Annotated in this window: 55 protein-coding genes and 1 riboswitch (2 of these 56 cut by a window edge); of the genes, 31 read left to right on the top strand and 24 right to left on the bottom strand. The window is 69.8% G+C overall.

Annotated features, from left to right (window positions below; all coding sequences use genetic code 11):
- Positions 1-16, top strand: partial view of a polysaccharide pyruvyl transferase family protein gene (locus ABTW65_RS11550; RefSeq protein WP_350660220.1) — the end only. 1,505 nt of this gene lie to the left of the window's left edge; the window shows 16 of its 1,521 coding nt (coding positions 1,506-1,521); its start codon lies off the left edge, out of view; the stop codon is at positions 14-16.
- Here the strand turns inward: ABTW65_RS11550 and folE are convergent.
- The 6 genes from folE to dacB all read right to left on the bottom strand — a co-directional run bounded on the left by folE (position 13) and on the right by dacB (position 6,872).
- Entirely contained in the window at positions 13-651 is a 639-nt protein-coding gene (folE, locus tag ABTW65_RS11555) for a GTP cyclohydrolase I FolE (protein WP_350660221.1), read from the bottom strand. The genes ABTW65_RS11550 and folE overlap by 4 nt on opposite strands.
- Before the next feature lie 10 nt (positions 652-661).
- Complete coding sequence (ftsH, locus tag ABTW65_RS11560) at positions 662-2,725, bottom strand: ATP-dependent zinc metalloprotease FtsH (protein ID WP_350660222.1); 2,064 nt, start codon at positions 2,723-2,725, stop codon at positions 662-664.
- A gap of 151 nt (positions 2,726-2,876) precedes the next feature.
- Positions 2,877-3,428: a hypoxanthine phosphoribosyltransferase gene (gene hpt / locus ABTW65_RS11565; RefSeq protein WP_141801736.1), complete on the bottom strand. Its 552-nt coding sequence runs from the start codon at positions 3,426-3,428 to the stop codon at positions 2,877-2,879.
- Between the two features lie 10 nt (positions 3,429-3,438).
- Positions 3,439-4,422 (bottom strand): tRNA lysidine(34) synthetase TilS, encoded by a 984-nt coding sequence (gene tilS, locus ABTW65_RS11570; RefSeq protein ID WP_350660223.1) that lies wholly within the window; start codon positions 4,420-4,422, stop codon positions 3,439-3,441.
- Positions 4,419-5,468: an Rv3626c family coenzyme F420 biosynthesis-associated protein gene (locus ABTW65_RS11575; protein WP_350660224.1), complete on the bottom strand. Its 1,050-nt coding sequence runs from the start codon at positions 5,466-5,468 to the stop codon at positions 4,419-4,421. Before ABTW65_RS11575 ends, tilS begins: the two co-directional genes overlap by 4 nt.
- A gap of 24 nt (positions 5,469-5,492) precedes the next feature.
- A complete protein-coding gene (gene dacB, locus ABTW65_RS11580) occupies positions 5,493-6,872 on the bottom strand; it encodes a D-alanyl-D-alanine carboxypeptidase/D-alanyl-D-alanine endopeptidase (RefSeq protein WP_350660225.1) in 1,380 nt (459 codons plus the stop codon).
- Between the two features lie 86 nt (positions 6,873-6,958).
- Here dacB and ABTW65_RS11585 point away from each other — a divergent pair, with 86 nt between their 5' ends.
- Complete coding sequence (locus ABTW65_RS11585; protein ID WP_350660226.1) at positions 6,959-7,450, top strand: inorganic diphosphatase; 492 nt, start codon at positions 6,959-6,961, stop codon at positions 7,448-7,450.
- Between the two features lie 152 nt (positions 7,451-7,602).
- Here the strand turns inward: ABTW65_RS11585 and ABTW65_RS11590 are convergent, their stop codons facing one another.
- The 7 genes from ABTW65_RS11590 to ABTW65_RS11620 form a co-directional block, all read right to left on the bottom strand.
- On the bottom strand, positions 7,603-8,154 hold the full coding sequence (locus tag ABTW65_RS11590) for an AAA family ATPase (RefSeq protein ID WP_350660227.1): 552 nt from the start codon (positions 8,152-8,154) through the stop codon (positions 7,603-7,605).
- A gap of 27 nt (positions 8,155-8,181) precedes the next feature.
- Complete coding sequence (locus ABTW65_RS11595) at positions 8,182-9,123, bottom strand: type IV toxin-antitoxin system AbiEi family antitoxin domain-containing protein (RefSeq protein WP_350660229.1); 942 nt, start codon at positions 9,121-9,123, stop codon at positions 8,182-8,184.
- A gap of 221 nt (positions 9,124-9,344) precedes the next feature.
- Positions 9,345-11,258, bottom strand: a complete 1,914-nt coding sequence (locus ABTW65_RS11600; RefSeq protein ID WP_350660230.1) for an acyl-CoA dehydrogenase family protein — start codon at positions 11,256-11,258, stop codon at positions 9,345-9,347.
- 31 nt (positions 11,259-11,289) lie between these two features.
- Positions 11,290-12,357: a phosphatase PAP2 family protein gene (locus ABTW65_RS11605; RefSeq protein WP_350660231.1), complete on the bottom strand. Its 1,068-nt coding sequence runs from the start codon at positions 12,355-12,357 to the stop codon at positions 11,290-11,292.
- Between the two features lie 11 nt (positions 12,358-12,368).
- Positions 12,369-13,385: an ABC transporter ATP-binding protein gene (locus tag ABTW65_RS11610; RefSeq protein ID WP_350660232.1), complete on the bottom strand. Its 1,017-nt coding sequence runs from the start codon at positions 13,383-13,385 to the stop codon at positions 12,369-12,371.
- Between the two features lie 18 nt (positions 13,386-13,403).
- A complete protein-coding gene (locus ABTW65_RS11615; RefSeq protein WP_350660233.1) occupies positions 13,404-15,062 on the bottom strand; it encodes an ABC transporter permease in 1,659 nt (552 codons plus the stop codon).
- Positions 15,059-16,120, bottom strand: coding sequence for a thiamine ABC transporter substrate-binding protein (locus ABTW65_RS11620; RefSeq protein ID WP_350660234.1), 1,062 nt, complete (start codon positions 16,118-16,120; stop codon positions 15,059-15,061). Before ABTW65_RS11620 ends, ABTW65_RS11615 begins: the two co-directional genes overlap by 4 nt.
- A riboswitch (TPP riboswitch) is annotated at positions 16,117-16,225 on the bottom strand. (Overlaps the previous gene by 4 nt.)
- Before the next feature lie 30 nt (positions 16,226-16,255).
- On the opposite strand from ABTW65_RS11620, the gene ABTW65_RS11625 reads away from it, so the two are divergent.
- Positions 16,256-16,687 (top strand): GNAT family N-acetyltransferase, encoded by a 432-nt coding sequence (locus ABTW65_RS11625; protein WP_350660235.1) that lies wholly within the window; start codon positions 16,256-16,258, stop codon positions 16,685-16,687.
- Here the strand turns inward: ABTW65_RS11625 and ABTW65_RS11630 are convergent.
- Genes ABTW65_RS11630 through ABTW65_RS11640 form a run of 3 tightly spaced genes read right to left on the bottom strand, consistent with a single transcriptional unit; the run spans position 16,677 to position 18,491 of the window.
- Positions 16,677-17,729 (bottom strand): MBL fold metallo-hydrolase, encoded by a 1,053-nt coding sequence (locus tag ABTW65_RS11630; protein WP_350660237.1) that lies wholly within the window; start codon positions 17,727-17,729, stop codon positions 16,677-16,679. The genes ABTW65_RS11625 and ABTW65_RS11630 overlap by 11 nt on opposite strands.
- Positions 17,695-18,138 (bottom strand): hypothetical protein, encoded by a 444-nt coding sequence (locus ABTW65_RS11635; protein ID WP_350660238.1) that lies wholly within the window; start codon positions 18,136-18,138, stop codon positions 17,695-17,697. The genes ABTW65_RS11630 and ABTW65_RS11635 overlap by 35 nt, the downstream gene beginning before the upstream one ends.
- Positions 18,135-18,491, bottom strand: a complete 357-nt coding sequence (locus ABTW65_RS11640; protein WP_350660239.1) for a hypothetical protein — start codon at positions 18,489-18,491, stop codon at positions 18,135-18,137. Before ABTW65_RS11640 ends, ABTW65_RS11635 begins: the two co-directional genes overlap by 4 nt.
- Positions 18,492-18,507: 16 nt before the next feature.
- Here ABTW65_RS11640 and ABTW65_RS11645 point away from each other — a divergent pair, with 16 nt between their 5' ends.
- Both ABTW65_RS11645 and ABTW65_RS11650 read left to right on the top strand, forming a co-directional pair.
- Positions 18,508-19,281, top strand: coding sequence for a putative protein N(5)-glutamine methyltransferase (locus tag ABTW65_RS11645; protein ID WP_350660240.1), 774 nt, complete (start codon positions 18,508-18,510; stop codon positions 19,279-19,281).
- 202 nt (positions 19,282-19,483) lie between these two features.
- Positions 19,484-20,182: a YwaF family protein gene (locus ABTW65_RS11650; protein ID WP_350660241.1), complete on the top strand. Its 699-nt coding sequence runs from the start codon at positions 19,484-19,486 to the stop codon at positions 20,180-20,182.
- On the opposite strand, the gene cds1 is transcribed toward ABTW65_RS11650, so the two are convergent.
- Entirely contained in the window at positions 20,146-21,246 is a 1,101-nt protein-coding gene (gene cds1, locus ABTW65_RS11655) for an L-cysteine desulfhydrase Cds1 (RefSeq protein ID WP_350660243.1), read from the bottom strand. The two genes, ABTW65_RS11650 and cds1, sit on opposite strands and share 37 nt — an antisense overlap.
- 162 nt (positions 21,247-21,408) lie before the next feature.
- On the opposite strand from cds1, the gene mqo reads away from it, so the two are divergent.
- Complete coding sequence (mqo, locus tag ABTW65_RS11660; RefSeq protein ID WP_350660244.1) at positions 21,409-22,872, top strand: malate dehydrogenase (quinone); 1,464 nt, start codon at positions 21,409-21,411, stop codon at positions 22,870-22,872.
- Positions 22,873-23,031: 159 nt separating this feature from the next.
- Here the strand turns inward: mqo and ABTW65_RS11665 are convergent, their stop codons facing one another.
- Together ABTW65_RS11665 and ABTW65_RS11670 are read right to left on the bottom strand one after the other, a co-directional pair.
- Positions 23,032-24,384 (bottom strand): FAD/NAD(P)-binding protein, encoded by a 1,353-nt coding sequence (locus tag ABTW65_RS11665; RefSeq protein ID WP_350660245.1) that lies wholly within the window; start codon positions 24,382-24,384, stop codon positions 23,032-23,034.
- Between the two features lie 194 nt (positions 24,385-24,578).
- The gene (locus ABTW65_RS11670) at positions 24,579-24,956 is read right to left on the bottom strand and encodes a hypothetical protein (RefSeq protein ID WP_350660246.1); all 378 of its coding nucleotides are present in this window, start codon (positions 24,954-24,956) and stop codon (positions 24,579-24,581) included.
- 171 nt (positions 24,957-25,127) lie between these two features.
- Here ABTW65_RS11670 and ABTW65_RS11675 point away from each other — a divergent pair, with 171 nt between their 5' ends.
- Positions 25,128-26,150, top strand: coding sequence for a hypothetical protein (locus ABTW65_RS11675; RefSeq protein ID WP_350660247.1), 1,023 nt, complete (start codon positions 25,128-25,130; stop codon positions 26,148-26,150).
- Positions 26,151-26,162: 12 nt separating this feature from the next.
- Here the strand turns inward: ABTW65_RS11675 and ABTW65_RS11680 are convergent, their stop codons facing one another.
- Entirely contained in the window at positions 26,163-26,876 is a 714-nt protein-coding gene (locus tag ABTW65_RS11680) for an HNH endonuclease family protein (protein ID WP_350660248.1), read from the bottom strand.
- A 117-nt stretch (positions 26,877-26,993) separates the two neighbouring features.
- Between ABTW65_RS11680 and ABTW65_RS11685 the strand changes: the two genes are divergently transcribed.
- Entirely contained in the window at positions 26,994-27,809 is an 816-nt protein-coding gene (locus ABTW65_RS11685) for an S-methyl-5'-thioadenosine phosphorylase (protein WP_350660249.1), read from the top strand.
- Complete coding sequence (locus ABTW65_RS11690) at positions 27,806-28,852, top strand: NAD-dependent epimerase/dehydratase family protein (protein ID WP_350660250.1); 1,047 nt, start codon at positions 27,806-27,808, stop codon at positions 28,850-28,852. Before ABTW65_RS11685 ends, ABTW65_RS11690 begins: the two co-directional genes overlap by 4 nt.
- On the opposite strand, the gene ABTW65_RS11695 is transcribed toward ABTW65_RS11690, so the two are convergent.
- Positions 28,853-30,196: a hypothetical protein gene (locus tag ABTW65_RS11695; protein ID WP_350660251.1), complete on the bottom strand. Its 1,344-nt coding sequence runs from the start codon at positions 30,194-30,196 to the stop codon at positions 28,853-28,855.
- Between the two features lie 113 nt (positions 30,197-30,309).
- Here ABTW65_RS11695 and ABTW65_RS11700 point away from each other — a divergent pair, with 113 nt between their 5' ends.
- From ABTW65_RS11700 to ABTW65_RS11730, 7 genes are read left to right on the top strand one after another with little or no spacing between them, the layout of a single operon-like run.
- Entirely contained in the window at positions 30,310-31,002 is a 693-nt protein-coding gene (locus ABTW65_RS11700; protein WP_350660252.1) for a glycosyltransferase family 2 protein, read from the top strand.
- The gene (locus ABTW65_RS11705; RefSeq protein WP_350660253.1) at positions 30,999-31,658 is read left to right on the top strand and encodes a TIGR04282 family arsenosugar biosynthesis glycosyltransferase; all 660 of its coding nucleotides are present in this window, start codon (positions 30,999-31,001) and stop codon (positions 31,656-31,658) included. Before ABTW65_RS11700 ends, ABTW65_RS11705 begins: the two co-directional genes overlap by 4 nt.
- Positions 31,655-32,347 (top strand): methyltransferase domain-containing protein, encoded by a 693-nt coding sequence (locus tag ABTW65_RS11710; protein ID WP_350660254.1) that lies wholly within the window; start codon positions 31,655-31,657, stop codon positions 32,345-32,347. The genes ABTW65_RS11705 and ABTW65_RS11710 overlap by 4 nt, the downstream gene beginning before the upstream one ends.
- Entirely contained in the window at positions 32,344-33,486 is a 1,143-nt protein-coding gene (locus tag ABTW65_RS11715; RefSeq protein ID WP_350660255.1) for a molybdopterin-dependent oxidoreductase, read from the top strand. The genes ABTW65_RS11710 and ABTW65_RS11715 overlap by 4 nt, the downstream gene beginning before the upstream one ends.
- Complete coding sequence (locus ABTW65_RS11720) at positions 33,486-33,920, top strand: hypothetical protein (RefSeq protein WP_350660256.1); 435 nt, start codon at positions 33,486-33,488, stop codon at positions 33,918-33,920. The genes ABTW65_RS11715 and ABTW65_RS11720 overlap by 1 nt, the downstream gene beginning before the upstream one ends.
- Positions 33,921-33,925: 5 nt before the next feature.
- On the top strand, positions 33,926-34,612 hold the full coding sequence (locus tag ABTW65_RS11725) for a response regulator transcription factor (protein ID WP_350660257.1): 687 nt from the start codon (positions 33,926-33,928) through the stop codon (positions 34,610-34,612).
- Positions 34,609-35,760: an ATP-binding protein gene (locus ABTW65_RS11730; protein WP_350660259.1), complete on the top strand. Its 1,152-nt coding sequence runs from the start codon at positions 34,609-34,611 to the stop codon at positions 35,758-35,760. The genes ABTW65_RS11725 and ABTW65_RS11730 overlap by 4 nt, the downstream gene beginning before the upstream one ends.
- Positions 35,761-35,772: 12 nt before the next feature.
- Here the strand turns inward: ABTW65_RS11730 and ABTW65_RS11735 are convergent, their stop codons facing one another.
- On the bottom strand, positions 35,773-36,366 hold the full coding sequence (locus ABTW65_RS11735; protein ID WP_350660260.1) for a PadR family transcriptional regulator: 594 nt from the start codon (positions 36,364-36,366) through the stop codon (positions 35,773-35,775).
- A gap of 117 nt (positions 36,367-36,483) precedes the next feature.
- Between ABTW65_RS11735 and ABTW65_RS11740 the strand changes: the two genes are divergently transcribed.
- The 14 genes from ABTW65_RS11740 to ABTW65_RS11805 all read left to right on the top strand — a co-directional run bounded on the left by ABTW65_RS11740 (position 36,484) and on the right by ABTW65_RS11805 (position 52,794).
- Positions 36,484-37,584 carry an aromatic ring-hydroxylating dioxygenase subunit alpha gene (locus ABTW65_RS11740; RefSeq protein WP_350660261.1) on the top strand — a complete coding sequence of 367 codons (1,101 nt, stop codon included), beginning with the start codon at positions 36,484-36,486 and terminating at the stop codon, positions 37,582-37,584.
- Positions 37,585-37,593: 9 nt separating this feature from the next.
- Entirely contained in the window at positions 37,594-38,604 is a 1,011-nt protein-coding gene (locus ABTW65_RS11745) for a PDR/VanB family oxidoreductase (RefSeq protein ID WP_350660262.1), read from the top strand.
- A 25-nt stretch (positions 38,605-38,629) separates the two neighbouring features.
- On the top strand, positions 38,630-39,967 hold the full coding sequence (locus ABTW65_RS11750; protein WP_350660263.1) for an MFS transporter: 1,338 nt from the start codon (positions 38,630-38,632) through the stop codon (positions 39,965-39,967).
- Between the two features lie 102 nt (positions 39,968-40,069).
- Positions 40,070-40,747 (top strand): hypothetical protein, encoded by a 678-nt coding sequence (locus ABTW65_RS11755; protein ID WP_350660264.1) that lies wholly within the window; start codon positions 40,070-40,072, stop codon positions 40,745-40,747.
- A gap of 86 nt (positions 40,748-40,833) precedes the next feature.
- Positions 40,834-42,048 (top strand): PucR family transcriptional regulator, encoded by a 1,215-nt coding sequence (locus ABTW65_RS11760; protein ID WP_350660265.1) that lies wholly within the window; start codon positions 40,834-40,836, stop codon positions 42,046-42,048.
- A 123-nt stretch (positions 42,049-42,171) separates the two neighbouring features.
- Entirely contained in the window at positions 42,172-43,059 is an 888-nt protein-coding gene (locus ABTW65_RS11765; protein WP_350660266.1) for a hypothetical protein, read from the top strand.
- On the top strand, positions 43,059-44,834 hold the full coding sequence (locus ABTW65_RS11770; protein WP_350660267.1) for a GMC family oxidoreductase N-terminal domain-containing protein: 1,776 nt from the start codon (positions 43,059-43,061) through the stop codon (positions 44,832-44,834). The genes ABTW65_RS11765 and ABTW65_RS11770 overlap by 1 nt, the downstream gene beginning before the upstream one ends.
- A gap of 48 nt (positions 44,835-44,882) precedes the next feature.
- Positions 44,883-45,470 (top strand): superoxide dismutase family protein, encoded by a 588-nt coding sequence (locus ABTW65_RS11775; RefSeq protein ID WP_350660268.1) that lies wholly within the window; start codon positions 44,883-44,885, stop codon positions 45,468-45,470.
- A 50-nt stretch (positions 45,471-45,520) separates the two neighbouring features.
- Positions 45,521-46,009, top strand: a complete 489-nt coding sequence (locus ABTW65_RS11780) for a nucleoside deaminase (protein ID WP_350660269.1) — start codon at positions 45,521-45,523, stop codon at positions 46,007-46,009.
- 124 nt (positions 46,010-46,133) lie between these two features.
- Positions 46,134-47,000 carry an alpha/beta fold hydrolase gene (locus tag ABTW65_RS11785; RefSeq protein ID WP_350660270.1) on the top strand — a complete coding sequence of 289 codons (867 nt, stop codon included), beginning with the start codon at positions 46,134-46,136 and terminating at the stop codon, positions 46,998-47,000.
- Positions 47,001-47,076: 76 nt separating this feature from the next.
- Positions 47,077-47,682: a TetR/AcrR family transcriptional regulator gene (locus ABTW65_RS11790; protein ID WP_350660271.1), complete on the top strand. Its 606-nt coding sequence runs from the start codon at positions 47,077-47,079 to the stop codon at positions 47,680-47,682.
- Between the two features lie 96 nt (positions 47,683-47,778).
- Positions 47,779-49,371 (top strand): MDR family MFS transporter, encoded by a 1,593-nt coding sequence (locus tag ABTW65_RS11795; protein WP_350660272.1) that lies wholly within the window; start codon positions 47,779-47,781, stop codon positions 49,369-49,371.
- 92 nt (positions 49,372-49,463) lie between these two features.
- Positions 49,464-51,893, top strand: a complete 2,430-nt coding sequence (locus ABTW65_RS11800; protein WP_350660273.1) for a DUF6351 family protein — start codon at positions 49,464-49,466, stop codon at positions 51,891-51,893.
- 43 nt (positions 51,894-51,936) lie between these two features.
- On the top strand, positions 51,937-52,794 hold the full coding sequence (locus ABTW65_RS11805; RefSeq protein ID WP_350660274.1) for an alpha/beta fold hydrolase: 858 nt from the start codon (positions 51,937-51,939) through the stop codon (positions 52,792-52,794).
- A gap of 20 nt (positions 52,795-52,814) precedes the next feature.
- Here the strand turns inward: ABTW65_RS11805 and ABTW65_RS11810 are convergent, their stop codons facing one another.
- On the bottom strand, positions 52,815-53,549 hold the full coding sequence (locus ABTW65_RS11810; protein ID WP_350660276.1) for an SDR family oxidoreductase: 735 nt from the start codon (positions 53,547-53,549) through the stop codon (positions 52,815-52,817).
- Between the two features lie 139 nt (positions 53,550-53,688).
- Between ABTW65_RS11810 and ABTW65_RS11815 the strand changes: the two genes are divergently transcribed.
- Positions 53,689-54,990, top strand: a complete 1,302-nt coding sequence (locus ABTW65_RS11815; protein ID WP_350660277.1) for an MFS transporter — start codon at positions 53,689-53,691, stop codon at positions 54,988-54,990.
- A gap of 63 nt (positions 54,991-55,053) precedes the next feature.
- On the opposite strand, the gene ABTW65_RS11820 is transcribed toward ABTW65_RS11815, so the two are convergent.
- Positions 55,054-57,050: the 3' portion of a glycosyl hydrolase gene (locus ABTW65_RS11820; protein ID WP_350660278.1), read on the bottom strand. 1,099 nt of this gene lie beyond the right edge of the window; 1,997 of the gene's 3,096 nt are visible here — the last part of the coding sequence; its start codon lies beyond the right edge, outside the window — the gene reads right to left on this strand; it ends in the stop codon at positions 55,054-55,056.

Below are 57,050 nucleotides of genomic sequence, written 5' to 3' on the forward strand. Positions count from 1 at the left end.
TCGCTCGGAGAGCTAGCGGGTCCCGCCCCGGATCAGCGCCATCGCCTCAGCCCGGGTGGTGGCGTTGGAGCGCATCGTGCCGCGTACGGCACTGGTGATGGTGCGGGCGCCGGCCTTCTTGACGCCGCGCATCGTCATGCACAGGTGCTCGGCCTCGACCACCACGATGACGCCGCGCGCCTCGAGGAGCTCCATGAGCGCGTCGGCCACCTGGGTGGTGAGCCGCTCCTGCACCTGCGGTCGCTTGGCGAAGACGTCGACCAACCGGGCGAGCTTGGACAGGCCGGTGATCTTGCCGGAGGACGCCGGGATGTAGCCAACATGGGCGACACCGGTGAACGGCACCAGGTGGTGCTCGCACATCGACCACAGCTCGATGTCACGGACCAGGACCATCTCGTCGTGGCCGAGATCGAACGTCGTGGTGAGGACTTCCTCGGGCGTCTGGTGCAGCCCGCGGGTCACCTCCTGGTAGGCGCGGGCGACCCGGGCGGGAGTCTCGAGCAGCCCTTCGCGGTCGGGGTCCTCCCCGATCGCGTAGAGCAGCTCGCGCACGGCCGCCTCGGCCCGCTTCTGGTCGAACACCGGCACGTCCGCCACGTCCCGCTCGGGGACATGGACGGGCGCTACGTCATCGAAGTTGTCGGACATGTCTTCAGTATCAGGCGGGCGGGGTGCCCTCGGGCGAACCGGCCTCGGTCGGCTTCGCGACCTCGACACCGTTGGCCGACTGGGGGCCGGACTGGGCGCCGGACTGCTTCCCGGCCGCACGGATCGCCTTGGCGAGGTTCTCCTTGTCGCGCTCGACGATCCACCGCGGGATCTCGACCGCTGGGCGCTCGGAGGGGCGGCGGGTGTCGGAACCGGTCCAGGCCGGACGCGGATCGCGGCGACGCAGCGGCTCGAAGATCTCGGCCACCTCGTGCTTGGAGAGCGTCTCCTTCTCGAGGAGCTCCAGGACCAGGCTGTCGAGGACGTCCCGGTTCTCCTCGAGGATGTCGAAGGCCTCCTGGTGCGCGGTGGCGAGGAGCTTCTTGGTCTCGTCGTCGACGACGGCGGCGACCTCTTCGGAGTAGTTGCGCTGGTGACCGATGTCACGGCCCAGGAACGGCTCCCCGTTGGACTCACCGAGCTTGATCGCACCCAGGCGCTCGGTCATACCGAACTGGGTGACCATCGCGCGGGCGAGGTTGGTCGCCTTCTCGATGTCGTTGCCGGCACCCGTGGTCGGGTCGTGGAAGATGAGCTCCTCCGCGGCACGGCCACCGAGCATGTAGGAGAGCTTGTTGAGCATCGAGGACCGGGTCTGCGAGTACTGGTCGTCGTCGGGCATGACTAGGTTGTAGCCCAGCGCCTTGCCGCGCGGCAGGATCGTGATCTTCTGGACCACGTCCGGACCCGGCAGAGCCGCGGCGACCAGCGCGTGGCCACCCTCGTGGTAGGCGGTGATGAGCTTCTCCTGCTCGCTCATCAGACGCGTGCGCTTCTGCGGGCCGGCGATGACCCGGTCGATGGCCTCGTCGAGCGCCTTGTTGGTGATCAGCTTCTGGTCGCTGCGAGCGGTCAGCAGCGCGGCCTCGTTGAGCACGTTGGCCAGGTCGGCACCGGAGAACCCGGGGGTCCGGCGGGCGACCGAGTCGAGGTCGATGTCGCCGGCCAGCGGCTTGCCGCGGGCGTGGACCTGCAGGATCTTCTCGCGACCGGCGAGGTCGGGAGCGTCCACCTGGATCTGGCGGTCGAAGCGGCCCGGGCGCAGCAGCGCCGGGTCGAGCACGTCGGGACGGTTGGTCGCCGCGATCAGGATGACCCCGCCGCGTACGTCGAAGCCGTCCATCTCCACGAGGAGCTGGTTGAGCGTCTGCTCGCGCTCGTCGTGGCCACCGCCCATGCCGGCACCACGGTGACGGCCGACGGCGTCGATCTCGTCGATGAAGACGATGGCGGGAGCGTTCTCCTTGGCCTGCTCGAACAGGTCGCGGACACGGCTCGCACCGACACCGACGAACATCTCGACGAAGTCCGAACCGGAGATCGAGTAGAACGGCACGCCGGCCTCGCCCGCGACAGCGCGCGCGAGCAGGGTCTTACCGGTGCCTGGCTGGCCGTAGAGCAGCACGCCCTTGGGGATCTTGGCGCCGACGGCCTGGAACTTCGCGGGCTCCTGCAGGAACTCCTTGATCTCCTGGAGCTCCTCGACCGCCTCGTCAGCACCGGCGACGTCGGCGAACGTCGTCTTCGGCATGTCCTTGGTGATCAGCTTCGCCTTGGACTTGGCGAACTGCATGACCCCGCGACCGCCACCGCCCTGGACCGAGTTCATCAGGAACAGGAACAGCACGATGATCAGCACGAACGGCAGAGCGAAGCTCAGGATCGAGCCGAGCACGGAGGGCTTGGCCACCTCGGAGTTGAACTCCTCGAGGTTCTCACCCTCGGCCTCGGTCTTGCGCACCATCTCGATGAGCGCTTCCTGGTCACCGTCGACCCAGGAGGTCGTGACCTCGGAGCCGCCATCGCGGGTGCCCTTGACCAGGGTCGCCTTGATCTCCTGGTCGCCGTCGACGAACGTGATCTCCTTGACCTTGTCGTCCTGGATGTATTCGGTCAGCTCGCTGGTGGTGATCTCGTCGCCACCGTTGCGGGGGGCCAGATACTGCAGCGCCAGGATCACACCGAGCACTGCCACGATGATCCACAGCCAGGGACCTTTGAATATGCGCTTCACAGGCTTCTTTCAACCGTTTACGGGGTCAGACACGCACGCAGGGCAGCGTGCACGTCATTTAGAACGACGGTACACGCCAAATCGTGCCCACCCCATCTGCGCGGTTCCGCTGTTGGCGTAACAGCCGGCGCTCGCCAGCTCAGTTCCAGCCTCAGCTGTAGATGTGCGGCGCGAGGGTCGAGATGTCGCGCAGGTTGCGGTACTTCTCGTTGAAGTCGAGGCCGTAGCCGACCACGAACTCGTCGGGGATGTCCCACCCGACGTACTTCACGTCGACCGGCATGCTGACCGCCTCGGGCTTGCGGAGCAGGGTGGCGATCTCGATGCTCGCCGGGCCGCGGCTGGTGAGGTTGGAGGTCAGCCAGGTCAGGGTCAGGCCGGAGTCGATGATCTCGTCCACGACGAGCACGTGCTTGCCTGTGACGTCGGTGTCGAGGTCCTTCAGGATCCTCACCACACCGGACGACTTGGTGCCAGAGCCGTAGGAGGAGACGGCCATCCAGTCCATCTCGACGTGGCGGTTCAGGGCGCGCGCGAGGTCGGCCATGATCATCACCGCACCACGTAGGACGCCGACGATCAGCAGCTCCTGACCCTCGTAGTCCTTCTCGATCCGGCGGGCCAGCTCTTCGACCTTCGCCTGGATCTCGTCGTGGGTGAACAGGGTCTTCACGAGGTCGTCGCCGACGTACTCGGTGTCCATGTCCGTCACTCTAAGGGCTTGGTGTGAACGGTCCCGATTCGAAGACGATACGACCGTTCGTACGCTTCGCGCGCAGGTGTCCTGGAAGGTCGATCCAGCGCTGGCCGCGCCAGCCGGTGACCAGCTCGTCGACGGCCTTGACGTGCTCACGGGTGAGCTCCGCCGGCGGGCTGCCGGCCTCGAGGGCCGCGATCCGGAGGACTCTGGTGCGGACGGCGGACGGATACCCGGCGAGGGTCTCGACCGGCAGGGATCCGGCGAGCTCGCGGTGCATCGCCTCGGCGATGTCGTCGATGAAGTCGGCGTCCTCGCGGAGTTGCTCGGCCGTACGAGCCAGCGCGTCGGCGACCCCCGGGCCGAGGTCCTCCTCGAGCGTGGGCAGGACGCGGTGGCGGATGCGCGCGCGGGTGTAGGCGAAGTCGCGGTTGTGCGGGTCCTGCCAGACGTCGAGGCCCTCGACCTGGCAGGCGGTCTCGGTGTCGATCCTGGTCGTCGCGAGAAGGGGCCGTCGATAGCGGTCGAAGGCCGCTCGCATCCCGGAGAGGCTGCGCGCACCCGATCCCCTGGTCAGCCCCAGCAACACGGTCTCGGCCTGGTCGTCGCGGGTGTGGCCGAGCAGGATCACGCTCGCGCCGAGGCGCTCGGCGAGCTGGTCGAGGACCGCATAGCGGGCCTGCCGCGCCGCAGCCTCGGGCCCCTCCCCGTCGGCCTTGACCTCCACCGTCGCGGTCACGGTCTCGTCGACGCCCATCTCGGCGAGCTGTCCGACGACCTTCGCGGCCTGCGCCTGGCTGCCGTCCTGCAGCCCGTGGTCGACGGTCGCGCCGATGATGTGCAGCCCGAGCTTGTGGCCCTCGAAGACCGCGGCCGAGGCCAGCGCGAGGGAGTCCGCTCCCCCGGAGCAGGCCACCATCACCTTCTCACCCGGCTCGAGCCGCTCGAGCGCCGCGCGGACGGGGCGGCGTACGGCCGCGACAGAGGGGTGCAGACTCACAGGACCCGGGTGACCCAGGCGTCCGGCTCGACGATCTCGGCCTTCGACGGGAGGTTCTCGGGGCCGGCGAAGACGGCGTTGAACTCCTCCATGCCGACCCGGTCGACCACGTGGCGTACGAACTTCGCGCCGTCGCGGTACTGCGCCATCTTGGCCTCCAGACCGAGCAGGCGGCGCAGCAGGCGGTCGAGGACGCCGATGCCCTGACGGCGCTTGTTGAAGGCCTTGCGGATCGTGGTGACGCTCGGGATGACACCGGGGCCGACATCGTCCATGACCACGTCGGCGTGGCCCTCGAGCAGCGACATCATCCCGGTGACCCGGTCGATGATCTCCTTCTGCTCGGGCTTGGCGAAGGCGTCCACGATGCTGCCGTTGCCCTTGAGCGCCTCGGTGACGCGCTGCAGCCCGCCGTCGAAGATCGAGGCCGGGTCCATCGCTTCGGAGAGACCCTCGATCTGGGCGAAGAGGTGGTCGCGCATCCACGGGCTGGCGGTGAACTGGACCCGGTGGGTCTCCTCGTGGAGGCAGACCCACAGCCGGAAGTCGGTCGGGTCCAGGCCGAGCTCGCGCTCGACGTGGACGGCGTTGGGCGCGACCAGCAGCAGCCGCCCCGACGGCCCGTAGAACGGGTCGAATTGGCCGAGGATCTTCGAGGCCATGAAGCCGAGCAGGCCGCCGACCTCTGCCGCGCTGACCTTGGACCCGACCGCCATGGTCAGTGCCCCCGGGGTGCGCTTCGCGGTGATCCGGTCGACCACCGGCGAGATCACGTGGGCGAAGGTGTCGGCGTTGGCCTGGATCCAGCCCCTTCTGTCGACCACCAGGACCGGCGCGGTGTCGCGGGGCGCGTCCAGGCCGGTGAAGGCGCGTACGAACTCGGTCGCCTTGGCGGCGTCCGCGCGCAGCTCCTCGACGGCATGCTGGGCCTCGCTGCGCGAGACGATCGGGCCATCTCCGGCGACCTTCGCGCCGAGGCGTACGGCCAGGTCCCAGTCGACCATGGCGGCTCCGGACGGGGCAGGGTCCTCAGCACGATGGGTCATGCGTACGACCGTATCCGACCGGACCTATGCCGAGCATCGACACGTCGCGACCGCCGTGATCGCGTCGTCGAGGGCGTCGCGTACGTCCAGGGTCTGCTCGGGCTTGAACCCGTCGGCCATGAGTACGACGACGAACGGCGTGCCGCGGGCGTCGATCGCGATGCCGGAGAGCCCGGAGACGCCGGTGAGGGTGCCGGTCTTCGCCCGGACGCGGCCGCGACCCGGCTCGGCGTCGAAGTTGAACCGCCGCGAGAGCGAGCCGACCCAGCCGGCGACCGGAAGGCCGGTCATCGCCGGGGCGAGCTCGGGGCGGTTGGGGCTGGCGGCGGTCTGGAGCGTGCTCACCAGCAGTGTCGGCGGGATCAGGTTCTCCCGGGAGAGGCCAGAGCCGTCGCGGAGGACCAGGCCGGTGGTGTCGATACCGAGGTCCTTCAGCGTGGCCGTGATCGCCGCGGTGGAACCGTCGAACGTCGGGGCGCCGGCCGCGAGCCCGACCTGCCGGGCGAGCACCTCGGCGAGCTGGTTGTCGCTGTGCTGCAGCGTGTATTCGACGATCTCGCGCAGGGTGTCGCCCTGGCGTACGGCGAGCTGGGTGCCCGCCTTCGTCCCCCTCGCGGGCTTCCCGCTGACCTTGATCCCGTGCTTGACCAGGGCCTTCTTGAACTGCTCGGCGGCCTGCATGGACGGGTCCCGGCTGTAGCCCGACGACTGGGAGCCGCCGTGGTCGACCAGCAGCGCGGTGATCCCGCCGACCTCCTCGCCCAGATAGGTGCGTCGCCAGGTGGGACTCAGCGTCGGGCCACCGAAGAGAGTGTCGTCGTAGGCGAGGGTCACCGACTTGGTGGTGCCGAGCTCCCGGGCCGTCTCCGCGGCGAGGTCATCGAGGTCGCTGGTACTGAGAGATGCGTCACCTCCACCGACCAGGGTCACGGTGCTCCCCTGGAGCGTGGTGCTGGTCTCGAACCTGCGCTCCGAGCCGTACGCCTCCAGCACCGCCACGCTGGTCAGCACCTTCGTGACGCTCGCCGGGGTCGCGGCCCCGGAGCCGTGGGTGACCAGCGGCGCGCCCTCGAGCGGCGCAATCGCCGCCTTGAGGTGCTTGCCGAGCCGCTTGTCGCCGACCATCCCCCGCATCACCTGCTCCAGCGCGGCCTGATCAGGCTTTCCGGGGGCTCGCGTCTGCTCGCCCGCGACCGCCGCGGGGCTGACCGCGGCGATGCTCAGCGGGGCCGGCGGAGGGGTCGGCGCGACGTTGCCGCGGGCATAGCGCGCCCAGCCCAAGGCGTACGCCGCGGCCGCCGCGCCCACCAGCAGCGCGAGCACCAGCGGCAGCACGACCACGAGCTTTCCGCGGCCCTCCTCCGGCTCCTCGGAAGGCCACTTCGGCGCGCTTTGGGGCTCCACGGATATCCTCCTCGATGCCGGGTCTGACGCTGATCGATGTCAGACTGTCCGGCATTCCGTTTTTGGGTTTGTCTGGAGGCAGAGAAGTGACGCAGGAGTTCGACGTACTGATCGAGGTCCCCAAGGGATCCCGCAACAAGTACGAGGTGGACCACGAGTCGAACCGGCTTCGACTCGACCGCGTGCTGTTCACCTCCATGATGTACCCCGCAGACTACGGCTACATCGAGGACACCCTCGGTGGGGATGGTGACCCGCTCGACGCGCTGGTGCTCACCCCCTACCCGCTCTTCCCGGGTGTGCTGGTCGAGGCCCGCCCCGTCGCGATGTACGTCATGGAGGACGAGCAGGGCCAGGACGAGAAGGTCCTCTGCGTCCCCTGCGACCCCCGCTTCGACCACATCCAGGACCTCGCGGACGTCGACGAGTGGACGCTCAACGAGATCAAGCACTTCTTCGAGCACTACAAGGACCTCGAGCCCGGCAAGTCCGTCAAGGGCTCCGACTGGGTCGGCAAGGCCGCCGCGGAGTCGGAGATCGCCGCCTCCATCGACCGGTTCAAGAACACCGCTCACTGAGGCTTGTTGCCTGCTGACCGAGGCGATGTCCTGGGCTTGTCGAAGGGTGACTCGGTCGGGCGGGCGCGAATGTTGACCGAGGTAACTCGGTCGAGTGTCGCTTCCTTCGTGGAGTTCCACGAAGGAAGTGTTCGTTCACCGAGGTAACTCGGTCAGCATTCACCGAGCGCGGCATGCAACGAGTCGTACGCTGCGTCAACCTCGCCCGCGACGGTCGGAAGGACCTTCGTCGCGGGGCGTTGGGCCACCAGGTCGGCGAGCTTGGAGGCGTACGCACGGAGGTGCTCGTCGCCACCGGACTCCGCCACGATCTCCCTCACGATCGGATGCCAGGGGTCGTTGCCGTCATCGCGTCGATGGAAGCGGCGTAGCGCGTCGTCCTCGACGGCCTCGAGCATGACTTCTACGAATTCGGCGCCGGCGTCGTGCGCCGCCCGCTCGAAGCGTTGGAGCTCGCTGACTCGGGCGAACAGCTGTGGAAGCACGACGTCGCCGGACTCGCTGAGGTAGCCGCGGATCAGCCCGAGCGCCGCAGGCCGGATCCGTGCGCCGGCGCCGATGAAGTCGTCTCTCCATCCGCTGATGAAGGTACGCAGCAGATCGATGTCACACATCAGCGTGCCGGGGTGGTCGGCCGCGAAGCGCCTGGCGAGCGTCGATTTTCCTACCCCGGGCATTCCGTTGATGAGGATCAGCCTGGCCACGTGGCCAGTCAACCACCCCGTGGGTGTTCAGCTGGCGATTCGCATCCGGGACTCGATCCGAGCCAACGTCCGCCGGGGAGCGTCGAGGTCCTCCCAGATGAAGCGCACGAATCCGTAGTCGGTGATCTCTCGGATCTCGTCCTCGCGCCGCTTCTCCTCGAACACCGCGTCGCTGGGTGACTGGCCGGGCTTGAGCAGCTTTCCGTACTTGACCTTGCCGTCGAACTCGCCGAATAAGCGGAACTGGGGCCATGCCCAGTCGACGATGCCGACCAGCAAACCGTCCGCGCGGTAGACCGGCACCTGCAGCTGCGGACGCGGCAGACCTCCGACGCGGAACAGCCACAGGCATCGCGACTCCCCGATCGATCCCGACAACGGATCAGCGTGTGCGACAGCGGCCCCGAGCGGATGACTGAAGGGCCACTGATTCATCCGCTTGTATTCGGCGACCAGCTCTTCCTTCGTGAATGCCTTCGCTCGAAGACCGGCATCGAGAATGCACTGAGTGACCTCGTCGTTGGCCTGGAGGCTCGTCTCCAGCGCGCATCGCACCGCAGGCAGCGTACGCAGCCCGTCGCGTGTCTCGATCTCGTCCTCCCCGACGACACCCAGGTGATGGACGACGTCTCCCTCGAGCGGCCTTCCGGCACGATCGAGCCTGGTCACGTGCACCTTGGCGAGGTCCACACCCCACAGGTCGATCCCGTGAGCGACCATGCCGGACACGTGGCTCAGAGCGATCTTGCCGCCCAGCGAGCGCTGCACGGCTCGGGCACGTACGCGGTGTCGTCCGACCGGGTCCAGCGCTGCCCACTCGTCGGCGAACACGTATGCCCCGCGTCTGATCCGATGCCATGCGCCCTGGCGGACGACACCAGTGATCTCGCGGTCTGCGTAGCCGGCGTTCTTGGCTTCGCGGCGGGTGAAGAAGCCTTCGGTGGCGGTGATGATTCGTAGTGGGTCCATGCGTCCAGGGTTCGTCCCCACGCCGATGTTTCCGACCAGATATCGGCCGGCTGTGGATAACCCCGACCCGAACGCCACCTGTGGATAGTCAGCGGCCCGCTTTCGCGTGGGCGCCGAGTGGATGCTCACCGAGGTACCTCAGTGGCTGCCCGCTTACCTCGCGGAACTCCACGAAGTAAGCGACACCCGACCGAGTTACCTCGGTGAGCATCCACCGCCCCTCAGCCGAGCAGGTCCTTCGACCGCAGCAGCTCCTCCGGCACACCGAAGCCGTCGACGAGCAGCCTTGCATCCGGACGCAGCTGGCGGCAGAGGCGGTTGACCTCGGCGGTGATGGCCTTGGAGCGCTCGGAGGAGAGGCGGCCGTGCTCCATGAACCAGGCGCGGTCGGCCTCGATGACCGAGAGGGCGCTGAGGTCGCAGAGGATGTCCATCAGGTCGCGTACGGGACCCTCGGGGAGCCCGCGGACCTTCTCGCGGAACGCCTCGTGGATCAGCCGCTCCACGTGCGCGTGAGCGACACCGATGACGTGGTCCTGCACGGTCGAGAAGACCGCCCCCGGCTCGCGCCCGGCCTTGACCCCCGACTGCAGGCGGCGGGCGACGCCGGCGAGCATGTGCTCCTCGCGGAAGCGCAGCATCGCCAGGTGGTAGTCGGAGTCGAGGATGTCGGGCTCCCGCTCCCCGGCGATCGGAACGACGTCGCGGACCCGCTCGAGCAGCTTGTGCACGGCGGTCCGCTCCAGGACCGTCTCGACGGCGAGACCGGCCACGAAGCGGACCAGATCGAGCTGGTCCATCTCCTCGAACTCGCCGGAGTAGTTGGTGAGCAGCCCCTTGGCGACCAGCTGCAGCAGCACGGTGTTGTCGCCCTCGAAGGTCGTGAAGACGTCGGTGTCGGCCTTCAGGGCCGCGAACCGGTTGGCGGCCAGGTAGCCCGCTCCGCCGCAGGCCTCCCGGCACTCCTGGATCGTCCGGGTCGCGTGCCAGGTCGCCAAGGCCTTGGTACCGGCCGCTCGCGACTCGAGCTCGCGCCGGGCGTGCTCGGAGGTTGCGACGCCAGAGAAGACATCGTGCAGATCGTCGCGTACGACCTCCTGCGCGAAGCGCAGCGCGTAGGTCCGCGCGACGAGCGGCAGCAGCCGCCGCTGGTGCTGGCCGTAGTCGAGGAGCAGGGACTCCTCGGCGTCCGAGGACGCCTCGAACTGCCGCCTCCGCAGCGCGTAGCGGACCGCGATCGTCAGCGCGACCTCCGATGCCCGGATCGCGGCGCCGCCGACCGAGACGCGTCCCTGCACGAGCGTGCCGAGCATGGTGAAGAAGCGCCGCCCGGCCGACTCGATCTCGGAGACGTACTCGCCGGCCTCGGTGACGTCCGCGAAGCGGTTCAGGAGAGACGTACGCGGCACCCGCACGCCGGAGAACCACAGCCGTCCGTTGTCGACGCCGTTGAGGCCCATCTTGGGTCCGTCGTCCTCGATCCGGACCCCGGGAGCGGGCGCGCCGTCGACCCGGATCGGCACCACCAGAGCATGGACCCCGCGCTCCTCGCCCCCGACCACGAGCTGGGCGAAGACGACCGCGAGCTCACCGTGGGCCGCGGCGTTGCCGATGTAGTCCTTGTACGCATCCTCGCGGGTCGTCTCGATGACGAACTCCTGCGCAGCCGGATCGTAGGTGGCCACGGTCCCCACCGCGGCCACGTTGGACCCGTGGCCGTGCTCGGTCATCGCGAAGCAGCCGAGCAGGCGCCCGGAGACGATGTCGGCGAGATAGCGATCGTGGTGACGCGCGGTCCCGAGCTGCAGGATCGCGCCGCCGAAGAGCCCGAACTGCACGCCCGACTTCACCAGCAGCGACAGGTCGCCGCCGGCCATCTCCTCGAAGGCGGCGATGGAGGCGCCGACGTCACCGCCCCCGCCGTACTCCTTCGGGAACCCGAGCCCGGTCAGACCGGTCGCGGAGACGTCGAGGAGCACCTCCCGCACTCGCTCGCGATACTCCGGCCGGGGCAGTTCCTCGACCTCGTCGAGGAAGTCGGCGCGCGCGATCAGGGACTTGCGTACGTCCTCCCGGACTCCCGCGTATCGCCCGTCGAGAAGTGCGGTCAGTGAGGCTGCATCGATGGCGGTCACGCCACCACCCTAAGCCGAGAGGGGGCTCGGATCAGGTCAGCTCGTGGGCGACCTTCGACTCGCGGTCGGCGATCTCGTCGGACTCCGCGACAAGCCGGCGTACGCCCTTGCGCTGGAACTTCTGGCCTGCCGCCAGGCCGCCGAAGTAGTAGGCGACGAGAGCGATCATGCAGCCCGCGATGTCGTCAGCGAGGTAGTGCCAGCCGAAGTAGACGGTCGCCACGACGGTGATCCCGAAGTTGATCCAGCCGGCCCAGCGGGCGATCTTGTTGTTGATCGTGGCCTGGATCATCAGCGCCACCAGCAGGGTGATGCCGCAGTGCAGCGAGGCGAAGCCACCGACCGACTGCACCACGTTGGCGTCGACGTCGAAGAGGACGTGTTGCCTGGTGAAGACCAGCGATTCCATCAGTGTGCTCGCCGGTGTCTCGGGGAGGTCGGCGTAGAGATAGGGGTACTGCAGGCCCGGACCGACCGTCGGCAGGCAGTAGTACGAGACCGTGCCGAGGATCCAGGCGATGCACTGCGAGCTCACGAACCAGTAGCCGTAGGCGAGGTTGCGCGACCACACCAGCCAGCCGGCGACGGCGAACGGCACCAGCGGCAGGAACCACATGTAGATGTAGGAGAGGAACCACGCCACCCAGCCGGTGCCGAGGAGGTCGTGGAGCAGGATCGCCGGGTCGGCACCGAAGAGCACCGCCTTGTCGATCAGATGGAGCTCGTGGTCGAACTCGTAGGTCTCCGGCACCACGAACGGCAAGAACGACTTGAGGTTTCGGTAGCAGACGTAGACCAGGTAGAAACAGACGATGCCCATCGCCACGAGCGTCAGCCGCTCACGGGTCCAGTGGGTGCGGACCCGTTCCTTGAAGATCGGCCCCATGTCCTTCCACTTGAACTTCGCCATCCACAGCGTCCGTGGCACCAGGTCGACGAGGAGCGCAGCTCCGACGAGGAGGGGGAGGCGGAGCCAGGACGGTCCGAGGAAGCCCTCCGGGTCGAGCATGCGCTTGTCGACGATCTGCGCGGTCACGACTGCGATCAGGCCGAAGATCAGCGCGCTACTGACGAGGAAGATCTGAGCGCGGCGATACATAGCCGTTAAGTTTAAATGGCGGGTGGCCGCTCTGCCGATTCGGGGACAACAGATTCTGGGACGGCCAGCCGATTCGGCTCGACCCTCAGCGCGACCGACTCCCCCGGCGCCGGCGCCGAGTCGGCGACGGCGTCGACCTCACCGACATCATCGAGACGTACGACGAGCCGGTGCAGCTCCGGCGTAGCCCTGGCCGAGACCACGGTGCCGGTGAGCGGGCCGTCCGGATCGGCGACGAAGGCGGAGCGGCGCAGCGCCACCGCGCCGGCCGGTGCCATCCCAGCAGCCTTCAGGACCGTGTACGCCGCCGGCCCCTCGAGCACGCGGGCGTACCCAAGGAACAGGGCAGCCCAAGTGTCCGTAGGTCTCGCCCACACCTCCCGCAGGGTCCCCTGCTGCACCAGGTGACCGTCGCGCAGGAGCGCGATCCGGTCGGCGACCGCGAAGGCCTCCTCCTGGTCATGGGTGACCATCAGCGCGGTGGTGCCCGCCTCGTGCAGGATCCGTCGCAGGTCGCCCGCAAGCCTCTCCCGCAGCCCGGCGTCGAGGGCGGAGAGCGGTTCGTCGAGGAGCAGCAGCCGCGGTTCGACCGCGAGCGCCCGCGCGAGCGCGACCCGCTGCCGCTCGCCGCCGCTCAGCGTGCCCGGGAGGCGGTCCTGGTAGCCGCCCAGGCCGACGAGCTCCAGCAGGTCGGCCACCTTCTTCGTTCGCTCGGCGGCCGGGATGCGGCGCAACCGCATCGCGTAGGCGACGTTGTTCGCGACGCTGAGATGCGAGAACAGCTGCCCGTCCTGGAACATCAGCGCGAAGCCACGCTTGTGCGTCGGCACCCCGCGCAGCTCCCGCCCGTTCCAGCTGATCTCGCCCGTCGCCGGCTCCAGCCCGGCCACGGCCCGCAGCAGCGTCGACTTCCCCGACCCCGACGGCCCGAGCAGCGCCAGCACCTCTCCGTCCGCCAGCTCCAGGCTGACGTCCGAGACGGCCGCCTTCCCGTCGTACGCCACCGACACCTCACGCAGCGACAGCATCGCAACCTCGATCCTGGTTCACAGTGCTCCGATCGAAGGGACGCGGAGACGCTCGACGAGGAGCATCACGACGGCGGTGGCGGCGGCGAGGACACAGGCGGCGGCGAGGGCCATCCCGTAATTGTCCGAGCCCGGTCGGGACAACAACCGCAGGATGACGACGGGGAGGGTGGGGCGCTCCTCGCGGACGAGGAAGGACGTCGCACCGAACTCCCCCAGCGATGCCGCGAAGGCAAACCCGGAGGAGGCGAGGAGCGGCTTCCAGATGGCAGGTACGTCGACGGTCATGACCGCGCGCAACGGCCCGGCACCGAGCCCGGCAGCGGCCTGCCGGAGCCGGTCGTCGACCGACCCCAGGACGGGCACCAGGGTGCGTACGACCAGGGGCAACGCGACCAGAGCCTGGGCCAGCGGCACCAGCCACGGCTCGTCGCGGAAGTCGAGCGGGGCCGACCCGAGGGTCAGGTAGAGCCCGAGCCCCAGCGTGACGGCACTGACCCCGAGCGGCACCATGAACAGCCCGTCCAGGACCGAACGCACCCGCCGCTCGGCCACCGACCGGGACCGGCGCGTCACCGCGAACGCGACCAGCAGCCCGAGGGTCAGCGCGACCAGGGAGGCCTGCACCGCGACCGCCAGGGAGGTCATCAGCGCGGTCGTGACCGGTACCGGCAGCGGCGGGTCGAACCCGGGAGTCTGCAGGGCCGTGTAGTTCCGGAGGCTCCACCGGTCATCGGCGCGCAGAGATCCGAGCAGCAGGGCGAGCAGCGGCCCGGCGACCAGCAGGACCAGCACCGACGTCGACAACAGTGCCGGAAGGTCCCGCATCGAGACCCGCCGGCGGCGTACGACGACCCGGGACTGCGCGGGATCCGGCACCGAACGCAGCCGGCCGGCCACGACCAGCAACCCGATGACGACCAACAGCTGGAGCACCGACAGCACCGCGGCGCCGGGAAGGTCGAACAGGGTGAAGGTCAGCTTGTAGATCTCGGTCTCGATGCTGTTGTAACGCACCCCGCCGAGGGTGAGCACGATCCCGAACGCGGTCGCGCAGAAGAGGAAGACCACCGACGCCGCGGAGACGATCGCGGGACGCAGCGCCGGCAGGGTGATCGTCAGGAGGACCCGTGCCGGCGAGGCGCCCAGCGCGGCAGCAGCCTCACCGGGACGCGGGTCGAGCGACTCCCAGGCCGCCCCGACCGCGCGGATCACCACCGAGGCGTTGAAGAAGACCAGCCCGAGGATGATCGCGGTCGGCGTACCGTCGAGCCCCAACCCAGCCAGCAGCCCGGCCTCGCCGATGAGCTCGCGGAAGGCGACCCCGACCACGACGGTGGGGAGCACGAACGGCACCAGCAGCCCCGCCCGGATGACCCGCTGGAACGGAAAACTCAGCCGATGGAGGGCGAACGCGGCCGGCAGCCCGAGCGCGACGCTCAGCACCGTCGCCAGCCCCGAGGACCACAGCGTGAACCAGAGCGCCCGCTGGATCTCCGGGCGCCCCACGACCCTGGTGATGACCGAGGGATCGAAGGATCCTTCGAAGAACAGTCCGCGCTGCACCATCCCGATGACCGGCAGGACGAAGAAGACCGCCAGCACGGCCACCGGGAGGGCGGCGAGCGCGACCAGGGTCGCGATTCGCCGGATCACAGCGCGACGGGTGGAGCTCACTGCGCGATCGTGTCACTCCAGGTCGCCAGCCACGTCTCCCGGTTCTCGTCGATCTCCTCAGGCTCGACGGAGAGCGGCTCGGTGGGCTGCTGAGCGAACTTCGCCCAGTCGGCGGGCAGCTCGACGCCGGAGGACACGGGGAACACGTACATGCTCTCCGGCAACGCCCCCTGCACGCTGTCGGAGAGCATGAAGTCGATCAGCGCCTGAGCGCCTTCGGGGTGATCGGCGCCCTTGAGCACGCCGGCGTACTCGACCTGCCGGAAGCAGGTGTCGAGCAGTGCCTTGGTCGTCGACTTTCCGTCCTTGACGGTGAAGGCCGGCGAGGAGTCGTACGACAGGACGATCGGTCGCGTCCCCTTGCCGCCGCCCTGGGTGAAGTCGGAGTAGTAGGCCTGGTCCCAGCCGTCGACGACCTTGGCGCCGTTGTCCATCAGCTTGCCCCAGTAGTCCGCCCAGCCGTCCTCGCCGTACTCGGCGATCGTGGCCAGCAGGAACGCCATCCCCGGCGTCGAGGTCGCCGCGCCCGGGGTGACGAAGAGATCCTTGTACGCAGGCTCGGCCAGGTCGTCGAGCGACTCCGGCGGCGTCAGCTTCTTCGCCGCGAACCACTCGGTGTCGATGTTGACGCACACGCTGCCGTTGTCGACCGGGGTGAGGAAGTGCTTCTCGTCCCCCGGGAGGTTGAACTCGTCGACACCCGCCGGGACGGTCTCCGGCGTGTAGGCCTCCAGCGCCCCCTGGTCGATCGCTCGGCTGGCGAAGGTGTTGTCGACGCCGAAGACCGCGTCGCCGTCGGGGTTGCCGGTGTCCATGGCGATCTTGGTGGTCAGCTCGCCCCCGTCGCCCGCGTGCCGGATCTCGGCGGTGTAGCCGGTCTTCTCGGTGAACTCGGCCAGCACCTCCTTCGGCAGCGTGAAGCTGTCGTGGGTCAGCAGCACGACGGTCTTGTCGTCGGCGCCGCTCGACGGCTTGGCGTCCGGCTCGGCGGGGCTGCCGCCGCACGCGGACAGCAGCAGAGCGGAGATAGCAGTGGCAGCGATGGCAGGCGTACGCATGCGCATTTCTGACTCCCTTCGCCGGTATCAACCGGAGCAGGTTCGGAGGGTCTGCGGCGCTGTTCGCCGCACTCTCAGGCCTTCCGGCCTCCCCTGTCTGTTCCCGCCAACACTACTGGTTGCGAGAATCCACCCATGACCGACGTCGCCATCTCGTCCTTCGACGAGCTTTCCCCCAAGACCGCGTACGCCCTGTGGCGGCTGCGCCAGGACGTCTTCATCGTCGAGCAGGACTGCCCGTACCCCGATCTGGACGGCCGCGATCTCGAGCCCGGGACGCGTCACGTGGTGCTGAGCGACGGCGACCAGCTCGCCGGCACCGCCCGCATCCTCGACGACGGCGACGTGTGGCGGATCGGCCGCGTCGTCCTCGCTCCCACCCACCGCGGCAAGGGTCTGGCCGACGTGATCATGAAGGCAGCCGTCGAGGCCCTCACCGACCGCGACGTCGTCCTCGACGCTCAGACGCCGCTGGCCGGCTGGTACGCGAAGTTCGGGTTCGTGAAGGACGGCGAGGAGTTCCTCGAGGACGGCATCCCGCACACCCCGATGCGGCTCACTCGCTGACGGGGGCGAACAGGACGCTCGCCTCGGTCTCCTCACGGGTTGCCTGACCGCGGGCGGCCAACAGCTCGAGGTGGGCCTTGGTCTCCATGACCGCGAGGCCGGCGTTGAAGAAGTCGAGCTCGGCGAAGGCGCGCTCGTGGCGGGTCCAGCCGAGGTCGTTGGCGACCTCGAGCGCGGAGCGGCGACCGGCACGCAAGGACACCAGCGACTGGGCGAGTCGTGACTCGTGGTGGGCCAGGAGCTCGTCGACGCGGGCGTGCGACGACGAGGCGACCGGGCCGTGAGCAGGGAGAAGACGCAGGTCAGGCAGGGTCCGGACCTTGGTCAACGAGGCCATGAAGTCGCCCAGCGGGTCGATGACCGGCACCGGCTCGAATCCGATCGACGGCGTGATCGTGGGCAGCACGTGGTCGCCGGCGAAGAGGACCGAGCCGGCCAGATCGGCATAGACGTAGTGGCCCTGGGTGTGCCCAGGGGTGTGCACGGCATCGAGGTCGCGGCCGGCCACATCGAGGCGTACGTCGCCCTCGAGCCATCGGTCGGGCATCCGCCAGTGAAAAAGATCAGGCAGGGGCGGCGGGTTGGCCGCCCACTCCGCGGCCAGCTCGTGCGCACCGGCGTGGGCGAGCAGCCGGTCGGTCGAGACCCAGCCGTCGAGGTCGCCGTTGGTGAGCTCGAGCGTGGGCCGGTCGCCGGCGCCGAGCAGCACGTCCGCGCCGAACTCCTGACCGAGCACCGAGGCGAGCGTGTAGTGGTCGCGGTGCACGTGGGTGACGAGGAAGCGCCGGATGTCGCCGAACTCGAAGCCGAGCTTCTTCAGCCCGGACTCGAGCGCCTCACGTCCCTCGGTGATCGCCCAGCCACCGTCGACCAGCGAGAGCCCGTCGTCGCCCTCGAGGACGTAGATGTTGACCGCCTTGAGCCCGTCCATCGGCAGCGGCAGCGGGATCCGGTGCACGCCGTCGGCGACCGTCCATGCGCCCGGAGCGGACCAGTGCTCCCCCGAGTCAGGCGAGATGGCGGTGGCTGTCGACTGACTCATCGGTCTCCTTCGGGTTGACCTTCCAGAGCCAGAGCAGACCCAGGATCGGCAACAGGGCAGGAACGAAACCGTATCCGCTCCCGAACTTCGACCATACCGATGCGTCCGGGAACCAGGACGGGACGGCCAAGGAGAGGACACCGACGACCACGACACCCGCCAGCTCGATCCAGAGCATGATCTTCGCGAACCCAGCCGACCCGTTGGCCGCCCGGCGGATCGCGAACCAGCCCGCGACGTACGTCGCGGCGGCGACCACCGAGAGCGAGTAGGCGATCGGGGCCTCGTCGAAGGCGGTGAAGACCTGCACCAGCGACCGGGCGCCCGCGGCGAGCACGAAGATCGCGTAGACGGTCAGCAGCACCAGGTGCGGACCGGAACGAGTCTTGGCGGGCGAGGTCGCGGTCACCGGACCATCATGACGCGTACGGCCACGACGCCCGTCGCCAGGGCAGCCGCCGCGATCACGCCCGAGGACCAGGTCGAGCGGTCCGTACGCATCGTCTGCAGAGCGAGCGGCATCAGGCACACCAGCGCGCCGAGGTAGCCCAGGAAGGTCGACAGCGACTCCGGCTTGCGCCCGCCCGACCACGCCGCCAGCGCGCCGACCGCGAGCACGACCGCCAGGATCTCCAGCATCCACGCGACCTGGTCCAGCCACTTCGGCCGGGGCGCCTTCAGCACCACGCCGAGCACGGCCGCGATCGTCACGAACGCGGCGTATCCGGCCACGATAATTCCGATCAGGGTCACGGCGTCCACGTGCCAATCTTCTCCAATGACCTCCACATCTCCCGATCCGGGGCTCGTCGCCCGGCTCCGCACCGCCGGCTGTGTCTTCGCCGAGGACGAGGCGGCCCTGCTCGAGTCCGCCCCGGTCTCCGCCCAGGAGCGCGAGGAGATGGTCGTACGCCGCGTGGCCGGCGAGCCGCTGGAGCTCATCCTGGGCTGGGCCGAGTTCTGCGGGCTCCGGATCCGGGTCGCGCCGGGGGTGTTCGTGCCCCGGCAGCGCTCGGCGCTGATGGTCGAGCTCGCCTGCCGTACGGCCGAGCCAGGCGCCGTCCGGAAGGTGCTCGATCTCGGCTGCGGGACCGGAGCGCTGGGCGCCGCCATCGCGGCACGTCTCCCGGACGCGGAGGTCTGGGCCACCGACATCGACCCGGCGGCGGTCGAGTGCGCTCGCGAGAACCTGCCACCGAACCGCGTGCTCCTCGGCGACCTCTACGACCCGCTCCCCCACGACCTCGAGCTCGACGTGATCGTGGCCAACGCTCCCTATGTGCCGAGCGACCAGATCCGGAACATGCCGCCCGAGGCGCGCGACCACGAGCACCACGTCGCCCTCGACGGCGGCGCGGACGGGCTCGACGTCCAGCGCCGCGTGATCGAGCAGGCCCCGAAGCATCTGGCCCCCGGCGGCGTACTCGTCATCGAGTCCGGCCAGGAGCAGGCGCCCGTCACCGCGAGCCTGATGCGCGAGCAGGGGCTCGTCGCGGAGATCCATCACGACGAGGACCTCTACGCGACCGCGGTGACCGGAACGGCCCCCTGAGAGCACCGAAAAGCGAGGCGTCCCTCTGATTGCACACCACCCCCGCAGTGTGCATTCAGAGGGACCGCCACACCACCCTCGGTGTGGAGAGGTCGTCCACCCCCCACCGGTGGACGACCTTCTCGCCGATGAAACGGGCCACCCGTGGATCCATGACGCGGGTTGGGAAGAATTTTTTCGAGAATCCGGTCAGACTTCCGATATGCAGGCTTACGGTCTGACCCACCTGGTGCCGTTGTCCCTGCTCACAGCGGGGATCGTGGCTGTCGTCTGGCTGGGCAGACGGCAGCGGGCCGAGGCGAAGCCGTCGAGATTCTCACGGGGATTCGCGCTCGCGATCCCGCTGACGACGATCCCGCTGCAGGCCCACGAGTGGGTCACCGACTTCGATCTCTTCATCGATCTGCCGATCCATCTGTGCGACCTGGCGTGGGTCGCGGCGGCGTTCGCGCTGTGGACCCACCATCCCTACCCGACCGCACTGACCTGCTTCTGGGGTCTCACGCTGACCACGCAGGGCGTCTTCACCCCGGACGTGATGGACTTCCCGGACGTCAGCTACTTCACCTTCTGGGGCCAGCACCTGATGATCGTGCTCGCCGCGGTCTACCTGATCTTCGGGCTCAAGCTGCTACCGAAGTGGCGCGACTACGGCTGGGCGGTCGCCACCACGGCTGCGTGGGCTGCCGTGGCGTACGTCCTCAACCTCGTCCTCGACGCCAACTACGGCTACCTGCGCTTCAAGCCGGAGTCGGGCTCGATGCTCGACCTGCTGGGGCCGTGGCCGGTCTACATCCTCAACGAGATCCTGATCGTCGCCGGTGTGTGGGCGCTGCTGACGCTGGGCCTGCGGATCTGGGCGCGTCAGGACGGGTCGACGAGGACGCCGGTGCGCTCGTAGTTGGCGAGAGCCGAGGCGTACGGCGCCAGGTCGATGCCCTTCTCGCTCACCCAGCCGTCGTCGTAGTAGGACGAGCGGTAGCGCTCCCCGGAGTCGCACAGCAGCGAGACGACGCTGCCCTCAGTGCCGGCCTCCGCCATCTCGCGTACGACACCCAGCGATGCCCAGACGTTGGTGCCGGTCGAGGGGCCGACCGAGCGGCCCATCCGGGCCGAGAGCCAGCGCATCGTCGCGATCGACGCCGCGTCGGGGACCTGGACCATGTCGTCGACGACCCCGCCGACGAAGGACGGCTCGACCCGCGGCCGGCCGATCCCCTCGATGCGCGACGGCATCCCGGTGGCGTAGTCGGAGGTGTCCGTCTCCCAGCCGCCGTAGAACGCGGAGTTCTCCGGGTCGGCGACCATCAGCTTGGTGGGGTGGCGGCGGTAGTGGAGGTAGCGGCCGATCGTCGCCGAGGTGCCGCCGGTGCCGGCCGAGACGACGATCCAGGTCGGCACCGGGTGTCGCTCCTGCGACATCTGGTCGAAGATCGACTCGGCGATGTTGTTGTTGCCGCGCCAGTCGGTGGCCCGCTCGGCGTAGGTGAACTGGTCCATGTAGTGGCCGTCGCACTCGCGGGCGAGGCGCTCGGCCTCCGCGTACATGTCGGGAGCGCGGTCGACGAAGTGGCAGCGGCCGCCGTGCCACTCGATCAGGCGCACCTTCTCCTCCGAGGTCGAGCGCGGCATCACCGCGACGAACGGCAGCCCGAGGAGGCCGGCGAAGTAGGCCTCCGAGACCGCGGTGGATCCGGAGGATGCCTCGACGACCGTCGAGCCCTCGTGGAGCCAGCCGTTGCAGACCGCGTAGAGGAACAGCGACCGGGCCAGGCGGTGCTTCAGCGAGCCGGTGGGATGGACCGACTCGTCCTTCAGATAGAGGTCGACACCGCCGCTCGAACCGTCGCGGACGGGGAGCGGAACGACGTGCAGATGGGTGTCGGCCGAGCGCTGCGCGTCGGCCTCGACGCGGCGTACGGCTTCGTCGATCCAGGCGCGATGGGAGTCAGAGAGGCGGGGCACCTGGCGAGCGTAACTCCACCCTGATCTGTCCCCGGCATGTGCGGTGAGCCACAATGACGGACGGAAACACGATCGGGTCCGGGCAGTGAAGTTGCCCACAAGTTAGACCGATCTAAGGACCCCGATTAACCATTGCGGCCCCAAAAGCGAGACAAAAGACCTGTGGACGAACCTCTTGACGTAGTGCTGATCGGCGGCGGCATCATGAGCGCCACCCTGGGTGTGCTCCTCCAGGAGCTGGAGCCCAGCTGGTCCATCAAGCTGATCGAGCGGCTCGACTCGCTCGCCGTCGAGTCCTCCGGCCCGTGGAACAACGCCGGCACCGGTCACTCCGCGCTGTGCGAGCTCAACTACAGCCCGCAGAACGCCGACGGCTCGGTCGACATCTCCAAGGCCGTCAACGTCAACGAGCAGTTCCAGCTCTCCCGTCAGCTGTGGTCCTTCCTGGTCGAGAACGGCCGCATCCCGGACCCGGACAAGTTCATCCACACCGTCCCGCACATGTCCTTCGTGTGGGGTGCCGAGAACGTCGACTACCTCCGCAAGCGCTACGAGGCGCTGTCGGTCCACTCGCTCTTCGGCGGGATGGAGTTCAGCGAGGACCCCGAGGTCATCAGGGGCTGGGCGCCGCTGCTGCTCGAGGGCCGCTCGGCCAAGTCGCTCGCCGACGAGCCGATCGCGGCGACCTGGACCAACGCCGGCACCGACGTCGACTTCGGCTCGCTCACCTCGATCCTGACCAGCACGCTGGTGGACAAGGGCGCCGACCTCGAGACCGGGTCCGAGGTCACCGACCTGCACCAGACCATGGACGGCTTCTGGCACGTCTACGGCCGCAACGAGACCGGGAAGTACCACCTGCGTTCCCGGTTCGTCTTCGTCGGTGCCGGCGGCTACGCGCTGCCGCTGCTGCAGAAGGCCGCGATCCAGGAGATCCGTGGCTTCGGCGGCTTCCCGGTCTCCGGTGAGTTCCTGCGTACGTCCAAGCCGGAGCTCGTCTCCCAGCACCGCGCCAAGGCCTACGGCAAGGCCGCCGTCGGCGCTCCGCCGATGTCGGTGCCCCACCTCGACACCCGTTACGTCGACGGCGAGACCCACCTGATGTTCGGTCCGTACGCAGGCTGGAGCCCGCGCTTCCTCAAGACCGGCTCGCTCACCGACCTGTTCCTCTCGGTGCGTCCCCACAACCTGCTGCCGATGCTGCGGGCCGGTCTGACCAACATGGATCTCACCGTCTACCTGGTCAAGGAGCTGCTGCGCTCCCCGCGCAAGAAGTTCGACGACCTCCTGGACTTCTTCCCCGCCGCAGACCGCAAGGACTGGGACCGGATCATCGCCGGCCAGCGGGTGCAGGTCATCCGCCCCGACGGCGTACTCCAGTTCGGCACCGAGGTCATCACCGCCGAGGACGGCACCATCGCCGGTCTGCTCGGCGCCTCCCCCGGCGCCTCGACCGCCCCGGCGATCATGGTCAACGTCCTGCGCCGCTGCTTCCCCGACCGCTGGGACGGCTGGCAGCCCCAGCTCAAGACGATGATCCCGGCCACCGGTCCCGAGCTCAGCGCCAACCCCGAGCTCGCCGCCGAGACCTTCGCGCGCACCGACCGCCAGCTCCACCTGGGCTGAGCAGCGCCTCCGCTGGTCGAGCCGCGAGGCCGCCTGCGGCCGAGCGTGTCGAGACCAACACAGTCCTATCGAGCGCGGACAGGGTCGTGTTGGTCTCGACACGCCTCCGCCTAGCGGCTCCGGCGGCTCGACCAGCGGTTGGCTCGACCAGCGGGGCGGTCAGCTCGTGAGGTGGGCGGCTACAGCTGCTGCCTGTCCGCGGATCTCGGGGATGGCGGTGGCCTCGTAGAGCGCACCCTTGCAGGGCGGGCCGACGGTCAGCAGGTTGGGTACGACGCTGCCGTCTGCTCCGATGACGTGGCCGTCCTCGGTGACGTCGATGCCGAGGCGGAGGGGGTCGGGGGCGATCAGGCCGCGCTTCTGGAGCGCGAGCAGGAGCGGGTTGTCGGTGCGGGTGATGTCGGGTGAGGGGCCGGTGCAGTTGATCACCGCGGTGACCTCACGGTCGCCGTCGGCCAGGGAGACGACCGGCTGCTCGGCAGTATCCGTTCGGCAGCCGAGCACTCCGCCGCCGAGGATCTCCAGGCGGCCTTCGGCCCGGTAGGCGTCTAGGAGGGCGGCGATGCGCGGAGCCATGCGGTGGCGGCGTACCTCCCACTCGCGGGCGTAGACCTCGCGGAAGCGACGGCGCTCCGGCTCCGCGAGGCGGCGCCAGATCGACTGGGTCGGACCACGGAGGCCGTCGATGACGGCACGCCAGTCGACGCCGAGGCCTGCTGCGTACTCGATCTGGTCGCGTACGAGGGCGGCGATGCCGTCGGCGGTCAGCGGTCCGTCAGGGACCGGGGTCACCCACGAGGTGAACTGGTCGTCGACGTGGGGGTTGGGGACCAGGCCGTGGCGGCTCACCATGATCACCCGGCGGTCCGGGGCATCGTCGAGGAGCGTGACGGTCGTGTCGACGGCGGTCAGGCCGGTGCCGACGACGAGCACGGTCGCGTCGACGGGCAGGGCGCTGATCCGGGCCACGTCCCAGGGGTCCGACAGGTTCCACGGCGCCTCGGGCAGTCCGGCCAGCGGCTGGGGCGGCGGGTTGCCGTAGGCGAGGACGACGGCGTCGGCGACATGCCCTTCATCGTCGTCGCTGGTCAGGACCCGGAAACCGGCACCGACCGGCTCGACGTCGATGACCGTCTCCCCGACCGTCTCCAGCGTGCCTGCACCGGCCTCGGCCGCGTGAGCGAGCCGGTCGCGCAGGTAGCGCGCGTAGTCGCGCCGGGGCAGGAAGTCGATCGGGCCGAGCTCGATGCCAGCCTCGGCCGCCCAGTCGAGCAGGTCGTCCCGGTCGTCGGGGAAACCCGACATGTTGTTGGCCCGGACGTTGAGGAGATGGCGGCCGTCGGTGGTCGAGTAGGCCACGCCATAGCCGGCCTCTCCCCGCGACTCGAACAACGTCACCGACGCTCCGCGGCGAAGCAGATTGATCGCGGTCAGCGTGCCGCTGGCTCCTCCTCCGATGATCGCCACCGTCGGGGTGGAGGTCGGCGTGGGCGGCGCGGCATCATTCGTCACCCGCACAGGCTAGCTACCGTATGCCACCAATTTCAGTGCTATTACCCCACTTTCGCCGACGCGGCGCATCTGTCCCGTGCAGCACGGTCGAGTCGGCGCATCTGTCCCACGGCACCGGAAAGCACCCAGACCACCCGGGACATTCACGCCGACTCGGTGCTGCGAGATGGGACAGTTGCGCCGAGTCGGCATTGTCAGCAGGCTTCCCGCAGGCGCGGGATCCTAGGGATGCCGCCGAGCCGCTTGTTGTAGCGGACGTTGTCGGAGTAGCCCTCCAGGAGCGTCCACAGCGCCTTGTGGGCCGGCCACGGGATGGCCTCGCCGGGGAACGCCCAGGTCGAGCCGAAGCCGATCCAGACCGGGACCCAGTCCTTGGCGCAGTCCCACTCGCCCCGCTTGGACATCAGCATCCGGTGGCGGACCTGGAACGCGAGCCGCTGACCGTCCTTCACGATCGGCGCCGCGCACACCCGCCACAGCGGCATGTCGAGCGACATCAGCTCGATCTCGATGTCGCCCAGAACGCGCGGGTCCACCAGGACCGTAGCGACGTTCTCATGCGGGCGCCTCATGAACATCACGCTAGCGGCGAGCACCGACAAGCGTGGCTGGATCCGCCAGGAGCGAACACCGCGACCGGATTCGCCACCCCACCGGACAAGACGTACGCCGCGGGCCTATCATCCCTCCCAATCTCGATCGGGCAGGGAGGCCCGAGTGGAGGATCGAGGAAGGACCCTACGTTGGCACCCCCGAGGCAGCCCAGAACGGGCGAAGAAGCCGAGAAGTACGCCGCGGAGCATCTGCATACCCTCGGCTGGCCCGACGCCGCCCCATCAGGCAGCACCACGGCAGCCGACGTCGACATCATCGGCGGCCGGCCGGACAACGTCGTGGTCGCGCAGGTGTTGCTCACCCGCTCACGGACCGAGGCGCGCAGCGTCTGTGCCGTACGCGGCGCGGGCTACGCCTACGACGCCCGGACGGTCGCGCTGTTCAGCCGCGCGGGCTACACCACGGACGCGGTCGAGTGGGCCGACCGGGTCCGGGTCGCGCTCTTCGAGTTCGCGGCCGACGGCTCGATCCGGACGCACGGGAAGCACGCTTCCGAGCTGGTCACCACCGCCACGGCTCCGGCGCCGACCTCGACCCTCGGCCGGGCGCCCGAGCCGGCCCCCGGGCGGCACATCGACTCCACCCGCACCGGCAGCTTCAACTTCACCTCGAAGATCCCCGCGATCAGGCCACGCCGGAGGGCAGCGGAGAAGCCGGCTGACCAGCTCACCCCAGATGTCGCCGCGGATATCGCTCCGAGTGTCACACCGGGTGTCGCTCCGGAGGCGACCACGACGACCGTCGAGAAGATCGCCGGCCCGCTGACCGGCCAGGTCCCGGCGTACTCGACCATGAGCATCCCGAAGGCACCGACCCCGCCGTCAGGTGAGCGCTGGGTTCCGGACGGCCTCGGGCCGATCCTGGACGCGATCGCCCGGGTCTCGCAGCTGCCCGTGGTGCTCGTTCTGGGCTCGGAACGGCGGGCCGAGTGGGTGCGGCAGACCTTCCAGGTCGGCACGATCACGGTCACCGACGAGAGCGTGCTGCCGATGCTGCTCTCGCTGGTGACGGGCCGGGAGTCGCAGTACGAGAGCGGCGAGTCCTATCACAAGGTCAACGGCCTCAAGCCCCAGGGCGAGCGGGCGCTGGAGTCCTGGCGGGCGTGGGAGGCGTACGACCGCGCGATGGCCATCTATCGCCGGGCGGTCTGACCCTCAGGCCGCTCAGCAGTAGCCGAGCATCTCCCCGAGTGTCCGTCGCTCGCTGTCGTCGACGGCGAGCGACCAGCGCGTCTTGGTCTCGATCCAGCGGGCCGCGTACGCACACTGGAACCCCTTCCGCGGACGCCAGGCCGCCGGGTCGTCGTCGCTCTTGCTCATGTTGGTCGGGCCGTCGACGGCGAGCAGGTTGCCCAGGTCGTTGGCGAAGACACGGCGCCGGTCCGGGGACCAGCCGCCCGCGCCGGAGCGCCAGGCCTCCGAGAGCGGAACGACGTGGTCGATCTGGATCGCCTGGGCCTGCCCGGGCTCCTTCAGGTCAGTGAAGACCAGGCGTCTGCCGGTGTAGGGGTCGACCCACGTCCCGGCGAGCACGTCGTGGTCGCACCTGCCCTGCGGCCGGGTCCGCACCTCGACGGCGTCGCGCAGGAGCACGTCGTCGCGCTGGTTGCATCCGTTGCCGTCGGTGTCCGCCCAGCTCCCGCCGAACGACGAGCGGACGTAGGCAGCCGGCCCCTCCGGTCGCCTCGCGACCGTCGCCAACGCCGCGAGATCACGGCGCGCCCCGGACACGTCGACCGGCCCCGGTGAAGGCTCCGCGGTCGCCACCGGCGGCGTACGTCGGGACGCCGGCGCCTCCTCGGGCAGCCAGAACGAGACCGCCCAGCCGGCGACCGCCAGCAGGACGACCAGCGCTCCCAGCGACGTACGTCTTCCCACGGCATCGGATTGTGCCCGCGACCACCGACATCGATCCGACCCACCGCAGGTATTACCGAACGATGACGGATGGGCCGGGCCCTGTCGCCCCGGGGTCAGCGCTGGCACAGTGAAGGCATGACTGTGCTGGACAGCGGACAGGCACCCCGCGCCGAGGTCGGGGTCATCGGCGGGACCGGGCTCTACGAGTTCTTGACCGATGCCGAGGAGGTGGCCGTCGAGACCCCTTATGGCGACCCCTCCGCGCCGGTCACGGTGGGCACCGTCGCCGGCCGGTCGGTGGCCTTCGTGCCCCGCCACGGCCGCGCGCACGAGTACCCGCCGCACGCCATCCCCTACCGGGCCAACCTCTGGGCGTTGAGGTCGCTCGGCGTGACCCAGGTGCTCTCCCCCAGCGCCGTCGGCGGTCTCCGGGCCGATGCCGTGGCGACCGGTGACCTGGTCACGCCCGACCAGCTCGTCGACCGCACCTGGCGCCGGATCCCCAGCTACGTGGAGAGCGGCGCCACCCACGTACCTCTCGCCGATCCCTACTGCGCGCGGATCGCCAAGGCGTACGCAGCCTCCGACCCGTCCGTGAAGGTCGGCGGCACGCTCATCGTGATCGAGGGTCCGCGGTTCTCGACCCGCGCGGAGTCGATCCACCATGCCGCTCAGGGCTGGACGCTGGTCGGGATGACCGGCGCCCCGGAGGCGGCGCTCGCCCGGGAGCTGCGGATGTGTTACGCGCCGTTGTGCCTGGTCACCGACATGGACGCGGGTGCGGCCGAGGGCGAGGGCGTCGACGAGGACGATGTCTACGCGCTCTTCGCGGCCAACCTGGAGCGGATGCGGACCATCCTCGCCGACACGATCGAGGGCCTGCCCGACCCGGCCGGATGCTCCTGCTCGACCTGGGCCGAGGGCAAGACCCTCGCCTACGAGATCCCATGAGGGTCCTGCTGACCGGGTCGGCCGGTTTCATCGGCACCGCGATCGGCCGGGTGCTGGAGGATGCCGGTCACGAGGTCGTACGCGTCGACGTGCTGTTGCCGATGGCCCACGGCGAGGCGGCCGAGGCGCCGTCCGGGACGAACCTGCTCGACGTACGCGACGCCGGCGGCTGGGGCGACCTGCTGGACGGCATCGACGCGGTCTGCCACCAGGCCGCGGTCGTCGGTGCCGGGGTGACTGTGGCCGATCTCCCGCTGTACGCCGCCCACAACGACCTCGGCACCGCCGCGCTCCTGGCCGCGATGAGCGCGCACGGGGTCTCCCGGCTGGTGCTCGCCTCCTCGATGGTCGTCTACGGCGAGGGCCGCTATGTCTGCGAGACCCACGGTGACCGGGTCCCGCCGCCACGCTCGCGGGCCGCGCTCGACTCCGGCGACTTCGAGAACCACTGCGACCTCTGCGGCGGCGCACTGACTTGGGCGGCGGTGGCCGAGTCGGCCCGGCTGGACCCGCGCAGCTCGTACGCAGCCAGCAAGGTCGCCCAGGAGCACTACGCCTCCGCGTGGGCCCGTCAGGCCGACGCGACCGCGATCGCGCTGCGCTACCACAACGTCTACGGGCCACACATGCCCGCGGACACGCCCTACTCCGGGGTCGCCGCCATCTTCCGGTCCTCCCTCGAACGCGGCGAGGCGCCGCAGGTGTTCGAGGACGGCGGCCAGCAGCGCGACTTCGTCCACGTCGACGACGTCGCCCGGGCCAACCTGGCGGCGCTGGAGGCGACCGCCGAGCGGTCACGCGGGGAGCTGGCGGCCTACAACGTCGCGTCCGGGCATCCAGTCACGATCAGCGAGGTGGCGTCGTTGGTCGCGCGCGGAACCCAGTCGGAGATGGCGCCGGTGGTCACCGGGCGCTACCGGATCGGGGACGTACGCCATGTCGTCGCCTCCCCGGAGCTCGCGGAGAAGGAGCTCGGCTTCCGTGCCGAGGTGCTGCCGGAGGTCGGTCTGCCGGCTTTCGCCACCGCGCCGCTGCGGTCCTAGTCACCAGCTCGTATAGAGCAGGTGCTGGACGAGCAGCGCGGTCAGGAGCTGCAGTGCCAGACCCGGCCGTCGCCAGCGCTCGGGCAGAAGGGCGCAGCCGAGGGTGAGCCAGGGCATGAACGGCAGCCAGATCCGCTCCACCTCCGCCCGGCTCATCTGGGAGGCGTCGGCGAGGGCGATCATGATCACCGCGGCCGCGACCAGCACGACGATCACCCGGTCGGCCTGCTCGCGGCGCGCTGCCCAGGTGGCCCCGAGCCCCGCGCCGACGAGCGGCCCGGCGCTGATCGCGAGTGCGGCCAGGTTTCCCCAGGTCCAGTAGGCGCCCGGACGCTGGCTGGCCAGCCCGTCCCAGTAGCGATCGACCAGCACGGGATACGCCTCCCACCAAGCGAAACCGCCGGCGGCGAAGGTGAGGACGACCGCGAGCGCCGACGCCGCCGCGACCGGCAGCGCCCACCAGTTTCGACCGAGCCAGAGCACGGCCAAGGCGAGGACCCCGGTGAGCGGGAGGCCGTACGACATCATCACGACGTAGCCGAGGATCAGGCCGGCCAGGACCGCCCAGGGCCAGCGGCTGCCTCCTCCAACTGGCTCCCGGGTCGGCGAGGCCAGGGCCAGGCAGCACATCCCCCAGGCGACCGCGACCGCCATCACCGCATCGGCCGAGACGGCCAGGAACACCGCACTCGGCGACAGGACCAGGTACGGCGCCGCCGCTCGTGCCGCCTCCTCTGCACCGAGGACCCGGACCGTCGTCATGACCGCCAGCGGCAGGGTCGCGGCGAGCGCGATGACGACCAGGCCCGCGGCGAGGTCTCCACCGAGACCGACCTTCACCAGGAGCACGAAGAAGAGCACCATCCCGGGCGGGTGCCCGGCGATGTGGACCGGCCAGTTCCCCTCCGGGGCGTCGTAAGGGATCCGGGAGACGTACTCCCGCAGCAGCCCCGGGACGTCGTCGACCGCCCTGGCCGTCTGGAGGTACTCCGTCCGGTTCCCCAGCACCCGCGAGATGCCCTCGGGGCCGTCCACCAGCGCCAGCGCCAGCAGCCAGACCAGCCCGGCGGCGTACGCGACCAGGAGCAAGCGCCGCCACGGCAGCCGTCTCGCCATCGGGTCGGCCCAGCGCAGCGACGCGAGCGCGAGCAGAACCGCGGGAATCGTGCCGATACCCACCTTGACCTGCGGATATCCGTGGAGCGGAGGGAACGTGCCGTGGTTGAGGTGCACGCGCGGCCACACCTGCCAGTCGAGCAGGGGCGGCACGACGACGGCCGTCACGATGAGCACGACCGTGACGGCGAGCCCCACCATGGCGGCGCGGTGAGCTGAGGAGTTCACGACTGCGAGCGTAGGTCCGCGACGGCTCGATGGCCGCCGACGCACGGGCCCCGTCATCGGACCGTAAGATCTGCGGGCCCCATCGGCGGCGGCGCGTTCCTAGAGTCGTTCGCATGGCCGAGACCAGCCCCGAGCCCAGCTCAGACGCAGACCCAGACATCGACCTTGTACTGCCGTGCCGCGACGAGGCCGCCGCCCTGCGCGAGCTGCTGCCGCGCGTGCCGGCGGGACTCTCCGTGATCGTCGTCGACAACGGCTCGACGGACGGCACCGCCGACGTCGCCCGCGCGCAGGGGGCGCGGGTGGTCTCGGAGTCGCGGCCGGGATACGGGGCGGCGGTGCACGCCGGGCTGATGGCCGCGACCGCGCCCTATGTCGTGGTGATGGACGGCGACGGCTCCTTCGATCCCGCGGCCGCGCTGCCCCTGGTCGAGACGATCAGGCGCGATGAGGCCGACCTGGCGCTGGGCTGCCGCAGGCCGGTGACTCCCGGCGCCCAGCCATGGCACGCCCGGGTTGGCAACCGGCTTGTCCTGGCCGCGCTGCGGCGGCGCACCGGCCTGCAGGTACGTGACATCGCCCCGCTGCGCGCGGCCCGCCGGGAGGCGCTGCTCGAGCTCGGCGTGGAGGACCGGCGCTCCGGCTATCCGGTCGAGCTCCTCGATCGCGCGGCCCGGGCCGGCTGGCGGGTGCACGAGGAGGACGTCGACTACCACCCCCGGACCGCCGGCACCCGCTCGAAGGTCTCCGGCTCCGTGCGGGGCAGCCTGCGGGCGGCGTACGACTTCTGGCGGGTGCTCTCGTGACGGCACCGACGCTCCTTCTCGTGGCCAAGGCACCGGTGCCGGGCCTGGTGAAGACCCGACTCGCGGCCGACGTCGGCGAGGCAGCGGCCACCGCCGTCGCAGCGGCCGCGCTGCTCGACACGATCGAGGCGTGCACGCGGGCGGTGGGACCGGAGCGGTGCCGGCTCGCCCTCTCCGGCGACCTCGCCGAGGCGCTCCGAGGCGACGAGATCCGGACCGCCCTCACCGGTTGGACCATCGCCCCGCAACGCGGCGACGGCCTCGGCGAACGCCTCGCGAACGCCCACGCCGATGTCTCCGGACCGGTGGTGCAGATCGGCATGGACACCCCGCAGGTCACCCCCGCCGGCCTGCTCGCCGTGGCCGACGGGCTGGACGCGGCCGACGCCGTGCTCGCTCCCGCCGAGGACGGCGGCTGGTGGGCCCTGGCGCTCCGCGACCCGTCGGCGGCCACCGCGCTGCGTGACGTACCCATGTCCACCCCCGAGACGTACGCAGCCACCCGCTCCGCCCTCGAAGGACTCGGCCTTCGGGTCGCCGCCGGTGAGCGGCTGCGCGACGTCGACCACCTCGCCGACGTCGCCCCCGTAGCCGCGAAGGCCCCGCACACCCGCTTCGCGGTGGTCGCGGCCGAGATCGCGCGGGTCGCCCGATGACCGCGGTAGCGGCCGAGTCGGCGTTCGCGCACGCCTTCGCCAGCGAGGAGTGCCGGGTGGTGAGCGTCGATGGCATGGCCTCGCGACTTCCGGTCGAGGACTGGACCCGCACCGCCGACGCCGCGGACCTCGACCTGCTCTCCTACTGCGCCGGACCGACGCTCGATCTCGGCTGCGGACCCGGCAGGATGACCGCCGCGTTGGCCGCCCGGGGTCTGCCGTCGCTCGGCGTCGACGTCGTGCCCGAGGCCGTTGCCCAGACCGAGGCCCGCGGCGGGCGCGCCGTCTGTCGCGACCTCTTCGACCCGCTGCCCGGCGAGGGCTGGTGGACGACCGCTCTGCTCGCCGACGGCAACCTCGGCATCGGCGGGGACCCGCTCGCCCTCCTCGCCCGCGTACGCCGGCTGCTCGTCCCCGGTGGCCGGGTGGTCGCCGAGGTGCACCCGCCCGGGACGCCGAGCGGCCCGCTGCTCGCGGAGCTGGTCTGTCGCTGCGGCGGCTCCTCGCAGTTCCCGTGGGCGGTCGTCGGCGCCGACGCGGTCGGATCGATAGCCGCAGAGGTCGGGCTTGCGGTCAGGCGGCTCGAGCCGCTGCCGCATCGCCGGTCTCAGCCCCGCCGGTCGGTCCCGGCCCCTTTCACCCCCGCCGGCGACCGCTGGGTCGCCGTACTCGTTGAGGACGCCGCATGAGAATCCCCTCGGAGGACTCCTTCACCTCGCGCCTGCGCAGCGCGGCGGTCGCCGCGCGGGTCGGGCTCTGGCTCGGGATCTGCTTCATAGTCGCGCTCGTGACCGGCCTGATCAGCCATTACGCCCAGGTCGACCATCAGCCGGTGCCGCTCCCAGCCAGCCCGTCGCGGCTCTACCAGCTCACCCAGGGCCTGCACGTCGCCGCCGGCACCGCCGCGATCCCGCTTCTGCTGATCAAGCTGTGGGTCGTCTTCCCCAAACTCTTCCAGCCGATGCCGCGGCAGGTGCGCGAGGCACTGCCGACGGCCCTGGAGCGAGGCTCGATCGCCGTCCTGGTCAGCACCTCGCTGGTCCAGCTCACGACCGGTCTGCTCAACGTCGCGCAGTGGTATCCCTGGGGGTTCAGCTTCCGCAGCACCCACTACGCGCTCGCCTTCGTCGCCGTCGGAGCGCTGCTCGTGCACATCGCGGTGAAGCTGCCGGTCGTACGCGACGCCCTGACCGGGGACATCGACGACACCGCTCACGACCGGCCGAACGCGCGCCGGCCGGGGCCGGTCAGCAGGCGCGGCGTGCTGGTCCTGGCGGGCACCTCGGCGCTGGCGGCCGCCTTCCTCTACACCGCCGGAACCATCCCCGGCGTCGGCCGGATCGCGGCCCTGTCCCCACGGTCGCGGAAGCAGGGCATCCCGATCAACCGGACGGCCCACTCAGCCGGCGTCGTGGCCGAGGCGAGCAGTTCCGCCTACCGGCTCGAGCTCGTCCACGGCACCACGACCCGATCGCTGACCCGGGACGACCTGGTCGCCATGGAGCAGCGCACCCACACCCTCCCGATCGCCTGCGTGGAGGGATGGAGCGCCTCGGGCGAGTGGGGCGGCGTACGCCTCCGCGACCTGCTCGACCTGGTCGGCGCCCCGCGCGGGCGCGAGGTGCGAGTCCGGTCCATCCAGACGTTCAGCGCCTCGGCCGACACCGTGCTCCCGCCGAACTTCGCCGACGACGATCGGACCCTGATGGCACTGATGCTCGACGGAGAGACGCTCTCGATGGACCACGGCTACCCGGTCCGGCTGATCGCGCCCGACCGTCCCGGGGTCATGCAGACCAAGTGGGTCTCCCGGATCGAGGTGCTCTGATGAGAGCGATCCGCGGAGGGCTGATCCTGCTCGGGACGGTCGGGATGGCGTACGGAGCCTGGCTGCTGGTGAGCCGGCAGGACCTCGGCCAGATCGTCGAGGTCGTGATCTGGCTGGCGGCGGCGGTCGTGATCCACGACGGGATCCTGGCACCGGCGGTGCTCGGGCTCGGCTGGTTCGGCGGCCGGCTGCTACCGCGGGCGGTCGCCCGGGGCGCGGTGGTGGTGCTGGTGCTGCTCGGGCCGACGGTCCTGGTCGCGATCCCGGTCCTGGGCCGGTTCGGCGCGAAGCCGGACAACCCGACGCTGCTGGACCGCGACTACACCCAAGGGCTGCTGGTCTTCGCGATCCTGTGCGTGTGTGCCGGTGTCGCCGTCGCGCTCGGCGAACTACGCTCACGACAGCCCGCCCGGGCGAACGTCGAGGAGGAGTAGGACCCATGGCACGTGTGCTCGTGGTCGACGACGACCTCACCGTTCGCGAGGTGCTGGCGTCCTACCTGCGCGCGGGCTCGCACGACGTCGTCGAGGCCGGGGACGGCGAGCAGGCTCTGCGCGCGATGAGCGAGCGACCGGCCGACATCGTCATCCTCGACCTGATGCTGCCCGGCATCGACGGGCTGGAGGTGTGCCGTCGCCTGCGGCAGGCGAGCGAGGTGCCGATCATCATGCTCACCGCGCTCGGCAGCGAGGCCGACCGGATCATGGGGCTCGAGCTCGGCGCCGACGACTACGTCGGCAAGCCGTTCAGCCCACGGGAGCTGGTGCTGCGCGTCGACTCGGTGCTCAAGCGCACCGGTCACTCCGGCGAGGGCGGCGTGGTCTCCGACGGCTCCCTGGTGGTCGACGCCGACCGACGGGTGGCGACCGACGCCGGGGCTGAGCTGTCGTTGACCACCCGCGAGTTCGACCTGCTCCGCTACCTGATCGCCCACCCTGGCAAGGCCTTCACCCGCGAGGACCTCCTCGAGCACGTCTGGGGTTGGACGATCGGTGACCGCTCGACGGTCACGGTCCACGTACGCCGGCTGCGGGAGAAGATCGAGTCCGACCCGACCCGGCCGGAGCGTCTGGTCACGGTCTGGGGCGTCGGCTACCGCTGGGAGCCCGTGGAGGTGGACGCATGAAGATCGCCGATGCCGTCCTGATCTCGCTCGTCGCCGCGGATGCCGGTCTCGCCGTCGGCCTGGTCGGGCTCTTGGTCGCCTGGCTGACGCGACGCTGGTCGATCCGCTGGCAGCTCACTCTGGCCGCTACGGTCGCCGTGCTGACGGTCTTCGGGGGCGTACTCGCCGTCGCCTGGCTCATGTTCCTCTCCGGCCACGACCTGCTGGTCATCACCGTGGTCACCTCGATCGCCGTGGTGGTGGCGATCCTCGTGGCGTTCGTCATCGGTTCCGCGATGGTGCGCTGGTCGGGCGCGGTCCAGCGGCAGGCCCGGGAGATGGCGCTCGGAAGCCATCAGCAACCCTCGGAGAGCGGACCCCGAGAGCTCCGGTCGCTGTCGGCCGAGCTCGCCGAGACCCAGCGGCGGCTCGAGGAGGCGAGCGCGCGGGAGGCCCGGCTCGAGGAGTCCCGCCGCGAGCTGATCTCCTGGGTCGCCCACGACCTGCGTACGCCGCTCGCCGGGCTGCGGGCGATGGCCGAGGCGCTCGAGGACGGGATCGCGGCCGATCCGCACCGCTACCACCAGCGCATCCGCGTCGAGGTCGAGCGTCTGGCCCGGCTCGTCGACGACCTCTTCGAGCTCTCCCGGATCCAGGCCGGCGCGCTCACCCTGACGCCGGAGCCGGTCCTCCTCGGCGACCTGGTCAGCGAGGCGTTGGCTGGGGCCGATCCGGTCGCCAGAGAGCGGCGGATCCGCCTGGGTGGCCAGGTCGAGGACGGCCTCGAGATCACCGCCGACCCGGCCAGCCTGTCCCGCGTCGTCTCCAACCTGCTGATGAACGCCATCCGCCACACCCCCGCTGACGGCACGGTGGAGGTGCACTGCCGGCTGGCCCCCGGAGACGTACGCAGCGTCGACCTCAGCGTCAGCGACGGCTGTGGTGGCCTGGATCCCGGCGACATGGAGCGGGTCTTCGATCTCGGCTGGCAGGGCAGCTCCGCACGCACGCCGACCGCACCTGAGGGCGCCGACGGCACCAGCGGCCAGGGCGCCGGTTTCGGCCTCGCAATCGTCAAGGGACTCGTCGACGCACACCGCGGCCGAGTCTGGGTGGAGAACCTTCCGGCGGCAACCGGCTGCCGGTTCCACGTACGTCTGCCGGCGTGACCCCAGCGTGACTCAGTCGACCGGCGCGCCCTCGAGCTCGTCGACGAGCGCGAGGCCGCGCTCGGCCCAGTTGAGGGCAGCGCGGGCCTGGTCGATCAGTCCGTCGTAGGCGAAGATCTTGTAGCGCACGATCCGCTCCCACTGGCTCGCGTCGTAGTGCTCGAGGCGTCGGGCCAGCGTGGGGTGGCTGCGGTCGACGAGCGTGGCGCGGGTGGCCTCGAGCATCGCCAGGTGCTCGGTCCAGTGGTCGCGGAACTGCTCCAGCTCGGCACGCGCGGCGCCGGGCTCGGCCCACTCCAGGTAGGCCGCCTTGAGGTAGGCGGGCTCCCGCTGCCGGCGGATCTCGATGGGCGAGTCCATCCACTCCCGGAAGGCCTCAACCCCGGCCTCCGTGACGGCGTACTCCTTCTTGGTGCCCTTCTTGCCCCACGGCACGACCGCGGACTCGAGCAGGCCGTCGCGCTCCATCCGGTTCAGCTCCGGGTAGATCTGCGAGTCGGGCGCGTGCCAGACGTGGGCCACCGACTGGCTGAACTGCTTGGAGACGTCGTAGCCGGTCATCGGGCGTGACGTGAGCAGCGCGAGCAGCGCGAACCTCAGCGACATCGTGACCCCCTCTCCACGCAATGACTGTGGCGGCGAGCGTACCCGCCTCTTGCCACTAACTATAGAGATAGGTAGTTTGTGACGAGCACAACACCTATCTCCATAGGGAGTTCACCCATGACCATCCTGGAATCGCCGCCGGTCACCGCAGCCAGCAAGATCTTCAACTTCCCCCGCAACGCCTGGTACGTCGCGGCCTGGGACCACGAGGTGACCGCGAAGCAGCCGCTCGCCCGCACCGTCGCCGGCCGCCCGCTGGCCCTGTGGCGCAACAGCGACGGTCGTGCCGTCGCCCTGGCCGACGCCTGCTGGCACCGGCTGGCGCCGCTGTCGAAGGGCAAGGTGCTCGGCGACGAGATCCAGTGCCCCTACCACGGGCTGCGCTACAACTCCGCCGGCCGCTGCACGAGCATGCCGGCCCAGGAGACGATCAACCCGAGCGCGATCGTCCCGTCCTACCCGGTCGTCGAGCGCTATCGCTACGTCTGGGTCTGGGTGGGCGACCCCGACCTCGCCGACCCCGCCGCCGTGCCCGACATGCATCAGATGGACTCCCCGGAGTGGGCCGGTGACGGCGAGACGATCTACGCGCCCTGCAACTACCAGCTGGTGCTCGACAACCTGATGGACCTCACCCACGAGGAGTTCGTGCACAGCTCGAGCATCGGGCAGGACGAGCTCTCCGAGGCTGAGTTCGAGGTGAGCCATACCGACCGCGGCGTCACCGTGACCCGCTGGATGCGCGACATCGACGCGCCCCCGTTCTGGCTGAAGAACATGCGCGACAGGTTCCCCGGCTTCACCGGGAAGGTCGACCGCTGGCAGATCATCCACTTCGAGGCACCCTCGACGATCCGCATCGACGTCGGCGTCGCCAAGGCCGGCACCGGCGCCCCCGAGGGCGACCGCAGCCAGGGCGTCAACGGCTTCGTGATGAACACGATCACCCCCGAGACCGCGCGCACGTCCCACTACTTCTGGGCCTTCATGCGCAACTACCGCCTGGAGAGCCAGACGATCACGACCCAGCTGCGCCAAGGCGTGCACGGCGTCTTCGGCGAGGACGAGGAGATGCTGGCCGCCCAGCAGCGCGCGATCGACGCCAACCCGGACCACGAGTTCTACAGCCTCAACATCGACGCCGGCGGGATGTGGGTACGCCGGATCCTGGACCGCATGCTGCAGGCGGAGGGTCTTCCCGCCGCCGCGGCGAAGTAGGCGGCGACGATGGCAGTCAACACCCAGACCTGGTGGCAGCAGGGCCGCGTGGAGGAGACCGGCGAGCTCGCCGAGGGCGTACGCCGCATCGTGCTCTGCCCCGACCGTCCCGTCCACGCCGCACCCGGCACCCACATCGACCTCCGGCTCGACCTCGACGGGCACGTCCGCAAGCGGTCCTACTCCGTCGTACGCTCCGAGGACGGCGGCCGCCGGCTCACTCTCGGCGTGCAGCTGGCCCCGAGCTCACGCGGCGGGTCCCGCCACATGCACGGCCTCGAGGCCGGCGACGTCGTCGAGATGACCGGTCCGGTCCAGAGCTTCCCGCTCGGGGTCGGTGCCGACCGCTACGTCCTGGTCGCCGGCGGCATCGGCGTCACCGCGCTGGTCGCGATGGCCGACACCCTGCGCCGCCGCGGCGCCGACTACACGCTCGTCCTGGCCGGCCGGCGCCGCGCCGTCATGGCCCACCTGGACGAGCTCGTCGAGGTGCACGGCGATCGCGTACGGGTGTTCGTCGACGACGAGGACGTACGCCTCGACGTGGAGGCGCTGGTCGGCGAGATCGCCGGCTCCCCGGCTGCGGCGCGGACCGAGATGTACATGTGCGGGCCGATCCGGCTGATGGACGCGATCCGCCGCGCCTGGGCGACCCACGAGCTGCCCGAGCCCAACCTGCGGTTCGAGACCTTCGGCAGCAGCGGCGCCTGGGCGGCGGAGGACTTCGTCGTGCACCTCCCCCAGTTCGACCGCTCCGTCCGCGTCGGCAAGGACAGCTCGATGCTCGACGCGCTCGAGGACGCCGGCGTCGACGTGATGTGGGACTGCCGCAAGGGCGAGTGCGGGATCTGCCAGGTCAAGGTCCTCGACGTCAGCGGCCGCATCGACCACCGCGACGTGTTCCTGAGCCAACAGCAGAAGGAGACGTACGCGTCCTTGTGTCTCTGCGTCGCCCGTGCCGCTCGCGGCGAGCCCGGCGAAGCCTCCGAACCCGCCGCCGTGACCCTCCACCTTCCGTGAACCCCCACCCCGAAAGAGACCCGAGATGAACCTTCGTGCGCGCATCGACGCCGCCGCGATGACTCCCTACCAGTGGATGGTCGTCGCCCTCTGCGTCCTGCTGAACTGTCTGGACGGATTCGACGTGATGGCGATGGCCTTCACCGCCTCCTCGCTGACCGAGGAGTTCGCGCTGAGCGGCTCGGAGCTCGGCGTACTGCTGAGCGCCGGCCTCGTCGGCATGGCTGTCGGCTCGCTGGCGCTGGCTCCGGTCGCCGACGTCATCGGACGCCGGCCGCTGATCCTGATCAGCGTCGGCCTGGCGACCCTCGGCATGCTGCTCTCCGCCGTCGCTCCGTCCGCCGTCCTGCTCGGGCTCGCCCGCGTCGTCACCGGGCTCGGGGTCGGCGGCATCCTGGCCAGCACCAACGTGATCGCGAGCGAGTACGCCTCGGCACGCTGGCGCGGCCTGGCGATCGGCCTCTACACGGCGGGATACGGCATCGGCGCCACCCTGGGCGGCGTGGCCGCGCGCGGCATGCTGGCCGACCTCGGCTGGCGCAGCGTCTTCGTCGCCGGCGGCGTCGCGACCGGGATCGCACTGATTCTCCTCGTCGTGCTGCTGCCCGAGTCGGTCGACTTCCTGGTCCAGCGTCGGCCGCGGCAGGCCGTCGAGCGGATCAACCGGATCCTCGGCCGGCTCGGCCAGCCTGCGATCACCTCGGACGCGCTGGAGGCCGCGCCGCGGCCGACGACCCGGCACCGCAGCGGCAACCCCGGCGTACTGCTGAGCGCCGACCTGCGCCGCTCGACCCTGCTCATCTGGGTGGCGTTCCTGGCCACGATGTTCGGCTTCTACTTCGTCAACAGCTGGACCCCGCAGCTGCTGGTGACCTCCGGGATGGCCGAGGCGGACGCGGTCACCGCCGGCATGATGCTGGCGCTCGGCGGCACCGCCGGCTCGGTCCTCTACGGCCTCGTCGCCTCCCGGCTGGACAGCCGCCTGGTCCTGATCGGCTTCACGGTGCTCTCGGCCCTGACGATGGTCGTCTTCATCACCAGTACGGCACTGCTCACCGTCGCGCTGATCATCGGCGTGCTCGTCGGAGCGCTCATCAACGGCTGCATCGCCGGCCTCTACACGATCACCCCGGCCGTCTACGGCACCGAGATCCGCAGCACCGGCATGGGCTGGGCGATCGGCATCGGCCGTATCGGGGCGATCCTGTCGCCGATGCTCGCCGGGCGCCTGCTCGACGCCTCATGGACGCCGGTCAACCTGTACGTCGGCGCTGCCGTCGTGGTCGCGATCTCCGCCGTCGCGCTGCTCTTCCTGCGAACCGGTCAGGCTGCGCGGACCGTTCCCGACATGGCCTCGGCCTAGGCGCGGGGAATCGGCCCGTCCCGGCTGCAACCGGGACGGGCCGTGGACCGTCTAGATCGGCAGGACGCCCGCTCGGGGCGTACGACCGACGAGGAGTCCACCATGTCCACATCCCGCATCCAGCTCCGTACCGCGCTCGCGGCGACCGCAGTGATCGGACTGCTCGGCCTCGCCGGGTGCGGGAGCGAGTCGGCCCCGTCGGCCGGGTCGCCCTCCGCCGCCCCCTCCTCCTCGGCCCCTTCCTCAGCTCCGTCCTCCGAGCCGCCCGCGACCCCCACGCCGACACCGGCCCCGTCGGAGGTCCCGATCACCGCCACTCCGACGCCGAACCTCGACTGGGGCGGCCCGCTGGCTCCCGGAGCCTTCGGGCGGATCAAGGCCGAGGGCAACGTACGTTCGCTCGTGCAGCAGGGCTGGATGACCCGCGACACCGCGCGCGAGGAGATCTGCGAGGGCAAGCACTGGAAGTGGGCCGACCAGGTCGGCGACGGCGTCGACGTCATCTACGACCACCAGGGCGAGATCGCCTCGTTCGGGATGAGCAAGCCCGTCCTGGAGACCGCTCGCGGCGTCACGATCGGCGACACCCTGATGGTCCTCAAGGACATCTACGGGACAGGCGCCCAGCAGACCAACGACTACGGCCAGACCACCTGGGTCGTCAAGGACGGCGACCGCTGGATCGGCTTCCTGCTCTCCGGCAACACCCGGGACGCGAAGATCGAGTTCATCGAGGTCTCCGTCGGACGTCAGCCCGGTCTGCTCCGCGACGGCTGCTGAGCGGCTGTGACGGCGGCCATATGACCCTGTGCTGAGTGCACAAACGGCCAAGTGGTCCCGGGCGCCGCGTTGATAGCCTCCAGCACATGCCCGACCAGCGCTCCGCGGATTCATCACCGTCGCCCGTCCCCGAGTCCTCGGCGATCACCCGTGCACTCGCGGAGCGCCTGCTGCCGCGTGCCGAGGAGCTCGGCACGGCACTGCGGGACACCCTGTACGCCAAGGACGAGCGCTACGCGGCCACCGACCTGATCGCAGCGGAGGAGCTGCTGAGGTCCTGTCGCGACAACATGCTGCGCTCGCTCCAGTCACTGGCCGACCAGGTGCCGCCGGGGGTGAACGTCTTCGACGCCGCTCAGACCACCGCGCGACGCCGGGCGGACGCCGGCTTCCCGCTCGAATCGCTGCTGCACGCCTACCGCCTCGGCACCGAGGTGATCTGGGCCGCGCTTCTCGACGAGGCGCGCTCGCGGGCGCCGGAGCTGCTGGACGAGCTCCTGGACAGCGCCGTGCAGGTCATGCAGCTCATCGACTCGATGTCGACGGCCGTCGCCGACGAGTACCGGACGCGGCAGCTCGAGGCCACGCGGCGCGACATCGAGCGCAGGCAGGCGATCCTCGACAGCCTGCTCGAGGGACGCGCCGCGGACCCCGGCTTCGCCGCCGAGGCGATGCGAATCCTGGGCCTGACCTCGGAGACGAGGATCGCGGTCGTGGTGATCCGGCACCGCGCCTCGACGACCGGGCCGCCACCTTCGCCGGGGGCGGCGCTGGCCGCCACCGGATTCCGGTCCGAGTGGCGCCTGCGTGCGGACCGCGAGATCGGGCTCGTCGATCTCGGACAGGCGACGATCGCGCAGCTCGTAGAACGGTTGTCGGCGATCGTCGACGGTTGGGCGGGCGTCTCTCAGGAGACGGTCGGCCTGGCCGACGTGCTCACCGAGTTCCGGATGGCGGAGCTGGTCCTGGCCAGCCTGCCTGCCGACGAGCCCGGTGTCGCCATTCTCGACGAGAGACTTCCCGAGGTGCTGGTCGCCGCGAACCGTCCGATCGCTGACCGGATCCGGTCCCGCGCCCTGGGTGACCTGCTCACCGTCCCTCTCGACAAGCAGGAGTCGCTCCTCGACACCCTGGACCGCTGGTTCGCCAACAACCGGTCCACCTCGGAGACGGCGACCGAGATGCACTGCCACCGCAACACGGTGGTCTATCGCCTCAAGCAGATCGAAGAGCTGACCGGCTGCCGCCTCGACGACGGACGCGACCAGCTGATGCTCCGACTGGCGCTGCTCGCCTCCTGAATCAGGCAAGCCCGACTGTGCCGCAGCACAGTTTGGCTCCGCCAACTCTGTGCGTGTCGCTGATGCCGCCGGCCCGGGCCCGATGGCACCGTGAGACGCGCATCGAGCTCGGAGGTATGTGTCATGGGGACACCACAAATCGATCGTCGCTTCTTCCTGACCCGTGTCGGGGTGCTGGGAGCCCTGGCAGCCGCAGGCACCGTGGTGCCCGGCGCCGCGAGGGCCGTGACCAGCGGATCCCAGGCCGATCCGCTGGTCGAGGTGGTCGCCAAGCTGTTGGCCGAGATCGCCCGGGACACGATCAACGGCCTCGCCGTCTTCGTCGCACCCGGGCCCGACGCCTACTCCAGGACTCAGGGGACGCCGCGCCAGGAGCCCGGCGCGATGGAGGCGAAGACTCCCGACTTCCTGATCGAGTCGCTCGACAACTACGTACCGCTGCCGGACCAGGTCGCGACGGCGGTCGGCCGGGCGCTCGCCAACGGGCTCGCCGACGTGCCGATCGTGGTGCCGAACGGCCTCCCGCTGGTGACCAACAGCCTGCTCGCCGACCTCGACGACGCCGTCAAGGTGCTGCTCCGCAACGACGCGGCCCTCCCGCTGTCCGTGGTGATCGCGCTGCTGCTCAACTCCCAGGCGGTGCGGGTCGATCCCGGATCGGCGGCCGGACCGCACCTCTCGCCGTTCTCCCGGTTGTCCTTCGCGAAGAAGGCGGAGGTCTTCGAGCTTCTCGAGCTGGCCGACCCGCAGCTCGTCGGCTCGATCGACGCCGAGCTGCCCGAGCCCCTGAAGGGCACGACGTCCGGCATCATGCGGTTCATCGCCGGTGCCCTCCTGGAGTTCTCCGCCTTCGGCACCTTCTGCGAGTGGTCGACCTTCGACGCCGCCGGCCTGACCGTCTCCAGGCGCCCCGTCGGATGGGATCTGGCGAAGTACGACCCAGGGAGCATGGAGGGCTGGAACGAGTTCAAGGGCTACTACCAGGGACGACAGAAAGTGAGCGCCCGCTGATGCGCGACGTGATCATCATCGGAGCCGGCGGCGGAGGCGCAGTCGCCGCTAAGGAGCTCGCCGCCCAGGGGCTCGACGTACTCGTGATCGAGGGTGGGCCGCGGCACGCCAAACCACGCGAGCAGTGGAGCCGGCTCGAGAACGACGCCAACAACCCGCTGACCGGCTACCTCCGGGTCGGCCAGGAGGACCGCTCCAAGCCGGCGGCCTACCGCGAGCTGCCGCAGAACTCCTTCTTGTGGCAGGTCTCCGGCGTCGGCGGGACGACCCAGCACTACTTCGGCAACAGCCCGCGGGCCTATCCCGGGGTCTTCGCCGGGTACGACGGCCCCGACGCCGCTCTCTACGACGTCGACCACCTCTTCCCGTTCTCCTACGCCGACCTGGTGCCGTACTTCGAATGGGTGGAGACGACGCTGCCCGTGCAGACGGCGGCCGTCGGCACCAAGGAGTCGGTCTACCTGCGAGGCTGCGAGACCCTCGGCCTTCCGGTCCAGAAGACGAAGACGACGCTCGAGGCGTCCTACCGGCCCCAGGAGAACGCGATCCTCCAACCGGGCGGCACCGCCGGCAGGACGAAGGACGCCAACCTGCTGAAGTATCCGCAGGCGACGGGCTGCACGTTCTGCGGGCACTGCTTCCAGGGATGCGCGAGCCCCGCCGACGCGCCCCGCAACCTGGCCGCGAAGCGCTCGACGGACAACAGCTACATGCCGATGGCGCTCACCGCCGGGGCCTGGGCAGAGGGCGGCAAGGCCGTCGAGCTGGTCACCGACGCGACGGTCACCAAGATCCGTACGGAGCAGGTCGGCGGTGAGCTGACCGCCACCGGAGTGACCTGGCTCGACAACCCGACCGGCATGGTGCAGACCGAGGACGCAAAGGTCGTCGTGATGTCCGGCGGCGCCGTGGAGAACCCACGGCTCTGGTTCAACAGCGAGCTGCCCAACCCCAACGACTGGGTCGGCCGAGGCTTCACCGACCACTACCTGGACTGGACCTTCGGCCTCTTCGACGAGAACGTCGGCAGCTCCAAGGGCCCGGCCTCCGCGGCGCGTACCGACTACCCGGGCTACGGGATGAACATGAACGTCGGCCTGATGCCGGGCATCGAGGCGTTCACGATGACCTTCTCCGACAGCGGGATCCGGGGCCAGTACACCAACGGCCGCGGAATGACCGGCCCCTGGGACGGCCCCACCGGCCGGCTGATCGGGCCCGAGCTGATGGACGTGCTCGGGCACGGCCTCGACAACATCCTCAACGTCGTCAGCATCGTCGACGACGACGTCTCCCCGGTCAACCGGGTCACACTGTCCGCGCTGCCGGCCGACGAGAACGGCCCGATCCCGAAGGTCACCTTCGCCAACCGGCACCGGACGCCTCGCAGCCAGCGCAACCGTGAGTTCCTCGCCCGCGAGGCCGCCAAGCTGTTGAAGGGCGCCGGGGCGAAGAAGGTCTACCGGGTGGACTTCCCCGCGCTTCCTTTGCACGTCCACTCGACGATGCGGATGGGTGACTCGGAGAACGACTCGGTGGTCGACCACAGCGGAGAGACCCGGGCGGTGAAGAGGCTCTTCGTCGCCGACAACTCCGCGCTCCCCAACTCGGTGGGCGGCCCCAACCCGACCCTCACCATGCAGGCGATGGTCACCCGGATCAGCGAGCACATCGTGACGCGCTACTTCGACGGCGAGGCCTGGGTCGCGAAGGGGTCGCCGGTCATCTCGACCGACTCGCGGATCACGCGCGGTCTCGCGAAGCTCGGGCTCTAGGGAAAGTACGGTGGAGGTGACCGGATCCCGTTCTCGTGGAGGTATCCCATGTCCCGTCGTGCAACGGCCGCTGCCATCGCTGCCTGTGGCCTGCTCACTCTCGCCGCCTGCGGGGAGGGGGCAGATGCTGACCCCGATGATCGCAACGAGGTGAGCGCGAAGCTCGCCGATCCCGACGGGAAGAAGGTCGGGACCGTCGAGATCGAGGAGGACGACGGGGCCACCCAGATCAACGTTCGGGTGAGCGGCCTGTCGGCCGGCTACCACGGCTTCCACGTGCACACGATCGGCAAGTGCGAGGCCGACAGCGCGGCGCCGGACGACCCGTCCAAGACTGGCGACTTCCTCTCCGCGGGTGGTCACCTCAACCCCGACGACAGCGCCCACGGCGAGCATCTCGGCGACCTGCCCGCGCTCCTCGTGAACGAGGACGGCACCGCCAGCCTGGAGTTCACCGGCCCGTTCACGCTCGACGACCTCCGGGACGCGGACGGCAGCGCGGTCATGATCCACGCCGGCCGGGACAACTACGCCAACGTCCCGGAGCGCTACGCCCCCGAGGGCCCGGACGAGGACACCACCAAGACCGGCGACGCCGGCGACCGCATCGCCTGCGCAGTGATCGAGGCCGGCTGACCGTCGCGAAATCAAGCGACGTACGCCGCCCGGGACAGCAGACTGGAACGGTGAACACCGACCTCACCCAGACCGACATGGCCCACCTGCGACGCTGCCTCGAACTGGCGGCCGAGGCGCTGGCGGACGGCGACGGCCCGTTCGGATCCGTCCTGGCCGACAGCGCCGGCAACGCGCTCCAGGAGGGCCGCAACCGGGAGCACTCGACCGGCGACCCGACCGCGCATCCGGAGATCGAGCTCGCCCGCTGGGCGGCGATCCACCTCGACCCGGCGACCCGGGCCGGGGCGACGGTCTACACCTCCGGCGAGCACTGCCCGATGTGCTCAGCGGCGCACGGCTGGTCAGGGGTCGGACGGATCGTCTACATCGCCTCCTCCGAGCAGCTGTCGAAGTGGCGGGCCGGCTGGGGCGCCGGTGAGTCGCCGGTGCGAGCGCTGCCGATCCAGGAGGTCGCGCCTCTTGTCGAGGTCGTCGGCCCCGTCCCGGAGCTCACCGAGGAGATCCGCACCCTCCATCAAACCGCCGCGGGCGCCTGAACCCGACCGCGTGAATCCGCCGCCGGGTCAGGTCCCTTGAATGCGGGTACTGGCCCAGCGTGCCGCTGCTGACCATGTTCGCTGAGTCCCGATCCCTGACAGTCCTGAGAGGATCGGGTACGCCATGAGGCATCGCACCACCCAAGTCGGCGCCATCCAGACCTTCTACCGGGAGGCCGGCGCCGATGACGCGCCGGTGCTACTGCTCCCGCATGGCTACCCGGGTTCGTCGTTCGTCTACCGGCACCTGCTCGCCGCACTGGGCGACCGATGGAGGCTGATCGCTCCCGATCTGCCCGGGTTCGGCTACAGCGCCACACCCGCACCAGAGGAGTTCGGCTACACGTTCGACGCCTACGCCGACTTCCTGTACGACTTCGTCAACACACTGGAACTGGACCGCTATGCGATCTGGTTGCACGACTACGGCTCTCAGTTCGGGCTCCGGCTCGCGATGCGCGAACCGGAGCGGGTTGCCTGCCTGATCATCCAGAACGGCGACATCTACGAAGATGAGTTCGGACCGAAGTACGACGGGCTGCGAGAGCTCTGGGCCAACCCGGGGGCCGAGTCCCGCCGCGGCATCGCCGCCCACGTCAGCCTGGAGGGATTCCGCGATGAGTTCGTCGGCGAACTTCCCGACCACGTGGCCGATCGAATCCCACCGGACCTGTGGACTCTGCACTGGTCACTGATGGGTACTCCGGAGCGGATCGCGAACCTGGTCCGGCTGCTGGAGGACCAGCCCAGCACGTTGCCGCGGTTCGAGCGGCAACAGGCCTACCTCCGCGAGCATCAGCCTCCGACGCTGATCGTGTGGGGACCGCACGATGGGTACATGCCTGAAAGTTCCGCCCGCGCCTACCACCGTGACCTCCCAGACGCGGAACTACACCTGTTCGACGGCGGGCACTGGTTGCTGGAGACCCATCTCGACGAGGTCGCCCCGGTGGTGCGCGACTTTCTCAACCGCGTTCACCCACCGCGTTGACGCGGCTTGCCCAGCCCGGAGCCGTGTGACGCTAATTGCATTGACTGCAACTTGCACTCACTGCAAAAATAGTGGCGTGCCCACCTCTGCCCCGCCGTCGAACGCCCGCGCGCGTCAGAAGCGAGAGCGTCGGCTGGCGCTGATCGAGGCTGCTCAGCGACTGGTCGGCGAGCGTGGGCTCGATGACGTCACCGTGGAGGAGATCAGCGCCGCGGCGGGGTTGTCGACGCGTACGTTTTTCAACTACTTCGACTCCAAGGACGACGCGGTTCTCGGCATCCAGGAGATCGAGCTCGATGCCGAGGTGCGCGCGGAGTTCGTCTCCGGCGGGCCGTCGGGGCGGCTGATGACCGACCTGGAGGCGCTGGTGGCGGGATTCCTCAGGAATGCCGCTCCCAACATCGAGCAGGGCGAGCGGGCGATGCGGCTGATGATCTCCGAACCCCGCCTCGTGCAGCGACACATCGCCTGGCACCAGCGCGTCGTCGGTGAGCTCGAGGCGCTGCTCGCCGAGCGACGTACGGCACGGCCCTCCCCCGTCGACGACGACACCATCGGGATGGTCGCCGGCCTGCTGATGCGAGCGAGCGCACTCGCCTGGGCGCGGTCGGGCTACGAGGGCGATGCAGCGGCGCATCTGCCCGAGGCCGTCGCCCAGCTCCGCCTGCTCCTCGACGACTAGCCACACCTCTCGGGACTTCTCACGTCACACGGGACCCGTGTGTCACCACCTCTTCAACTCCTGCCTGTTCAACTCCTGCCTGGAAGGTCCAACCCCATGAGTCAAACGGTCGCGCCCGACGCGCCCGACAAGCCGTTGGTCGTGCTGACGCCGCGTACGATCTGGCTGATCTTCGGCGCCCTGATGGCCTCGATGTTCCTCTCCTCGCTCGACCAGACGATCGTGAGCACGGCGATGCCGACGATCGTCGGGGAGCTCGACGGGGTCGAGCACCAGGGGTGGGTGATCACCTCCTACATCATGGCGATCGCGATCGTGATGCCGCTGTACGGCAAGTTCGGTGACCTCTGGGGTCGCCGCTGGCCGTTCCTGGTCGCCGTCGCGCTGTTCACGCTCGGCTCGCTCTTCGGCGGCATGGCGCAGACGTTCCCCGAGCTGGTCGCCGCCCGTGGTCTCCAGGGGCTCGGCGGTGGCGGGCTGATGATCCTGTCCCAGGCGATCATCGCCGACATCGTGCCGGCCTCCGAGCGCGGCAAGTACATGGGCCCGATGGGCGCCCTCTTCGGAATCTCCGCGGTCATCGGGCCGCTCCTCGGTGGCTGGCTCACCGACGGGCCGGGCTGGCGCTGGACCTTCTGGATCAACGTACCGATCGGCATCATCGCGTTCGCCGTGGCCTGGTTCGCCCTGCGGCTGCCCTCGCACCGCTCCGGACGCCCGGTCGACTGGCTGGGGATCATGTTCATGGTGCTCTCCACCTGCGGCATCGTGCTGCTGACCTCGTGGGAGTCGCTCGGCCACGACGGCTACGACTGGTCCTCGCCGCAGCTGCTCGGCGTGCTCGTCGGCACCCTGGCCTCGGTGGCCGCCTTCATCGTCACCGAGACCCTCGCGCCGGAGCCGCTGATCCCGCTGCGCCTCTTCAAGAACCCCACCTTCACCGTGACCACGCTGATCGGCCTGGTGCTCGGGATGGGCATGTTCTCGGCGATGGCGATGCTGCCGACGTTCCTGCAGATGTCGACCGGTGCCTCGATCACGAGCTCCGGGCTGCTGATGCTGCCGATGATGGCCGGCATGATGCTGACCGCGATCGGCTCGGGCATCGCGATCTCGAAGACGGGCCGCTACAAGATCTTCCCGATCGCCGGTCTGCTCATCACCGCGGCCGGGATCGCCTGGCTGACCACGATCACCGGCGACATGTCGATGGTCGTCTTCGGGCTGATGATCTTCGTGCTCGGCGCCGGGATGGGCCTGGTCATGCAGACCATCGTGCTCGCCGTCCAGAACGCCGTCGACCCGCACGAGCTCGGCACCGCGACCTCGGCGAACAACTTCTTCCGGGAGATCGGTGCGACCGTCGGTACGGCGCTGTTCACGACCGTGTTCACCACGCGACTGACCGACAACTTCGGTGGCCTGGCCGAGAAGATGGCCTCCTCCGGGATGATGCCCGCCGACGGTGCCGGGTTCTCCGGTGGGAGCCTGACCCCGGCAGCAGTCGAGCAGCTGCCCGAGCCGCTCCACACCTGGGTCGTCGACGCCTTCACCGAGGCGCTCGCGCCCGCGTTCTGGTACCTCGTGCCGCTGGTCCTCCTCGGCCTCGCGCTCGCGCTGTTCCTCAAGGAGGTCAAGCTCTCCGACGAGGCCGGCATGGTCGCCCGCGGGGAGGCGGTCGCCGGCTGAGGCGTCCTTGACGCTCGCCGTGGCAGGGGGCATTCTCCTGTCACGGCGAGCGTCTACTCGTGGGACGTGCGCAGCTCTCGGAAAGGCACGCCATGCCCGCTCGCGCCCTGCCCCTCTCGATCGCGACGGTGTCCGCTCTCGTCGCGAGCATGCTGCTCGCTGTGGCGCCGGCCTCGGCGGCGCCCGCTCCGGCCGAGGACATCGTCTTGGAGACGCTCTCCAACCGGGCCGACCTGGTCTTCGACGACAACGCCCTGGTGCGGATCACGCTCCCCGACGGGGCCGACCCCGACGACCTGCGGGTCTGGCTCGACGACACCCGCCACACCTCGAGCCGCAAGGGCGACCACGACGTCACCGCGGCCTTCGCCGAGCGGCCCAACGGCGAGATCGAGGGCGTCGTACGCGGCCTGCGGGTCGGGACCAACGAGCTGACCGCCCGCCTGCCTGACGGTCGCGGCGCCTGGCTCACGATCACCAACCACCCGCGCGGCGGGCCGATCTTCTCGGGACCCCAGCTGCAGCCGTGGCGCTGCCAGCCGACCGCGACGGACGAGCAGTGCAACCAGGAGCCGACGATCAGCTGGCTCTACCGGTCCACCAACCCGCTGCTCGACGGCCTCCAGCCCTACGATCCCGCGAACGCGCCCCGCGACGTCGCCACCACGACCACCGACGAGGGCGTGACGGTGCCGTTCGTCGTACGTGTGGAGACCGGCTACCAGAACCGCGACCAGTACCGGATCGCCGTGCTCTGGCAGCCGGGCAAGCCGTGGCAGCGCTGGCGCCCGCAGCAGCAGTGGAACAACAAGCTCTTCATCCCGCACGGCGGCAGCTGCGGGGTTGACCACGAGACGGGGACCGCGCCGACCGCCGACTACGCCGGCACGTTCAACCTGGGCATCCCGGTCGTCGCGGACGCCCTCGGCGACAGCCCGACCGTCGCGCTCGGCCGCGGCTTCGCGATGCTCTCGACCGCGCTGGCCAACACCGGCCACAACTGCAACGTGACCAGCGAGGCCGAGTCGCTGATGATGGCCAAGGAGCATCTCGTCGAGACGTACGGCGACCTGCGCTACACCATCGGCAGCGGCTGTTCCGGCGGCTCGATCGCCCAGCAGACGATCGCGAACGCGTACCCCGGGATCTACCAGGGCCTGGTCGTGACCTGCTCCTACCCCGACTCGCTCTCGCCGGGCCTGCAGTTCTCCGACTACCACCTGCTCCGCAAGTACTTCGAGAGCTCCGAGCGGCTCACCGACGGCAAGTTCTGGAACCCGCTGCAGTGGGCTGCGGTCGAGGGCCACCTGCTGCCGCTCAACGCGGTCACCGCCGACGAGGGACTGTTCAAGCAGGCGGTCATGCCGACGCACCCGTGCGCCGGAGTCAGCGACCAGGAGCGGTACGACGCGAAGACCAATCCCGGCGGCGTACGCTGCTCGATCATCGACGGTGCGATCAACGTCTTCGGCCCGCGGTCCGAGAGCGTGTGGACGCCCCAGGAGAAGCAGATCGGGCGTGGCTTCGCGGGCTCGCCGCTGGACAACACCGGTGTGCAGTACGGCCTCGAGGCGCTCCGTTCCGGGGCGATCACCCCGGAGCACTTCGTCGACGTCAACGAGAAGATCGGCGGGCTCGACATCGACGTCCAGCCGCGGGCGCAGCGCTCGGTGGCCGACCCGATGGCGCTCACCAACACCTACCGCAGCGGCATGGTCAACACCGCCAGCAACCTGTCCGACGTGGCGATCATCGACCACGGCGGACCGGACCCGGGTCTCGCGCACGACGCACGGTGGGCGTGGGCGATGCGCGACCGGCTGACCCGGGAGCAGGGGCACGCGGACAACCAGGTGATCTGGTACGGCGTGACGCCTCTCATCGGCGACCCGAGCTACTCCAAGGAGGCGCTGCTCGCGATGGACCGCTGGCTTGCCTCGGTGGAGGCGGATGAGCGCGACGTACCGCTGGCGGACAAGGTGGCCCAGGACCGTCCCGGCGACCTGCACGACCGGTGCACCCAGACCCAGGGCATCTCCAGCGAGGACGGCCTGTTCCTGCCGGTCGCGGACCCGCTCGTGGACGACCTGACCGGCGGCGCGCTCGACGGCCTGAACGGCGCCGTCAACCCGGTCCTGGACCCTGCGCTCAACCTCGTCGTCGACCCGGTATCGGACCTCGTGTGCGGGCTCGGACCGGTCAGCGACCTGGTCAAGACCGACTTCGCGACGCCGCGGATCGTGGCCGGCGACAACAACTACTCCGACAACGCCAAGTGCCACCTCAAGCCGCTGCGCCGCACCGACGACTACGACGCCTTCGGCCTCACCGATGCGCAGTGGACCCGGATGGAGGCGGCCTTCCCCGAAGGGGTGTGCGACTACAGCAAGCCGGGCGTCGGCTTCACGAAGACCGTGCCGTGGCTGACCTATCAGCGGGCCGACGGCTCGGTCGTCTACGGAGGTACGCCGATGGGCCGGGCGCCGCAGTCGGCGCCGTTCGGTGGCGCGGCCGACGAATAAAAAGGCCAGCCGCCGTTGCCTGCTCGGCGCTAAGGTCTCGCCCATGTCTTCCCCCGAGCCGACCTTCGTCCTGGTCCACGGTGCCTTCGCCAACTCGTTCTCGTTCGCACCACTGCAGGCCGAGCTGGCGCTGCGCGGGTTCCGCTCGCTCGCGGTCGACCTCCCCGGCCACGGCTTCGAGGCGACCTTCCCGGCGGCCTACCAGGCGCCGCAGGACCTCGCCGAGCTCGCCTCGGCACCGGGCGGGATCAAGGGCGTGACCCTCGCCGACAACGTGGCCCACCTCGTCTCGGTGCTCGAGCGGGCCAAGGAGCACGGCCCGGTCATCGTCGTCGCGCACAGCCGCGGCGGGATCACCCTGACCGCGACCGCCAACGCCCGCCCGGACCTGATCGACTCGATGGTCTACGTCTCGGCCTGGGCACCGGTGGAGCTGGACGCCGTTGCGTACAACGCCGAGCCGGAGATGGCCTCCTTCGACGCCTCCGCGCTGATCGGCGCGGCCGCAGCGAACCCCGCCGACGTCGGCCTGTTGCGCTGCAACTTCCGCACCACCTCCCCCGAGGTCCTCGCCGGCCTCAAGCACGCCTTCATGGCCGACGGCACCGACGACGAGTTCCGTACGTTCCTCAACACCTTCCAGCCCGACGAGAACCTCGACGCCGGCGGCCCCGACGACCGCGCCCAGGCGGCCACCTGGGGAACCGTGCCCCGCGCGTTCGTACGCCTCAGCGAGGACGTCAGCATGCCGCCGGTGATGCAGGACCGGCTGATCCGCGAGGGCGACGCCCTCACCCCGGACAACCCGTACGCCGTCCACACCCTGAAGTCGAGCCACCTCAGCTGGCTCGTCCACCCGGCGCCGGCCGCCGACCTCCTCGCGGAGATCGCGGCCGGCTGACCGGGCCACTCACGCGGGACTCACCACGGCACCGGCCCGTTCGCGTCGACGAACGTCCCCGACGGGGCGTCGTCGGGCAGGGTCGCAGCGCGGACGACCACCTCGGCGGCCTGGTTCGCCGTGGTGGGTGCGTTGTCCCGGTTGATCGGGGTCAGGTCGGTCTGCACGAAGCCCGGGCACACCGAGGTCACCTTGACGGGAGTCTCGGTGAGCGCCTTCGCCAGCGCGATGGTCACGTTGTTCAGCGCGGCCTTGGACGACTGGTAGGCGGGCACGACCATGCCGTAGTAGGGCGATTCCGGGTTGGTCTGGTCGGCCAGTGAGGCCATCGTGGTCGTCACGTTCACGATGCGCCCCGCCTCGCTCTTCCGGACCAGCGGCAGGAACGCCTCCAGGACCGCCACCGCGCCGATCAGGTTGGTCTCGTAGGTGATCCGGAACATCTCGAGGTCGACGACCTCGGCCGGGTCCGGGTTGGTGGCCTCCGGAAGGACGCCGGCGTTGTTGACCAGCACATCGAGGTGTCCGTACGTCGCGGCGACATGGTCAGCAGCGCGCTGCACGCTGTCGCGGTCGGTGACGTCCAGCTGGAGTGCAGAGGCCGAGTGGCCGTCGCGGTTGAGCCGTTCGACCTCTGCCTCGAGCGTCTCGGGCCGGCGGGCGGTCAGGATGACGTGCGTGCCGCTCTGGGCCAGCTGGCGTGCGGTTGCCTCGCCGATCCCGCGGCTGGCTCCGGTGACAAGGGCGACCTTCATGTGCTTCCCATCGTTCGAATTGGTTGCTTCATGAACTATTCAACCGATGTCGTGCCGCCAGTTCTGGCGGTAATCGGACGTCGCAGGAGCCCGACTAAAGCGTTTCCATCCTTGATGTCACGCCTGGTTCACTGTCCCGGTGGCATCCTCCCCCGGCTCCCTCTGGCACACCCTGATCCATCTCCGTGGCAACCCGCGCGCATGCGTGTGGACCGAGCCGATGTGGGGCCTGTCGATGGCTCTGGTGCTGCCATACCTCTCCGTCTTCATGCTCACGCTCGGGCTGCACGACGCACAGATCGGCCTGCTCGCGACCGCCGGGATGATCTCCCAGGTGTTCTTCGGGCTCGCCGGCGGCATCATCACCGACCGGATGGGACGTCGGCTGACGAACGCGGTCTTCGACGTGATCGCCTTCGTGATCCCGTGTCTGATCTGGGCATTCGCCCAGGACTTCTGGGCTTTCCTGGCCGCCTCGCTGCTCAACGGCGCGCTGCAGGTCACGCAGAACGCCTGGGACTGCCTGATGGTGGAGGACGCGGAGCGCGACCAGATCACCGGCATCTACTCCTTGGTGCGGGTCGCGGCCGACTGCTCCGCGCTCTTCGCACCGATCGCCGCGTTCATGGTTGCGCAGTTCGGCATGGAGCCCGCGGTGCGGGTGCTCTTCATCAACGCCGCGATCGTGATGCTGGCCAAGATCATCCTGTTGTACGCCGCCTCCCACGAGACCCGACAGGGCCGGATCCGGATGGAGCAGACCCGGCACGAGAGCCTCTGGCGGCTCTTCGTCGGCTACCGCGATGCCGCGCGGCTGCTGGGCCACTCGCGCGGCTCGGTGCTCGCGATGGCCATCGCCGCCCTCGTCGCGGCTGTCACCCTCGTCAACGCCACCTTCTGGCAGGTTCTGGTCAACCACCACCTGCACGTGCCCGACTCGGTCCTGCCGTTCTTCCCGATGGTGCGTTCGCTGCTGTCGGTGCTCTTCCTCTTCACCCTCATCCGCCGGCTGACCTCGGGGCACGACCTCAAACAGGCGACCTTGTGGGGCTTCGGCATCTATCTGGCCGGCCAACTCGTGCTCGTTGTGATCCCGGCCACCGAAGGTGACGCCGACGTCGTGACGTACGCGCTTCTCGGGGTGTGCCTCCTCCTCGACAGCTTCGGCGCCGGGATGCTCTTCATGCTCTCGGAGTCGCTCGTCGCCTTCCACGTCGACGAGGCCGAGCGGTCACGGGTGATGGCTCTGCAACGCACCGCGGTGATGCTCGCCGCCGCCCCGTTCGGCTTGATCTCCGGGTGGCTCTCGGGGATCGACCGCACCTATCCGTTCTGGCTGACCGCCGCGTTGCTCGTGATCGGCTTGGTCACCACCGTCGTCTGGTGGACCGGGCCTCGCGCCGAGCCGCCGGTCGAGGTCGTGTCGGCGGATCGAGCCTGACCCACGGCCGCGGCCCGCCGAGCCCGTCCACACAGCGACATCGGAGCACTAGAGCTGGTCCGACTACCTCGCCCCGCCCGCACGCTCGGACCGCGCGGCAGACCCACAGCCCCCGATGACGCGATCGACATACGGTTGGACCGTGACCGGCCCGACCAGGCCGTACGCAACGCTCTGACCGTACGCCGCGTTCCCGATCAGCGTGCTGACGGTGACGGTGACGGTATTGGCACCCTTGCGGAGGAACGGCCCGATGTCGATCCGGTCGGCGTGGACCTGGTCGATGACAGGGAGCCGTCGACCGTTGACGCTGACCGTGGCGAGCCCGTTGATCGTGCCGAGACCGAGGTACGCGCCCGCATCGCGTGACCAGCTACGTCCTGTGACGATCCGGCTGGTGTAGACCGAAGTGCCGGAGACCTTCTCGAGACCGGCAATGCGCTGCCAGTCGGGCAGGCGCCCGTTGGACGCAGGAGTCACGGTCCTTCGGTCGAGGGCGACCTTGTCGGTGTCATTCGGCCCCTCGGACCCTGCTCGCCAGGCGGTGACGTCGAGGCTCCAGGATGCCGGCGCGCTGATGGCGGGAACCGACTCGATTTCCTGAAGGACACCCTTCCCGTTCGAGAGCTTGGTGCGGTAGGTGCCCGGCTCCGAGGCTCGGATCGCGAGGGGCGCCCGATCGGAACGTACGACTTCCGGGGCCGTGCTGGATGTCGCCGAGATCGCGCAGCCAGGACCGGCCGCCTTCGTGTCGGCATTCCCCCGGGTGACCGCGACCACCGTGCTGTCGCCTGAACCGAGCGTCACCGACGCGCGAACGCCCTTCGAGGTCCGGGCGAAGGCCGCCATCCGGGTGACATCGCCGGTCCATGCGTCATAGAGGTACGGATCGCCCGACCCCGCTAATTCTGCCGTGGTGCTGACGGTGTGGTCACCGGAGTTGAAGAGGTAGTAGTAGTCGGTGTCCGAAGTCCGGCGGTGCAGCGAGACCACAGGCGCGTCGGCGTACGACACCGCCGGCTCGACGCCGGAACGGGTCAGCGCCGCGAGCACGTCCGCCTCGGTTGCGACCTGAGTCACCGAGCGGGCGTCCAAGAGCTGCGCCTGCACCTTCCGCAGTGCAGCGTCCTGGTCCGGGTGATGACCACGGACACGCGCCGGGAGGTCCCCCACGATGACAACCGGCAGACCAGCCTCAGCCCATCCGAGGACACGCCGGGCATCGGCCAGATCCATGGTGGGGTTGGTCTCGGGGTTGGCCGTGGCGTCCCAGACGAACGCCCGGTATCCGAGGCCCGCAGGATCGAGCCTGCCGTGCGCCACCGTCGAAGACGGGTGGTTGATCAGGCCACTGTTCATGAACCCGTAGGTGTAACCAGCCCGGGCCAGGGACTGGTCGGCGAAGTAGAGGTCGCCTGTTGAGCCAGAGACGCTGTGGCCACGGTCGTCGCGGTAGATGGCGACGTCGTTGCGCAGCTCTCCGCGGCGCAGCACGGTCTGCATTCGTCCCACGTAGGCGTTGATTGCCTTCTCGTCCTCGAAGGTCGGGTTCTGCGGACCATAGACATCAGAGACGTACGCCCCGAACGGCGAGAATCCAGGCCAGGCAGAGGCCGCGCCGGGACTTTGATCCGCCCAGCCATGCCAGACGATTTGGTTCACCCCGACGGAGAACTGCTGGTTGACGTGGGCGAGGGTCAGTTGCCGCTGTACGGAGCCGTTGTAGAAGGCCGCGCAACATTCGGTGGAGATGACGTTCTTGCCAGTCTGGGCACCGGCGCTGGCTAGTGAGCGCCACGCGTCGGATCCACGGGTGTTGATGAACTTGGGCGGACCCTGGGTGAATCCTGAGGTGAACGAGAGGTCCTCGCCCTCGGGGATGTCGAGCAGTGTCGCGGTGTCCATCTGATCGATCGGCGAGGGGCCGTAGGAGCTGTAGCCCTGACCGCGGACCGTCATGCCGAGGTCCTTCGCCCAGGCCTTCAACGGCTTCAGGTGGTCGTCGATGAACAACTCCGAGAGCGTTTGGTTGTAGTCCTCACGGATCCGGTCGCCGGTGT

Origin of the sequence: Nocardioides sp. NPDC127503, assembly GCF_040302165.1 — a bacterium.
GTDB lineage: Bacteria > Actinomycetota > Actinomycetes > Propionibacteriales > Nocardioidaceae > Nocardioides.

Bases quoted from the DNA above. Each gene is read 5' to 3' on its own strand.
- folE (WP_350660221.1), bottom strand. From the start codon at position 651: ATGTCCGACAACTTCGATGACGTAGCGCCCGTCCATGTCCCCGAGCGG.
- hpt (WP_141801736.1), bottom strand. From the start codon at position 3,428: ATGGACACCGAGTACGTCGGCGACGACCTCGTGAAGACCCTGTTCACC.
- ABTW65_RS11575 (WP_350660224.1), bottom strand. From the start codon at position 5,468: ATGACCCATCGTGCTGAGGACCCTGCCCCGTCCGGAGCCGCCATGGTC.
- ABTW65_RS11595 (WP_350660229.1), bottom strand. From the start codon at position 9,123: ATGGACCCACTACGAATCATCACCGCCACCGAAGGCTTCTTCACCCGC.
- ABTW65_RS11605 (WP_350660231.1), bottom strand. From the start codon at position 12,357: ATGTATCGCCGCGCTCAGATCTTCCTCGTCAGTAGCGCGCTGATCTTC.
- ABTW65_RS11610 (WP_350660232.1), bottom strand. From the start codon at position 13,385: ATGCTGTCGCTGCGTGAGGTGTCGGTGGCGTACGACGGGAAGGCGGCC.
- ABTW65_RS11620 (WP_350660234.1), bottom strand. From the start codon at position 16,120: ATGCGTACGCCTGCCATCGCTGCCACTGCTATCTCCGCTCTGCTGCTG.
- ABTW65_RS11625 (WP_350660235.1), top strand. From the start codon at position 16,256: ATGACCGACGTCGCCATCTCGTCCTTCGACGAGCTTTCCCCCAAGACC.
- ABTW65_RS11630 (WP_350660237.1), bottom strand. From the start codon at position 17,729: ATGAGTCAGTCGACAGCCACCGCCATCTCGCCTGACTCGGGGGAGCAC.
- ABTW65_RS11645 (WP_350660240.1), top strand. From the start codon at position 18,508: ATGACCTCCACATCTCCCGATCCGGGGCTCGTCGCCCGGCTCCGCACC.
- ABTW65_RS11650 (WP_350660241.1), top strand. From the start codon at position 19,484: ATGCAGGCTTACGGTCTGACCCACCTGGTGCCGTTGTCCCTGCTCACA.
- ABTW65_RS11670 (WP_350660246.1), bottom strand. From the start codon at position 24,956: ATGAGGCGCCCGCATGAGAACGTCGCTACGGTCCTGGTGGACCCGCGC.
- ABTW65_RS11685 (WP_350660249.1), top strand. From the start codon at position 26,994: ATGACTGTGCTGGACAGCGGACAGGCACCCCGCGCCGAGGTCGGGGTC.
- ABTW65_RS11690 (WP_350660250.1), top strand. From the start codon at position 27,806: ATGAGGGTCCTGCTGACCGGGTCGGCCGGTTTCATCGGCACCGCGATC.
- ABTW65_RS11700 (WP_350660252.1), top strand. From the start codon at position 30,310: ATGGCCGAGACCAGCCCCGAGCCCAGCTCAGACGCAGACCCAGACATC.
- ABTW65_RS11710 (WP_350660254.1), top strand. From the start codon at position 31,655: ATGACCGCGGTAGCGGCCGAGTCGGCGTTCGCGCACGCCTTCGCCAGC.
- ABTW65_RS11715 (WP_350660255.1), top strand. From the start codon at position 32,344: ATGAGAATCCCCTCGGAGGACTCCTTCACCTCGCGCCTGCGCAGCGCG.
- ABTW65_RS11720 (WP_350660256.1), top strand. From the start codon at position 33,486: ATGAGAGCGATCCGCGGAGGGCTGATCCTGCTCGGGACGGTCGGGATG.
- ABTW65_RS11725 (WP_350660257.1), top strand. From the start codon at position 33,926: ATGGCACGTGTGCTCGTGGTCGACGACGACCTCACCGTTCGCGAGGTG.
- ABTW65_RS11730 (WP_350660259.1), top strand. From the start codon at position 34,609: ATGAAGATCGCCGATGCCGTCCTGATCTCGCTCGTCGCCGCGGATGCC.
- ABTW65_RS11735 (WP_350660260.1), bottom strand. From the start codon at position 36,366: ATGTCGCTGAGGTTCGCGCTGCTCGCGCTGCTCACGTCACGCCCGATG.
- ABTW65_RS11740 (WP_350660261.1), top strand. From the start codon at position 36,484: ATGACCATCCTGGAATCGCCGCCGGTCACCGCAGCCAGCAAGATCTTC.
- ABTW65_RS11745 (WP_350660262.1), top strand. From the start codon at position 37,594: ATGGCAGTCAACACCCAGACCTGGTGGCAGCAGGGCCGCGTGGAGGAG.
- ABTW65_RS11750 (WP_350660263.1), top strand. From the start codon at position 38,630: ATGAACCTTCGTGCGCGCATCGACGCCGCCGCGATGACTCCCTACCAG.
- ABTW65_RS11755 (WP_350660264.1), top strand. From the start codon at position 40,070: ATGTCCACATCCCGCATCCAGCTCCGTACCGCGCTCGCGGCGACCGCA.
- ABTW65_RS11760 (WP_350660265.1), top strand. From the start codon at position 40,834: ATGCCCGACCAGCGCTCCGCGGATTCATCACCGTCGCCCGTCCCCGAG.
- ABTW65_RS11765 (WP_350660266.1), top strand. From the start codon at position 42,172: ATGGGGACACCACAAATCGATCGTCGCTTCTTCCTGACCCGTGTCGGG.
- ABTW65_RS11770 (WP_350660267.1), top strand. From the start codon at position 43,059: ATGCGCGACGTGATCATCATCGGAGCCGGCGGCGGAGGCGCAGTCGCC.
- ABTW65_RS11775 (WP_350660268.1), top strand. From the start codon at position 44,883: ATGTCCCGTCGTGCAACGGCCGCTGCCATCGCTGCCTGTGGCCTGCTC.
- ABTW65_RS11785 (WP_350660270.1), top strand. From the start codon at position 46,134: ATGAGGCATCGCACCACCCAAGTCGGCGCCATCCAGACCTTCTACCGG.
- ABTW65_RS11795 (WP_350660272.1), top strand. From the start codon at position 47,779: ATGAGTCAAACGGTCGCGCCCGACGCGCCCGACAAGCCGTTGGTCGTG.
- ABTW65_RS11800 (WP_350660273.1), top strand. From the start codon at position 49,464: ATGCCCGCTCGCGCCCTGCCCCTCTCGATCGCGACGGTGTCCGCTCTC.
- ABTW65_RS11805 (WP_350660274.1), top strand. From the start codon at position 51,937: ATGTCTTCCCCCGAGCCGACCTTCGTCCTGGTCCACGGTGCCTTCGCC.
- ABTW65_RS11810 (WP_350660276.1), bottom strand. From the start codon at position 53,549: ATGAAGGTCGCCCTTGTCACCGGAGCCAGCCGCGGGATCGGCGAGGCA.